Here is a 56,592-nt window from a genome sequence, read left to right on the forward strand (position 1 = left end):
GCACTGCTTCATTTTCCTGGCGATTTACCCACCGGCCGGCCGCGTCGGTCTTTCGACCGTTCTCGCGTCCCGCACCCGGTTGGGCACAAGAGAGAACTCTACGCTCTCCCCTGGAGTCCGTCAAACCAAACCTGCGAACCTGCTCCGAATCTCAGCGAGATCCGGGTGCCCGGTCGCGGCTCGGCAGCCTTCCGGCGCCTGACGCACCCGGCTAAGTTACCCCAGCCCCGCAGCGCCCGCGCCCGGAACGCGAAGATCGCCACCCCGAAACCATGAACAAGCAGGGACAAGGACAACAAAACCGGGTCGTGCCTTCCGGAGAAGGCACGACCCGGATCGTCGGGAAGGCACAGATCAGCTCAGCAGGACGGATCAGCCGAGCAGGTCAGATGATCGGCGGGCGGCCCGCCTTGGTCATGCGCCACGCCGCGCTCCAGCTGATGGGGCGGCGCGGACCGGCGTCGTTCTTCCAGCCTTCGGCGAAGCCCTTGAACCACGGCTTGAGGGCGGCCGGCTTGCGCTCGCGCAGCACCGTCATGCCCACCCAGACGCCCAGGTAAGTGATTCCTATCGGCCAGGGAAGGTTCCGCTTGGCCAGCCAGACGCGGTTGCGGGCGTTGTAGCGGTAGAAGCTCGCGTGCCGCGTCGCGAGGGTCGCCGGGTGGCACATGACGGACTCGGCGTCGTAGACGATCCGGTATCCGGCGTTGATGGCCTGCCAGGCGAGGTCGGTCTCCTCGTGCGCGAAGAAGAAGTTCTCCGGAAGGCCGCCGCCCGCCTCGAACGCGCTCTTGCGCATCGCGGACGCGCCGCCGAGGAAGGTCGTCACCTCCGACGAGCGCTCGGGGTCGCCCGCGCGCAGCCGGGGCACGTGCCTGCGCTGCCCTGGCCCGCCTTCGGGGTCCTTCACCTGGAAGGAGACGATCCCGAGCCTCGGGTCCTCGGCGAACATCCGCTCCAGCCGCCGGCCCAGGTCGAGGGACGGATAGTACCCGTCGTCGTCGAGGAAGACGACGATGTCGCCCTTGGTCTCCCGGACGCCGAAGTTGCGTCCGGCAGGCACGCCGAGGTTCTCCGGCAGCGGGAAGGTCCGAATCCTGTCGTCGGCGATCGGCGCCTCCCAGTCCCCGGGGACCCCGTTGCCGACGAGGACGATCTCGACGTCGACGCCTTCCTGGTCGAGGGCGCTGCGCAGTGACCGGTCGAGTTCGACCGGGCGGTTCCCCATCGTCAGCACGACGAACGAGAGCGTCACCGGACACCCCTCCCTTCTTCCGGCCCGGACCTGGGCCCGGACCCTTGCTCCAAGCGCCTGCGCGCCTGTTCTTTCAGATGCCGGTTCCGGCCGCCGCGCCTACTTCAGCCGCCGCGAGGCGACGATGCTCACGAAGTGCAGCAGAGTCTGCACCACGGCGACGGCGAAGACGGCGACGGTCAGCCCGCGTGTCACCGACCAGATGGGGCCGGTGTAACCGATCGACAAGACGCCGTCGGCCACCTCCTCGGCGGGCACGTACGAGAACCACCCGTACGCGTCGGGCACGTCCGGCAGGCCGAGCACCTTGTCGAGGATCGCCGCGATGAGGATCAGCAGCGAGAGTTCGATCGCGCCGATGATCCGGTGGAACTTCAGCAGCGAAGCGGCCTGGCGGGCCAGCGCCAGCCAGGTGGAGGTGGGCCGCAGCGCCCGGTCTCCGCCCTCGGGGTCGGCCGGCAGCCCGGCCTTGGCCCTGGCGACGACGACGTTGTCCGTCTCGGCTTTGATCAGCGCGGCGCCCAGCGCGGCGGCGACGCCCAGGGTCACCCACCAGCCGCCCTCCGCCATGGCCCATCCGGCCTGCGCCTGCGCGCGGAAGCCGAGCCCGACGAGGATGGCGACCTCGGAGAAGTAGTGCCCGAGCCGGTCGAGGAACACCCCGGTGATGGAGGTGCGCCCGGTGACCCTGGCGGCCTCCCCGTCGGAGCAGTCCAGCACGAGGTAGAGCTGGACGAGCACGGCCCCGATGACGGCGCTGAGGATTCCCGTCCCGACCGCGAACGCGACGCCCGCGCCGATCCCGCACAGGATCATCAGGTACGTCATCTGGTTCGGCGACAGCCCCAGGCGCAGGAGCAGCCACGTCAGGTACGGGGAGACCGAGCGCGCGTACAGCCGCCCCGCCCAGTGCTCCTCGTTGCGGCGCTCCTTCAGGCCGGGGGGCTGGCCCTTCTCGCGAATCTCCCTGAGGGTGTAGCTCCTGGCTGGCATGTCAGCTTCCGAACTCCTGAAAGTACTTGTGCACGGCCGCGAGGATCTCGCCCTCGGGGAGGTTCAGGTACTCCAGGACGGTGTACCTGCCCGGCCGGGTGGAGGGGGCGAACGCGACGGCCTTGGCGAACTGCTCGGCCGTCAGCCCGACGTCCTTGGCGGTGAGCGGGAGCAGGTGCCGGGCGAGGCAGTCCGCGACGATCTGGGCGCGGGAGGGGTCCTCGCCGAGGTACTCGCGCCGCAGGAAGTGGCAGAAGAGGGCGCCGACGCCGGCGAGTTCGCCGTGGTTGCCGGTGCCGGGGAAGAGCCGGTCGATCGCGTGCAGGATCTCGTGGTCGCCGCCGGAGGCCGGCTGGGACGATCCGGCGAACGACATCGCCATGCCGGACAGGACGAGGCCTTCGGCGAGGACGGTGAGGAACGCGTCGGACTCGATCGAGGCGGGCTGGTAGATGAGCGCCTCCGCGGCGGTCCTGGCGACGGTCAGGGCGAGCCTGTCGATGGGCTCGCCCGTCTCGGCGTGCGCCAGCTCCCAGTCGGCGACCGCGGACAGGTTGCTGACCACGTCGCCGACGCCGGAGCGGACGAGCTGCTCGGGGGCGGCCCGCACGTAGTCGAGGTCGACGATCATCGCGATCGGCATGACGACGCCGAAGGACCCCTTGCCCTTCTCGTGCTCCAGGGAGGCGACGGGCGAGCAGATCCCATCGTGGGAGAGGTTCGTCGCGACGGAGACCATGGGGATCCCGGCGAGGGTCGCGGCGTACTTGGTGGCGTCGATGGTCTTGCCGCCGCCGATCGCCACGACCGCCTCGTAGGTGCCGCCGCGGAGCTGGCTGCCGAGCTGGACGGCGGCGTCGACGGTTCCGCCGGGCACCCGGAAGACCTCGCAGTCGGCGAGCGACGGCCGGATGTCCGCGGAGATGACGTCGCCCTGGCCGGGGCCGACGGCGACCGCGACGCGGCCCTCGGTGGCTATCCGCCGGTCGGCGAGCAGTTCGCCGAGGGACGCGATCGCACCGCGCCGCACGTCGATAGACAGCGGCGCGGTCAGCATCCGCGTCAGTAGCGGCATGCGATCTCCCGCGCCTTGGCGAGGTCCTCGTGGTTGTCCACTTCGACCCAGGACACGTCGCCGATGGGGGCGACGGCGATGGCGTTGCCGCGGTTCACGAACTCCTGGTAGCCGTCCTCGTAGTAGAGGTCGGGGTCCTTCTCGAAGGTGGCCCTGAGGGAGTCGGCGAGGGCTTCGGCGACCTCGGGCTCCAGGAGGGTCGCGCCGATGTACTCGCCGGCGGCTTCGGCCGGGTCCATGAGCTTGGTGATCCGCTCCAGGGTGCCTTCGGGAGAGAGGATGACCTTCATCTCCTCGTCGGCGAGCTTCTTGACGTCGTCGACGGCCAGCAGGATGCCGGGGCTGCGGCCCGCGTCGCGCGCGGCGAGCAGGGTCTTCTCGACCGAGACGGGGTGGACGGTGTCGCCGTTGACCATGAGGACGCCCTTGGCGAAGTGCTCGCGGGCCAGCCACATGGAGTAGGCGTTGTTCCACTCCTCGGCCTTGTCGTTGTGCACGAGGGTGATCGTGACGCCGTACTTGGCTTCCAGCCCCGCCTTGCGCTCCTCGACGGCGTTCGCGCAGTAGCCGACCACGATGACGATCTCGGTCAGGCCGACCTCGCTGAGGTTCTTCAGCGAGATGTCCATGATCGTGGTGTCGCCGTCGACGGGCACCAGCGCCTTCGGCAGGGTGTCGGTGTAGGGGCGGAGCCGACGCCCCGCGCCCGCCGCCAGAATCATGCCGATCATGCGCCGGCCTCCTCTTCCAAATCGATTTCTGCGCCCTTGCCGGTCCGTTTGTCGGTCTCGACCCAGGTGCGCACGGATTCCCAGCCGAACAGGACGCCCAGGTAGAGCGCCAGCGCGGCGTAGACGGGGGTGGTGACGTCGAACACCGCGGCGAGCGCGGCGATCAGCATCCGGCCGTCCCAGCCGAGGCCGGCCTGGAACACCCATTCGGGCGGCCACAGGTTCTGCCTGGTCCGGTAGACGGTGTCGTAGTGGTGGTAGACGAGCACCGCGAGCAGCGTGTAGACCAGCGGCTCCGGCACGTCCAGGGCGAACCCCAGGACGGCGAGGTAACCATACTCGATGGCCCTGATCAGGGGGGGTACGAGCCAGTCGAGGCGGCCGCCGTGCGGGTGCGTGGAGGACGGGCCGGCCAGCAGCAGCAGCGAGACCGGCGCGAGCAGCGCGGGCAGTTCGCCGATGCCGGCGCCGAGCGCGAGCGAGACGACCGTGAGGACCGCGGCGACCAGCACGGGCGCGAGCGGCGGGAGCTGGCCGCGGGCGAGTTGGCCGAGCGCGCGGGCGATGGGCCCGTCGTCGCGGTAGGCGCGGAGTTCGGCGGCGCGCTTGTGGGCTCGCAGCTCGGCGGCGTCGGTGGTGGCGGCGGTCATGCGAGGGACCTCAGGATCCGTCCGGACAGGGTGTAGGCCGCGGCGAGGCCGCCCCAGGCGAGCAGGGCCAGGAAGGTCACCTTGGCGTCGAAGAAGGCCGCCGTCAGGGCGATCAGGGCGAAGCGCTCGCCGATCGGCAGGATGATGATCTTCTTGCCCCAGCGGGCGCCGGGGATGTTCTCCAGCGCGGCCGAGACGCGGACCGCGAGCATGCCGAGGCCCTTGCGGGGGGCGGCGTGCCGCGACGCGGGGGCCGGGTCGAGCAGGCTGTCGTCGGGGACGTCGAGGGGCAGTTCGCGGATCGGCGCGGGCGGCACCGAGCCCTTGTGCACCGCGAAGCTGAAGTCGACCATGTGCCGGCAGGTCTGCAGGATGATCACCGCGCAGGCCAGGCCCCAGACGTCGCCGCCGTGGGTCGCGCCGTAGCCGACGGCCAGGCCCGCGTAGGCGAGGTACTCCTTGCCGCGGTCGAAGGTGGCGTCGAGCCAGGCCCCGAGGGTGGAGTACTGCCTCGTGTAGCGGGCGACCTGCCCGTCCACGCAGTCGAAGACGAACGCGAAGTACAGCAGGATCGCGCCGAGGACCAGGCCGAGCCGGGAGCCGTCGGCGAACCACAGGGCGGCGATGGCCGCGGTGCCCATGGAGATGCACGTGACGGCGTTGGGGGTGAGCCCTCTGCGGGCCGCCCAGCGCGCGATGAAGCGTGAGTAGGTGGAGACGAAGTAGGTGGTGAACCAGCCGTCGTCGCCCTTCACCGCCGCGTCGAGCCGGACCTTGTCCTCGTCGACCGCCTCGACGGCTGCGCGGGCCGCCTCGGCCTGCGCGGGGTCGAGGACCCGCTCGCAGACCAGGACGTCGACGTTGCGGGCGGTGACCCGGACGCCGGAGCGCACCAGGCCGACCAGGACGAGCGCGAGGGTGTCGGGCTCGGCAGGGGCGGTGGTGCCCAGGCCCCGGTGCTGGCGGACCGACTTGTCGAGTTCGTCCCGCGCGGTGTTGTCGACGAAGACGTCGAGGCTCTTCGCGCGATCCCGGCCGAGGATCCTGACGGGCTCGACCTCGGGCAGCATGTCGACGAGCATCGTCAGCCGCTCGCACACGTCGGCCAGCGCCTGGCTCTCCACGACCTTGAGCAGGCCGCGGAACGTCCCGGTCGGGTCGGTGACCTGGTGGTGGCGGGAGCCCGCGGAGACGACGCGGCGCCCGGCGATCCGGACGGCCGGTCGGGTCCCGGTGACCACCTGCTTGGCCGTGACGGCCGTGGTGGTCCTGTCCCGCAAGAGGCGGTCGAGGAGCTCGCCGCTCACCACGAGATCGCCGTGCGCGAGGACCATCTCGCCCTTCGCACGGGCCAGCCTGCCGATCTCCAGCAGGTCGCTCGCGACGTCCGCGGACTCGATGATCTGGGGCCCGCCGGGCTCTGGGGCGTTCTTGCGCAGCACCTCAGCGGCCCGCGGCCGTGCGATGACACGCACGTCCGCTACCTTGAGTGCCGCCAGCTGCCCCAGCAGCCGGTCGAGCACGGTTGTTCCGGCTGAGAAGTCCAGCTCGGCTGTCGGGTCGCCCGGCTCGGTGGCCAGCACCACGAACGTCACCCGCAGCCTCCAACACACGGCAGGTAGTCCGGAAAGCCCCCAGCCTAGTGGGTGAACGGGACAGAAACGGAGGAGTACCAGGTGAAAACAGCAGGTGTCATCCTGGCGGGCGGAATCGGGCAGCGGGTGGGCGCGGGCATCCCGAAGCAGCTCATCCGGGTCGGCGGCCGTCCTCTCCTGGCCTATCCGATCGAGACGTTCGCCTCTTGCAAAGGCCTCGATGAAGTGATCGTCGTCATGGCGAGCGGGCATCTCGAGGCCGCCGAGGAGCTGTGCGCGCCGCACGGGATCCGCGTGGTCGAGGGGGGCGAGACCCGGACCGCCTCGACGCTCAAGGCGATGGAGATCCTCGCCGGGGCGCCGGATGACACCCGGGTCCTCTTCCACGACGCGGCCCGCGCCTTCGTCGGGCACGACGTGATCGGCAGGTGCCTCGCCGCCCTGGAGACGCACGAGTCCGTCGCGGTGGCGCTGCCCGTCACCGACACCGTCGTCTCGGTCGCGGACGGGCGGGTGGCCGACATGCCGCCGCGCGCGTCGCTCGCCCGGTTCCAGACCCCCCAGGGCTTCCGGCTCGGCACCCTGCGCCGCGCGTACGAGCTGGCGCTGGCCGACCCCGCCTTCGTCGCCACCGACGACTGCGGCGTCGTGCACCGCTACCTGCCCGACGTCCCGATCACCGTGGTCGAGGGCGACGAGGCCCTGCTCAAGGTGACGACCCCGCTGGACCTCGTCGTGGCCGAACACCTCGCCGCCGAGTACCGCTCAGGCCGGAACGCCTGAGCCGTCAGGCGCGCACACGGGCCTGACGGCCGGGCACTCGAAGGACCCGGCCGTCAGCTCTTGCAGAGGTTGTCCGAGGCGGTGCGGGTCTCGACCTTCTCGGCGTCGGCGCCGGGGATCTCGACCTTCTTCGGCTTGGCCCAGGCCGAGCCGACGACGATCTCGATCCCGGTGCCGAGCGCGTCGACCTTCTGGAGCTTGGCGGACGGCATCGAGGCGGCGAGGGTCCGGGCCGAGTCGGCGCGGGCCGGCCCGTACCGGATCACCGTGGACTTCGTGTCCTTGCGCTGCACCACGCCGATCACCCACGACGCCTTCTTGAAGCCCGCCTTGAGCAGGCCGTCCGTGGCGTTGCGGGCCAGGCCCTCGGTGCCGACTCCGTTGCGGACGATCACGCTGATGTCCTCCGGCGCGACCGTCAGGGGCTTGGCGGTGGACGTCGGGGCCGGCGCGGCCTCGACGGGCGGCAGGTCGTCGTCGATCCGCTGGAACATGCGCGAGGCCGCCGAGTCGTCCCAGACGACGACCGACTGGGCGATGCCGCCGAGCTGCGCGGTGCCGGCCGGGTCGTCGATCGGGACCTTGGCGAAGCGGACGTCGCCGAGGGAGACGTCCTTGAACTGGTCGGCGTAGGAGTCGAGGTTCTTCTTCAGGCCCGGGTCGACCTTCACCGACTCCAGGAGCGCGCCGAGCACGGCGGCGCTGCGCGTCGGGTCCTTCAGCTTCCCGATGACCGCGCTCATCAGCGACGACAGGAACTCCTGCTGGCGCTGCATCCGGCCGATGTCCTCGCCGAGGCCGTGCCGGGCCCGGGCGAACGCCAGCGCCGTCGCGCCGTCGACGTGGTGGGTGCCCGCGGTGAGCTTGAGGCCGCTGGCCTTGTCGTCGATGGCCTGCGGGGTGCAGATCTGGACGCCGCCGACCGCGTCGACGACCTTGAGGAACCCGGCGAAGTCCACCTCGACGACGTGGTCCATGCGGATGCCCGTGGCGTCCTCGATGGTGTCCTTCATCAGCTGCGGGCCGCCGAAGGCGTACGCCCAGGTGAGCTTGCCCTGCGCCGCGCCGACCCGCTCCCCCCGGGCGTCCTTGTGCGCGGGGATGGTGACGAGGGTGTCGCGCGGGAGGCTGACGATGGTGACCTCGTCGTGGTCCTCCGAGACGTGCACCACCATCATCGTGTCGGAGCGGGCGCCCGCCTCCTTGCCCAGGTGGAGGCGCTTGATGTCCTTGGCGCTCATGCCGTCGCGCTTGTCGACCCCGGCGAGCAGGATGTTCATGGCGCCGTGCGGGGCGCCGTCTCCCGCCACGTCGATGTCGAGGGTCTGGACCTTGCCCTTGAAGTACTCCTGGAACGCCCATCCGGCGCCGGATCCGACCAGCACCAGGGCCGAGGCCGCGGCGGTGATCGCCACGAGGCGACGGCGGCGCACCGCGGCGCGCGCCGAGACCGCGCCGCGGGCGCGGCGGCCTCCGGAGCGGGGAGGCGCGACCGAGACCTTCTGGGCTCGGTCGTCGTCCACCGCGACCGCGTCCCAGCTTCCGCTGTCGTCGGCGACCGGGCCCCCGGGGCCCTCCGCGCCTGCTGGGCGCGGTCGGAAGTACTGCTCGATCGGGTCGTCCTCGGCCATGCGAAGCCCCCTTCACACGCGTCCGTTAAGGCGCCGCCTTCGGCCCGAAGAACGGTGGGACCGCCCTTTCGTGGCCAATGAACATGGCTGGATACGTTACCGTGGCGCCGTCATGAATCTGCCTCTCCACGCTGACGGCGAGCCGCGCACGACGTGGCCCGCCGTGTCCGTCGTCATGCCGGTGCTCAATGAGGAACGCCACCTCGCGGACGCCGTGCGCCACATCATGGCCCAGGACTATCCCGGGGAGCTGGAGCTGGTCCTCGCGCTCGGCCCGTCCCGGGACAAGACCGACAGGATCGCCGCGTCCCTGGCGCAGACCGATCCCCGGATCGTGGTCACCCGCAACCCGACGGGGCGCACCCCCAACGGGCTGAACATCGCGATCAAGGCGTCCCAGTACTCGATCATCGTCCGGGTCGACGGGCACTCGCTGCTCCCCGCGAACTACGTCCGCATCGCGGTCCAGACCATGGACTCCCAAGGCGCCGACAACGTCGGCGGCCTCATGGACGCCCAGGGCGTCACCGCCTTCGAGAAGGCCGTCGCCCGCGCGATGACCTCCAAATTCGGGGTGGGCAACGCCAGGTTCCACACCGGCGGTGAGGCCGGCGAGGTCGAGACCGTCTACCTCGGGACGTTCCGGCGCAGCGCGCTGGAACGGGTCGGCGGGTACGACGAGACGTTCGTCCGCGCCCAGGACTGGGAGATGAACCATCGGATCCGCCAGTCCGGCGGCAAGATCTGGTTCACGCCCGAGATGCGCGTCACCTACCGCCCCCGGCCCAACCTGAAGACGCTGGCCACCCAGTTCTTCTACACGGGGCGGTGGCGGCGGGTCGTCGGCCGCGAGCACCAGGGCACGCTCAACCTGCGCTACCTCGCGCCGCCGCTGGCCGTCCTCGGGATCATCGCCGGGACGATCGCCGGGCTGTTCGGGTTCTGGGCGGGCTGGATCCTCCCGGTCGGCTACTTCCTGGCCATCCCCGTCGGCGGCACCGTCCTGACTTCCCAGGGCCTGCCGCTGAAGGCGAAACTGCTCCTGCCGTTCGTCTACGCCACGATGCACATCTCGTGGGGCCTCGGCTTCCTCACCAGCCCGCCCGGCCTGGGCATCACCAAGGACTGACCCCCCCTTCCGACACGAGGACCGGGCGCCGCAGGGCGCCCGGTCCTTTCTCGTTCCGTGGCCCTTACGGGCGGCCCAGGGCCTTGTAGGTCCAGCCCGCGGCGCGCCAGACCTCGGGGTCGAGTGCGTTGCGGCCGTCGACGACGTTGCGGGCGGCGACGTGGGAGCCGAGGACCTCGGGGTCGAGGTCGCGGAACTCGCGCCACTCGGTGAGCAGCAGGACGATGTCGCTGTCCTGGGCGGCCTCCAGGGCCGAGGTGCCGAAGTCGAGGGTCGGCTGGACCTTGCGGGCGTTGTCGAGCGCCTCGGGGTCGTACACGGTGACCGCGGCGCCCTGCTCGCTGATCACTGCGGCGACGTCGAGGGCGGGCGAGTCGCGGACGTCGTCGGAGTTCGGCTTGAACGCGGCGCCGAGGACGCAGACCTTCTTGCCCTGGAACGATCCGTTCAGCAGCCCGCGGGCGAGGTCGACCATCCGGACGCGGCGGCGGATGTTGATCGCGTCGACCTCGCGCAGGAACGACAGCGCCTGGTCGACGCCGAGCTCGTCGGCGCGGGCCATGAACGCGCGGATGTCCTTGGGCAGGCAGCCGCCGCCGAAGCCGAGGCCGGGGCCGAGGAACTTGGCGCCGATCCGGTCGTCGTGCGACAGGGCCCTGGACAGCATGGTCACGTCGGCGCCGGTGGCCTCGCAGACCTCGGCCATCGCGTTGATGAAGGAGATCTTGGTGGCGAGGAAGGCGTTCGCCGAGACCTTGACGAGCTCGGCCGTCGGGAAGTCCATGGTGAGGAACGGGATGCCCTCGGCGATCTGGTGGGTGTAGACCTCGCGCAGCAGTTCCTCGGCCCGCGCCGACCGGACGCCCACGACGAGCCTGTCCGGGTGCAGGGTGTCCTGGACGGCGAAGCCCTCGCGCAGGAACTCGGGATTCCACGCCATCTCGGCTCCGGTCGCCGGGGACAGCTCGGAGAGCATCGCGGCGAGCCTGTCGGCGGTGCCCACGGGGACCGTCGACTTGCCTACGACGAGGCAGTCGCGGGTCAGCAGGGGGGCGAGCGCGGTGATCGCGGCGTCGAGGTAGGAGGTGTCGGCCGCGTACTCGCCGGCCTTCTGCGGTGTGCCCACGCAGACGAAGTGCACGTCGCCGAACTCGGCGATCTCCGCATAACTCGTGGTGAACCTGAGGCGTCCGTTCTCCAGGTTCCGCTGGAGCACCTCCGGCAGGCCCGGCTCGAAGAACGGGAGGTCCCCCGCCGCGAGCCGATCCACCCGGTCCGGCAGGACGTCGAGCGCCAGCACCTCGTAACCCAGCTCGGCCATGCACGCGGCGTGCGTGGCACCGAGATACCCGGCACCGATGACCGTGAGCTTCAGAGCCACCGATCTTTCTCCTTAAGAATTCTACCGACGGGTAGCATGGCCCCATGAGCAGCGATTTCCCGGCCTACGCACCCTCCGAAGAGCACGAGCTCCTCAGGCGGACCGTGCGCGAACTCGCCGACGCCAAGATCGCCCCGTTCGCGGCGGAGGTCGACGAGCAGGCACGTTTCCCCCAGGAGGCGTTCGACGCCCTTCGGGAGAACGACCTCCAGGCCGTCCACATCCCCGAAGCCTACGGAGGCAACGGGGCGGACGCGCTCGCGACGGTGATCGTGATCGAGGAGGTCGCGCGCGCGTGCGGCTCGTCCTCGCTCATTCCCGCCGTCAACAAGCTCGGCACAGTGCCCGTGCTTCTGTCCGGATCCGAAGAACTGAAGAAACGTTACCTGGCTCCCGTGGCCCGGGGCGAAGCGATGTTCTCGTACGCGCTGTCGGAGGCCGAGGCCGGGTCCGACGCGGCGGGCATGCGCACGCGCGCCGTGCGCGACGGTGCGCACTATGTGCTCAACGGCGCCAAGATGTGGATCACCAACGCGGGCGTTTCGGAGTACTACACGGTCATGGCCGTGACGGATCCGTCCGCCGGGGCGCGTGGGATCTCCGCCTTCATCGTCGAGAAGTCCGACCCGGGCGTGTCCTTCGGGCCGAAGGAGAAGAAACTCGGCATCAAAGGTTCACCCACTCGTCAGGTGATCTTGGAGGATGTGCGGATCCCGGCCGACCGGATGATCGGCGCGGAGGGCACCGGCTTCAAGACCGCCCTGGCGACCCTCGACCACACCCGCATCACCATCGCCGCGCAGGCCCTCGGGATCGCCCAGGGCGCCCTGGACTACGCGATCGGGTACGTCAAGGAGCGCAAGCAGTTCGGCAAGCCCATCGCCGAGTTCCAGGGCCTCCAGTTCATGATCGCCGACATGGCGATGAAGCTGGAGGCGGCCCGCCAGCTCACCTACCACGCGGCGATCAAGTCCGAGCGCGCCATGCACGGCGAGAAGATCCCCGACCTCACCTTCGTGTCGTCGGCCTGCAAGTGCCTGGCCTCCGACGTCGCCATGGACGTGACGACCGACGCGGTGCAGCTCCTCGGCGGCTACGGCTACACCTCGGACTTCCCGGTGGAGCGGATGATGCGCGACGCCAAGATCACCCAGATCTACGAGGGCACCAACCAGATCCAGCGCATGGTCATGGCCCGCCAGCTCCTCAAGTAGCACCGGCCGCGCCTCAAAGGGGTCCTCTCCACCACGGAGAGGACCCCTTTCGCGTTCAATGGATGCCTTCGAGGACCTTCGGACGAGAGCGAGCCCACTGTGCGGACCGAATACGAGGCGCGTTTCCGCGACATCGACCCCGAGGCCGTCATCGGGCGGCTGCGGGAGTGGGGCGCGGCCCGGACCATGGGGCGGACGCTGATGCGGCGGATCGTGTTCGAGAACGACGAGATCGCGGCCAAGGGCGGTTGGCTGCGGCTGCGGGACCAGGGGGAGAAGGTCACGCTCACGTACAAGGAGGTGAGCGCCGCCGGGGAGGGGATCGAGAAGATCCTGGAGGCGGAGATCGTCGTCTCGGGGTTCGGGGAGACCCGAGGGCTGCTTGAGGCGATGGGGTTCAGGGCGGAGAGGTATCAGGAGAACTACCGGGAGGAATGGGTGCTCGACGGGGTGGCCTACGACTTCGACACGTGGCCCGGCCTGCCCACATTCCTTGAGGTGGAGGGGCCTGACCGGGCTTCGGTCGAGGCGGCGGTAGCCCGGCTCGGGCTGGACCTCGTCGACGCGTCCTACGGCAGCGTCGACGAGGTGTACCTGGCGGTGCTGGGGCGCGACATCCTGAAGGAACCCGAACTGCTCTTTCCCGCCGAATAGGGGGCGGCCCCCTTCCGGGTCAGGAGGCTCCGCCGAACGGCTCGGGCATCGCGGTGAGGAGGGCCGTCAGCGCGTCGCGGAGTCCGCGGTGATCGACGAGCCGGCCCTCCGTCGCCCGATCGGCGGCCCTCAAGTAATGCGAGAGCAGCTGCTTTATCTACGGGACATGGCCCATCCACAATTCAAGGACCCGGAGGGGCCCGTGCTCGGGTTGAGCAGGCGGGCGTTCATGCGGTTGGCGGGCGGGGCTGCGTCAGCGGCGACCGCGTTACGGACGCGGGCCCGTCTCTCTCGGAATCGGGAGGGGCGGGCCTTCGTCGTTTCCGGGGCGGGGGGCTTCAGCAGGGTGGTTGGACAATTAAGCGCGGAATGTCAATTTACGAAACGGGCGGGATGGTCCAGTGGGGGAAGAATTGTTCTCCGAGAATTGTCAGGAAGGGACAAGACCTCGGGGCCCGCGGGATTTGAGAGTGGGAGACGCGGATGAGGCGGGTCGGCTCCGCCTCGGCCGGTTCGGTGGCCTCTCCGCTGACGAGAGGAGAGTGCTCATGTGGGTCGCGCGCGGAATTGCGGCGGTGGTCGTGGGAATCGGGTTGGCGGGGGTGCCGGGGACGGCCTCGGCCGACGACGTGTGGCGGAACCAGGCGCCGGTGTTCACGGCGCCGTCGAGGTCGTTCCTCGACGTCGAGGCGGTCGGGCCCGCGGAGGCGTGGGCGGTCGGGTACCAGGGGCTGCTGACGGTCCAGGTCGGGCCGTGGGACCCGCCGCTGCCGCCCATCCTCCTCTGGCAGCGTGCGCCCCGGCCGGTCCTCCAGCAGTGGACCGGGCGCGGCTGGAAGAGCCACCAGCCGGAAGGCATTCCCGAGGAGGGCACCCTCAACGAGATCGAGGTGAGCCACGGGCAGGTGTGGGCCCTCGGCACGATCATCGACGGCACAGGTCCACTCAGCGGCAGGCGGCACTACGCCTACATCGGCCGCTGGACCGGCACGCAGTTCGTCCAGCTGGACGGCCCGACCTCCACCAGCGCGGAGGGCGGCCTCCGGCACCTGTCCGCGGACTCCGGCGGCCTGTGGATGACCGAGCGCGGCATGGCCTACCGTTTCGTCGACGGCCCCGGCTGGACCGGGTACGACCTCGGTTCGCACATCGGGGCCATCGAGTCCTACGACTCGGGCGAGGCGTGGGCGTCCGGCGTCGACGCGGCGCGCGACACCTGGGTCCGGCACTGGGACGGCGCCGCATGGACGCCGCTCGCGCTGCCCGCCGGGACGGGCGGTCACACCTTCCACCCGACCGGCCCGGCCACCGGCTGGACCGCGACCGACACCGGCCTGGCGCTGTGGGACGGCGCGGCGTGGACGACGGTCCCCTACCCGGCCGGCTACGGACGCGACCTCGTCTACCCCGCCTGGCAGTCGACCCCCTACGCCACCGCCGACGTGGACGGCCCGTGGATCCTCGCCAAGTACGTCCAGGGCTCCCCCACGACGCTCCTGCACTGGACGGGCTCGGCGTGGACGACCGTGCAGGCCGACGGCGTCCCCGTCGCCGAGGACGGCCGAGGCGGGTTCTGGCTTCCCCAGCAGATCGACCAGCATGACGGCTCCATGGGCCTGTTCTCCCTCACCGGTGGCGCGCTCACCCAGGTGGCCCCGCCCGTGGCCGTCGACCATCGGTGGGACGTGGACCCGCTCCCCGGAACCGACCACGTCCTGGTCACCGGCGAGGACTTCGACGGAAACCTCCGCGCCTTCACCAACGCCCCCCGCTAACGCTCAGCGGCCTAGCGCGCGCAGGGTGCCCGGGACGTCGTCGACGACGAGGGCGTCCGCGCTCAGGTAGCCCTCAAGGGCGTCCGGCTTGGGGGTCCACACGACGACCTCCAGGCCGGCCTTGTGGGCGACGTCCACGCACTCGGCGAAAGGCCGGGCCTTAGGGGTCGGGTCGCAAGACGCGGTGTGCAGGGCGACGGCCTCCAACCCCAGCCCTGACGCCGACGCGATCGCGTGCCCGATGGGGAACCACAGCCAGGTGAGGAGCCCCCGCGGGATGCCCGTCCCGTCGAGAGCGAGCAGCACTGACGGGTCGAAGCTCGTGACGACCAGGGGCCGCCGCCGAGCCTCCTCCTTGAGGATCTCCTTCAGAAGCGGCGCCGTGCGCGGGTCCAGGGCGTCTTCCAGGATGGTCTTGACGTCCACGTCCACCCCCACCTCTGGGGGCAGGGCCGCGAAGACCTCCTCCAAGGTCAGCCGCTCGCCCGCCAGGCCGTCGACGTGGAACGAGCCGTCCTCCCCCACGGGATCATGCGCGAGCACGAGCCTGTCGTCGCCCGTCCGCTGCACGTCGATCTCGACCCAGCCTAGGCCCGCCTCGACCGCCCCCAGCAGGGACGGGAGGGTGTTCTCCCCGGCCCCTCCGCCGAGTCCCCTATGTCCGATGATCGTCGGACCGCCGTCAAACATCATAGGTTCGCCCCACTAAGCTGCTCGGTGTGAGAAGTCCAGGTCAGATGCCGGTTGTCGGGATGGTGGGCGGCGGTCAGCTCGCCCGGATGACGCAGCAGGCCGCGATCGCGCTGGGTGTGCGGTTGCGGGTGCTCGCGGGAGACCCGGAGGAGTCGGCGGCACAGGTGTGCGCCGACGTCCGGATCGGGTCCCACACGTCCCTGGAGGATCTCATGGCCTTCGCCGAGGGGTGCGACGTGGTCACGTGGGACCACGAGCACGTGCCCGGCGAGCACATCCAGGCGCTGGAGGCCGCGGGCGTCGTCTGCCGACCGGGCTCGGCCGCGCTGCTGCACGCCCAGGACAAGCTGGTCATGCGCGAGAGGCTGTCCGCGCTCGGCGCGCCCTGCCCCGCGTACGCGGCGGTCCATTCGACCGACGATGTCACGGCGTTCGGCGAAAAGCACGGCTGGCCGGCCGTGCTGAAGGCCACACGCGGCGGCTACGACGGCAAGGGCGTGTGGATCGTGCGCTCCGCCGAAGAGGCAGCCCCGGTGGTCGACGGAGCGATCGCCGGCGGCACTCCGCTCATGGTCGAGGAGAAGGTCGCCTTCCGCCGGGAGCTCGCCGCGCTCGTCGCGCGCTCCCCGCACGGCCAGGGCGCCGCCTACCCGGTCGTGGAGACCGTTCAGGAGGACGGGATCTGCGTCGAGGTCGTCGCGCCCGCCGAGGGCCTCGACGAGGAGACCGCGGCCTTCGCCCAGAAGCTCGCGCTCGGGATCGCCGAGGAACTCGGCGTCACGGGCCTGCTCGCGGTCGAGCTGTTCGAGACCGAGACCGGCGTGGTCGTCAACGAGCTCGCCATGCGCCCGCACAACTCGGGCCACTGGACCACCGACGGCTCGGTCACCACCCAGTTCGAGCAGCACCTGCGCGCCGTCCTCGACCTTCCCCTGGGCGACACCGACGGCAACGCCCCCTGGACGGTCATGGGCAACCTCCTCGGCGGCGAGGACCCGGACATCTTCGAGCGCTACGAGCACGTCATGGCGCACGACCCCGGCATGAAGATCCACTTCTACGGCAAGGGCGTCCGCCCCGGCCGAAAGATCGGACATGTCAACGTCTCGGGGGATGATCTTCCCCGGTTGCGGGCAAGGGCCGAACATGCGGCCCTGTACCTGCGCGACCCGGGACTCGTCTATCCGGAAGAGAGGAAGTAGGGCGTGACGGACCGAGCCACAGAGGCGGCGGTACAGCCCCTGGTCGGGGTGGTCATGGGCAGCGACTCGGACTGGCCCGTGATGAAGGCCGCGGCCGACGCCCTGACGGAGTTCGGGGTGCCGTTCGAGGCCGATGTCGTCTCGGCGCACCGGATGCCGCTCGACATGATCGAGTACGGCACCGAGGCGGCCGCCCGGGGCATCAAGGTGATCATCGCCGGGGCGGGCGGCGCGGCCCACCTGCCGGGCATGCTCGCCAGCGTGACCCCGCTCCCGGTGATCGGCGTGCCGGTCCCGCTCAAGTACCTGGACGGCATGGACTCGCTCCTGTCGATCGTCCAGATGCCCGCGGGCGTGCCCGTCGCGACCGTCGCCGTGGGCGCCGCACGGAATGCGGGACTGCTGGCGGTTCGGATACTGTCCACCGGCGACGCCGAACTCCAGACAAAGATGCTGGAGTTCCAGCAGGATCTCTACGGTCAGGCGAAGGCGAAGGGCGCGAAGCTGCGCGACAGCCTCTGACCGGTCCCTCCCCGGACGACGGGGGGCGGGCTCCGCACCGGAAGGATTGACAGTTCGTGAGCATCCGCGGGATCACCGGAACGTTGCGGGGGTGGCTGCGCGCCATCGCACGCGAGTTCGCCAAGTTCGGCAGCGTCGGCGCGATCGCGTTCGTCATCACGACGCTGCTGTTCAACCTGCTGCGGCATCTGGAGATCGGCCCGGTCACGTCGATCACGGTCGCGACGGTGATCGCGACGACGTTCTCGTACTTCGCGAACCGGCACTGGACGTTCCAGCACCGCGAGCGCAGCGGGCTGCGCCGCGAGTACCTGCTGTTCTTCGGGCTGAACGGCGTCGGCCTGGTGATCACGCAGCTGTTCATCGTGGCGAGCCACTACGGGCTCGGTTTCAACGGCAAGATCGCCGACAACGTGGCCATGATCCTCGGCACGGGGGCGGCGACGATCTTCCGGTTCTGGTCCTACCGGCGCTGGGTCTTCACCCCGGCCCCGGAGACGGCGGTCGTGGTACCCGCCGCCGACTTGGCCGCGCAGCCCGTCCAGGAGCCTTCTGGGGCTCCCCTGGGGTACGCGGCCCCGGTCAGACCGGGCCGCTGACGACCCTCTCGTGCGCCAGGCGGGCCTCCTCCCGCCGCCGCATGAAGAACGCGAAGACGGCGGGGCGGGCCTGGACGAGTTCCAGCCTGCCGCCGTCGACCGCGGCCAGCGACCTCGCGAGGTAGAGCCCGAGCCCGGTGCCCCCGGCCCCGCTGACGCTCCGCTCGAAGATCTTCTTGGCGAGTTCCGGCGCCACCCCCGGCCCCTCGTCGCCCACTTCCACGACGACGTTCTGACGCGTCAGCCGGGTGGTGAGGGTGACGGTTCCCGAGCCGTGCATGAGGGAGTTGTCCAGCAGCGTCGCGAGGATCTGCGACAGGCAGCTCGGCGTCACCACGGACACGAGGTCGGCGTCCCCCTCCAGGTGGATCGCCCTGCCCTCGCGGGCGAAGATCGGCCGCCACTCCTCGGTCTGCTGCTCGATCACGAGATCGATGGCCGTCGGCACGGCCTGGCCCGTCCTGTCGTGCTTGGCGCGGGCGAGGAGCTGCTCGACCACCGCGACCAGGCGCTCGGCCTGCGCCAGGGCCGCCTGGCCCTCCTCGCGGACGACGTCCGGGTAGTCGGCGGCCTCGACCATCTCCTCCAGCCGCATCGTCAGCGCGGTGAGCGGCGTGCGGAGCTGGTGGCTGGCGTCCGAGGCGAACTCGCGGCTCGACGCCAGGAGGTCCGCGATGCGGACGGCGCTGTTGTCCAGCACCTCGGCGACGGTGTCCACCTCGGGAATGCCGTACCTGCGGCGGCGCGGCCGCGCGTTGCCGGTGCCGAGCCTTTCCGCGGTCTCCACGAGATCGACCAGCGGCAGGGTCAGCCGTCTGGCCAGCAGGATCGCCATCACCGTCGCGATCGCGACGCCCAGCAGGATGAGGCTGGCTATCAGCAGGAGCTGGCGCAGCACCTCGTCCCTGACCTCGGCGTACGAACGGTGGACGGTGACGGTGATGTCGTCGGTCATGCTCGTGGCGCTCATCGTCTCGCCCGGGAGCGCCTTGCCCGCCGTCTCGGTGGAGCCGTCGGGCAGCCTGATCTCGATGTACAGCCTCGGATAGGCCCGGGCTATCTGCCCGGGATCCGGCCGTTCACCTTTGCCGAGCGGGACCTCGACCTCCTTGATCAGTCCCGCCGCGGTGATGGTCAGGCTCTGCTTGGCGTCGTCGTAGATCAGTTTGCTGACGACCCAGGCCAGCGGGATCCCGAGCAACAGGATCGCCGTCACCGCCACGCCGAGCGTCGACAGCAGGATCCGGCGCCTCATCGCTTCCTCCCCCGGCCGGGCCGCGCCGCGGCGGACAGGTCCGCCGGGTGCCTCCGACCGTGCGTCGTCAGTCCCCCCGCTCGAACCGGAAGCCGACCCCGCGGACCGTGGTGATGTACCGGGGGCTCGCGGCGTCGTCTCCCAGTTTGCGGCGCAGCCAGGAGATGTGCATGTCGAGCGTCTTGGTGGAGCCCCACCAGTTGGTGTCCCAGACCTCGCGCATGATCTGCTCGCGGGTGACGACCTTGCCCGCGTCGCGCACCAGCACGCGCAGGAGATCGAACTCCTTGGTGGTGAGCTGGAGCTCGTTCTCGCCCATCCAGGCGCGGCGGGACTCGGCGTCGATGCGCACGCCCTGCACTATCGGTGTCTCGGTGCTGCCGCGGCGCAGCAGGGCGCGAACACGGGCGAGCAGTTCGGCGAGCCGGAACGGCTTGGTGACGTAGTCGTCGGCGCCGGCGTCGAGGCCGACGACGGTGTCGACCTCGTCCGCGCGGGCGGTGAGGATCAGGATGGGCACCCCGTGGCCTTCGGAGCGGACGCGGCGGGCCACCTCCAGGCCGTCCAGCTCGGGCAGGCCGAGGTCGAGCACGATGAGGTCGACGCCCCCGCCCAGAGCCCGTTCCAGGGCCTGGGGGCCGTCGGGACTCACTTCGACGCTGTAGCCCTCGCGGCGCAACGCACGGGCGAGAGGCTCGGAGATGGACGTGTCGTCCTCGGCGAGCAGTACTGAGGTCATGGACCGATCGTAGGACCGTTCATGAACGTTTCCTGGCATGGGACACAGGCTTGACCTGCGGTTTACTACTCATAGTACAAACTCAAGTACGACAAGTCAGCTCAATTGCGGAGGCAACCGGCCATGTCGCGGATGGTGCGGCCGTCACCCGACATCGCTCGCGGCTCCGGAGCCGGACTGTTCTTCCTCACCGCCGGCATCCACTTCCTCACCCTCCCCGAAGGCTTTCACCTCGGGGGATATGTCGGAGTCTTCCTGCTGCTGAGCTGCGTGATCGACTTCGCCGGCGTGGTCGGCTTCATGGCCGAGCGGCGGGCCCGGATCTGGTGGTACGCGCTCGTCAACGGGGTGCTGACGGTCATCGCCTGGATCGTCACGCAGAGTGTCGGCCTCCCCGTGACGAGCGAGCCGGTCAGCGGCCGGTGGACCCGCCACCCGTCGGACCTCGCACTCCCGTTCGTCTCTGCGTCCCTCGTCGCACTGGCCCTGTGGGTGCTGATCTCGCGCGCCTACGACGACGCCGACGAGGCCCTCGCGCAAGTACGCGAACGCCTTACCTACAGGCGCTGACGGCCCCCCGGCCCCTCGTGCGAGCACCCTCGAACAGGCCGGTGACAGGACAGGGCGAGGCCCTGAGCAGGCGCGGAGCGGCGGACTCCGGAAATTTCTCCTTGCCCCGGACTGGTCAGGCGGACCCCATCTGGGGTAACTTAGGGGTGCCTAACCTAACCGGTTGGACCACCGAGGGGCCACAGCCCCCGAGGCGGGCCTTCCGGGCCCCCTGCCCACCCCGGCCGAAGGAACCAGCCCCATGTACGTGTGCGTCTGCAACGCGGTGACCGAGGATGCCGTTCACACGTGCCTCGCCTCCGGCGCGCAGAGCACCCGGCAGGTCAAGGACGGCTGCGGCATGAAGCCGGGATGCGGCACCTGCACCAAGCGCATCACCGCGATGCTCAGCGAGTGGAAGACCGCGAACGAGCTGATGGACGCGATCACCGGCGGCCCCGCGACCCTGCACGCGGTCCCGGAGGCGGAGGCGCCCATCGCGGCCGAGCACGCCGGTCGGCACACCCGGGCCCCGGCTTCCGCCGAGCCCGCCCCCCGGCCCGAGCTCCCCGGCGTCCCCGCTGCTCAGCGGCGGTTCGGACGGCCCGTCAGGGAGGTGAGGAACCCGGCAGCCTGACCCCCGGCAAGGCCGCGATGAGCCTTGAGCCCGCTCGCAGACACGCGATCGGGCACTTTGTGCTGTGCTGACTTCATGCTTGGATGTCCCCATGGAAGGCGACAAGGAAGTCATCGCACTGCTGAACGAGCAGCTCACCGCGGAACTCACGGCCATCAACCAGTACTTCCTGCACGCCAAGATGCAGGAGAACTGGGGCCTGAAGTACCTGGCCAAGCACACCAGGGACGAGTCGATCGACGAGATGAAGCACGCCGAGGTCCTCACCGACCGGCTGCTCTTCCTCGAAGCGCTCCCGAACTACCAGAAGCTCAACCCGCTCCGGATCGGCCAGACGATCAAGGAGCAGCTGGAAGCCGACCTCACCGTCGAGATGGAGGCGATCGTCCGGCTGCGCGGCGGCATCGAGACGATGCGCGCCAAGGGTGATGTGACCTCCGCCCGGATCTTCGAGCACATCCTCGAGGACGAAGAAGGCCACGTCGACTACCTGGAGACCGAGCTGGAGCTGCTCAACAAGCTCGGCGAACCGCTCTACATCCAGCGTTTCACCGACGACAACGGCCACTGAGCCGCAGCGACTGCACCGGTCGGCGCGCCCTTCCCGAACGTTATGTCCGCGTGACATCCTGAAGATTCACGCGGACGGCCGAAGGAAGGGGTGCCGGGCATGGCGCAGCACCTGGAGATCGAGCTCAAGTTCGACGCCGAGGCCGATTTCGTGCTGCCGGAGCTCGGCGGTCCCGTCACCGCGGGCCCGCCCGAGGTCCACGAGCTGGAAGCCGTCTACTACGACACCGACGAGCTGCGGCTCGCCGCCCGCAAGGTCACCCTCCGCCGCCGCACCGGCGGCCATGACGCGGGCTGGCACCTGAAACTGCCGGCGGGGCCCGACGCCAAGCGCGAGTTCCGGGCCCCCTTGCAGGACGACCTCCCCGAGGAGCTCGCCTCCCTCGTCACCGCCTACGCGCGCGGCGGCGAGCTGAAGCCCGTCGCGACCCTCACCACGGTCCGCACCACCCGCGATCTGCACTCCTCCTCCGGCGAGGTGCTCGCCGAACTGGCCGACGACCACGTCACCGGCACCGTCGCGGGGGCGCCCGGATCGTCGGCGTGGCGGGAGATCGAGATCGAACTCGTCTCCGGATCGGCGAAGCTCCTCGGCGACGTCGGCAAGCAGCTGCTCAAGGCGGGCGCGCGGCGCTCGGCCAGTTCCTCCAAACTCGGCAGGCTGCTCGCCCCGGCGATCACCAAGCCGCCCACGTGGGACGGCGACAGGGCAGGCGACGCCGTCATGCGGCACATCACCTCCCAGGTCGACGAACTCCTCGCCTACGACCCCAAGGTGCGCCTTGAGGAGTTCGACGCGGTGCACAAGATGCGGGTCGCGTCGCGGCGGCTGCGCAGCGTGCTGGCCAGTTCCCGGCCGCTGCTCGACCGCGAGCTGACCGATCCGCTCCAGCCGGAGCTGCGCTGGCTCGCCGAGGTGCTGGCCGAGGTCCGCGACGCCGAGGTGCTGCACGAGCGGTTCTCCTCCCGCATCGCCGAGCTGCCGGCCGCGCCGGACGCCGAGCCGGGCTGGCTCGCCGAGCTGAAGGAACGCGAGCAGGCCGGCTACGACACGATCCGCACCGCGCTGTCCGGCGAGCGGTACTTCGCCCTGCTGAACTCCCTCGACCACCTGCTGACGGCCCCGCCGTTCACGCCGCGCGCGGTGCGCCCGGCGGAGTCGGAGCTGCCCCGGCTGATGCGCCGGGCCTGGCGCGGCGTCCAGCGGGCGCACGCGGGCATCGCGGCCGCCGAGACCCCCGAACTCGCCGACGAGGCCCGGCACGAGGTGCGCAAGAAGGCCAAGCGTGCCCGGTACACGGCGGACGCGGCCAGGGAGGCGCTCGGCAAGGACGCCAAGACCGTCTCCAAGGCCGCCAAGGCGCTCCAGGAGGTCCTGGGCCGCTTCCAGGACGGCGTCCTGGCCCAGGAGTTCCTGCGCGAGCGCCGCCCCACCTCCGCCACCCCCGACTCCCTCGACCAGGCCTTCGTCCTGGGCGCCCTCTACGGCCGCGAACGCTGCGAGGCCGAAGCCGCCCTCGCCGGGATCGAGGACGCCTACGCCACCGCCCAGGCGACGGTCCTGCCCGTCCTCAGCTAGTGGCACGCCTCCGAACGTCGCCGGGCTATTTGATCTAGGCGGGCAGGCGCGGGAGCCCCGTATCAGCCCGGCCTCCGGTGGCGTCACGGCGTTTTCGACCTGCAGCCCGGCCGAGCTCGCCGCGTATCTGGAGCGGATCGGGCTGGTCACCTCGGTCAGCCGCGAGGACCTGGAGGCAGGTCTGTCCGGTTCGATCGACCGATCGAGAGCTTGTACAAGGCGACACCAGCGATGTCGCTGGCCCGGAAAGGACCGTAATGTCTTGAATCGATGCTTCCATCGGCGTTATCGCCGAGCAATATCACCTTTCCGGGCGGAATCTCATCTGTGTGGCCGCGAGTCGCCGGCGCACCGTCCACCCGTTTCCCTATTCCGGCCACCCTTTTCACGATCAACGGTTCGCTTTCCTTGATGCGGAGCGAATCATTCGACGCCGTTTCGTCCCGAGTGTTTCCGGGATGATGCACGATGACTACGTCACCCAGGCCAAAGTCGCCGCAGCGCCTGAAGAGCACCATGTCGCCGTCGCAGAACGATGGCGACATGCTGTCACCGATAATATTGATGATGACGAATCTTTTCGAGATGAGACTCGAAATGTATTTGACGGCCAAACCTGAGATCCCGATGCATCCGCATACCTTGATGATCTTCTCATAACGAGTCGACCTGAGCTTCATGCGGAAATCTCGTCGCTATCCATCTCGTACCCTGAGGCCTGGAGTTTGAAGAGCCTGGCATACTCTCCGCTCTTCAACATGAGGCTCCGGTGTGTTCCGCTCTCGATAACCAAGCCGGCTGCGAGAACCACGATTTTGTCGGCATCTCTGATTGTGCTGAGGCGATGCGAGATCAGGAGGCTGGTCTGTCGATCTCGCATCTCCCGGAGAGAACTATGGATCTCGTGCTCAGCCTGAGCATCGAGGCCCGAGGAGGGTTCGTCAAGGATCATCAGGTCCCTGTCTGTCCGCATGAACGACCTCGCAAGAGCCATCCGCTGCCATTGCCCCCCAGAAAGGATCACACCTCTTTCGGAATGTTCGCTCTCTGTTTCATCGAGGAACATCCGTGTCAGTAGGGTGTCGTAGCCGCGGGGGAGGGATTGGATCTTTTGGCTGATCCCGGATTTTTCTGCTGCGGTGCCGACCCGATCGGAATTCTCGAAATGATTGAGATCGCCCAGAGCGATGTTCTCGTAGGCCGTGAGATCGTACTCCATGTAGTCCTGAAATACCGCTCCGACCCGGCTCCTCAGCTCATCGACATCGGCGTCGCGAATGTCTGTCCCATCCCATAGAATCGATCCCTTCGAAGGATCGTAGAAGCGACAGAGCATGCTGACCAGCGTCGACTTTCCTGCGCCGTTGAGACCCACCAATGCAACAGTCTCGCCATGGTCGATGGTCAGGTTCACTCCCTGGAGAACCCAGGGATGCTCCTCTGAGTAGCGAAACCAAACATCTCGAAATTCGATCTTGTCATGCAGCGCACCCAGCTTCTTCGGGGTGGCCGCCAGAGGTAGATCCGGCTTTGCGTTACGTACTGCCAGGTACTGGTCGAACAGAAGCAATGAATGATGGCAAATTCCAATATCGCCGACCAGCCCGAGGAGCGCCCCCTGAACGCTGGCCACCGCCGATACAAAGAGCGTCACATCGCCGATCGAGATCGAGCCGTCCCTGGCAGCGCCTATCGCCCATATCAGGCCCACGACCCAAAGAGCAGAGGTGATCAGGGAAAGGCCGGCCTGGATGCCGAACTCAGAAACGTCTACTGCACGCGTCTCCCGATTGGCGGCTCTTCTTTCTGCGCTCATTCTCTCGCGAAAGAACCCACCGAGACCGAACAGGCGAACTTCCTTTGCCGATTCGACCCTGGCGAGAAGTTCGCTGTAGAAGGCCTCTCGACGCTCAGTGGGACCGATCTTCCAGTACAGATTGATCCGCCGACGAGACATCAGGAGCTCCGAGACCAGCATTGGCAGCCCGCTAAGAATGACAATCAGAGTCATCCACCAACTGATCGGGGCCAGTATGGCGATGAAGCCGACCGCTGTGATCACTACCCGGATGACCCCCAAGAGCGAGATGACGATCTGAAGCGGAGCGCTATTGGCCGCCTGCTGTGCCAGCCTCAGTTGGTTGAGGAACTCGGGACTCTCGAATCGCAACAGTCCGATGAACTTGTTAATTGACTCGAATAGTTCGTCGGAGGCCCGCAGTCCAGCATCGCGACCCAAATCATTCGAGAAATGCGCCCCGACGAGCGGGATTATCGCAGCGATCAGCCCGACAAATCCTAGTGCTGCCCCAAGGAGGAGTACCGACGTTCCTCCCTGGCCAGAGGCAAGGCGATCGAAGATCAGCTTGGTCAGCCATGCCGAAATTATCGGGAATACTCCCGCGATAACCGTGCAGAAGAAGTAGATGGCTAGTTTGTAAGGTGAGGACCTGAGTAGAAGCGAGAATGCCGAAATTATCTGGCGCACTTCACGACCGCCTAAGATCGGAGAGAATCCGGCTACGTGAGGGACCTGAACTCAGGGCGGATCTCCGTGACGGTGAGCTGACCTTCGGCATCCGGGGTCGCCCTGAACCAAGTCGGCGTCGAGTCCACTCTGAAAGCAGCGCTGATCGGTCCCGATTGCTTCTCAATAACGACCGTGCCTACCGACGACATCTTCTCCACGAATTCTACAGAGGATTCTCTGCCTTCGATGACAACCGCCAGGATTCTCGGCGGATTGTCCGAGCCGGCTCGCTCTGCGTAATCCACAAAATCATTGACCTTGTCCTTGCATGAACTGCAATCCGGGCTGAAGAACCCGACAGTCACCTCTCCATCGAAATAATCGTGAGTCACCGTCGTTCCATCTGCGGCGAGGGCGGTGAAGCTTCCCACTTTCTCACCCTCCCTTATTTCATCTGACGGAATCGGAACATTCTTCAGCGTTAGGCCATCTATAGTCGTAGTGTGCTCTCGGAGCCTTCTGATGACTCCGAACGTCAGCAGGAGATTCAGACATACCGCCACCACGGTCAGCGCGAGTACGCCACCTACAATTTCCATGAGTAGTCTCGCTTTCTCTGGCTACTGAGAAGAAGATTCAGCTGAACAGATCTATGATGTCGTCGAGCCGTGTGACCACGATGCCCGAGAAGACCCCTGCGCCGAGCGCAACCCAGTTGTTGACGAAGTGAACTTCTTGGTTGAGCTGCGACACCGTCAACGCTCCGGCAATCGAGATCAGCGTCAACGCCAGGTTTCGGTTCACATGAAGAAGGGACACAGGCTTGTCGGAGGCTCCGAAGCAGCGACACGGCGTGCTGTTCTTTCTCCGGAACACGAGCAATAGGCCGACCGAAAACGCCCCGAAGCATGCTGCCGCGAGGAGCATGTCCAGCACCAGGACACCTCGATGCGGGACGAGAGCCATGAGACATATGGCGGCCTCAGTGACTGCGATCGACACCGCTACGGGCCCAGCCAAACGTTGAGAGACAAGCTTCATTCGATGCAATGACGAGGCGAACTCCGTGCCACCACCGACTTTGCCGATAATCGCAACAGCGAGAATGGCGAGGAGGAGGCCGCGGACCCAGTCGACAAACGCTACTTGCATAAGCCTATCTGCTCCTGTATCAGCGGAACCCCATCCATAGACCCGGTAACGTCGAGTACCGCGCGATACTCCCAGAGCGGTTGGCGCATCGTCAAGAGTCGTTTGTCGCCGGCGATCGCGATGCGGGTGACTCCTGCAGATCACTCGGAAATAGATGACTTGGCAGAATTCTCTATGTGACGTGTATCACATTGACGCTTCAGTGTAACGAATCCAGGATGTTGATCTATATCGGGGTAGATGGCTTAGCGAAGGGAAGCTAATGCGTATCATCACCAAATGGGCCGACAGTCTCTTGGCAGCGGTCGTGCCCAAGTCGCACGCCGAGGCGACTGGCAACTGCACGGAGTACGGCTGGGAGTGGAACGGCTACTGCAACGGAGCGTGGCCGCGAAAGGTGTATTACAAGTACATCGTGGACTGCACGGGCGGTTACATCAAGTCCCAGACCTCGACCGGCACCTTCTGCTGCAACACCATTTCCAGCCAGTGCACCGGAGACCCCTGCCCCAGCTGCTGATCCGCGGACGATCTTCAGATCCCTCGTCCGCAACATCTAGGCCCTGGTCAAACAGTATGTTGACCAGGGCCTTCCCGTGCAACCTTGACGCTCACCGCCGAGACCAACACGAGAAACGCGACAATGCCACCCGCGGTATAGGCGGTCAGGCAGGCCGCCTTCACCAGCGGTGCCGCGGCGGCACGGCCCGCCTTTCGCACGTCCGAAAACATCGCGGCCTCGGTCCGAATCCGATCACGGAATTGCGCCGCACACCTCCGCTCGCCACCTGGCTCCGCAGGTAAACGTTCTCCTCCTTCTTCCGATGAGTGGAGTTCCGGTGCCTACACCATCGAAACGAAGACAAGAACTGGTGCTCATGCCCGGTCAAGAGGTGATCGCCCGGATCGAAGGGGCGGACCGACTCCGGTTCACATGACTCAAGGCCGACAGGACCGATCGCCACATGCCGACCGCGATACTGTCCTTCGAGAACGGATATGCTGGCCTCGGCCACTTCGGCCAATGGTTTACCGACCTCGACGCGTCACCGGAGCTCGCGGTTCCTCAGCTCCGCCACGATCGAGACCGAAGCCGCGGCAATCGAAGCAGTCTCCCTAATCTGGAGCGATCCGTCACCGTCGCCGATCTGCGCCGGTCGTTCCCCGAGGCCGTGAGCATCTGGTGGGGCAAGGCCACCGGCGTGTGGCAGGCGCTCGTCCACGTCGACGGGCGTGATGCGTGGGCCACCGGGGAGACCCTCGACCGGCTCGGACACGCGCTGTGGACGCTGCTGCGGAGCCGCCCCAGGGTCGGCGCTCCGCCTCGGGCGGCTGCGGGCGGTCGGCCCGTCGCGTCGGCGGCCACCGTGCCAGCTCGGCCGGAATCCCGCGTGCGCAGCACTCCCGCCGAGCCGGAATCCCACGGTGCACCGGTTCCGCGCACGGGCGAGCCCGCCTCCCCCGTCGCCGACGACCACCGGGCGCGCCGTCTTGGGCTTCTCGTCCGGCTCACCGGCCGCGGTGCGGCCGGAAGCGTCATGCGGCTCCTGCGGAGGGGCACCGTGGACTCGGGACCTGCCCTTCGACGAGCGGACACGCGAAGCGCCACCGGTCAGGGCAGGTGCGGGGTGTGGTGTTCGGTCGCCTGCGGGGAGTGGGCGGCGTCCATGTGGAACACCCAGAAGGCCGACTTGCGCAGCGTGGCGGGCTCCGGCCGCACCCCCGGGAGCGCGCCGATCAGGGCGGGGAGGGTCTCGCCGTGGGCGCACAGCAGGAGGCCGTCGGGGCTGTCGGCGACGAGGGCGGCGAAGCGCTCGGCCGGGTCGGCGCAGCTCGCGGCGTGCACGGTGAAGGCCGGCTCGGTGGTGACGGGCAGGGCGCGCGCGGCGGCGTAGTCCAGGACCGTCTCGACGCAGCGGGCCGCGCCCGAGGAGACGATGCGGCCGGGGGCGTAGGCGGCCAGCATGGTGGTGAGGGCGGTGGACTCCCAGCGGCCCCGGGCGTCCAGGGGGCGCAAAAGGTCGCTGCCGTGCCAGAAGCGCTTCTCGCCCGCCCAGGCGTGCCGCAGCACGATGACGGGACGGGTGTGCCGGGGGCGGGAGACGAACTCGCGCAGCAGGGACGCGTCGTGCTCGTGGGTGAGCAGCCCGAACGCGACGGGGACGGGCGCCCACAGCAGCTCGTCCACCTCGTGGTCCGGCCTGAAGACGGCTTCGGCGGCCACCTCCGCGGCCCAGTAGTCGACCCGTTTGGCGCGGCCGTTCACCGTGTAGTGGGCCGAGGCGAGGGGCGCGCCGAGCCGGGCCGTCACTCCCGTCTCCTCGGCGACCTCCCGGACGGCGGTCCGCAGGAGGTGCTCGTGCTGCTTGGCCTTGCCCTTGGGGAAGCTCCAGTCGTCGTACCGGGGGCGGTGGACCAGGGCGACCTCCAGGCCTCCGCGGTCCTCCCGCCACAGCACCGCGCCCGCCGCGCGGACCGCCGACGCCGTCCGGACGGCCGGGTCAGCCGCCATCCACGGTCCTCCAGCGCCTGCTCCGCATGAGGCTGGTCTGGATGTCGGTGGCCGGGTTGTCGGGGGCGCCCTTGTACCGGGTCCAGTCTCCGTTTCCTTCCAGCCGCCAGGACGCGGTGCCGTCGTCCATGCCCTTGGCGAGGAAGCGGATCAGCTCGTCGCGGTGGCCTGGGTCGTTGACGCGGACCATCGCCTCGACGCGGCGGTCGAGGTTGCGGTGCATGAGGTCGGCGCTGCCGAACCACAGCTCGGGGTTGCCGCCGCACTCGAAGGCGAAGACGCGCGAGTGCTCCAGGAAGCGGCCGAGGACGCTGTGCACCCGGATGTTGTCCGAAAGGCCCGGCACGCCGGGGCGCAGCGCGCAGATGCCGCGCACCCACACGTCCACCGGCACACCCGCCTGGGACGCCCGGTAGAGCGCGTCGATCACCACCTCGTCCACCACGCTGTTGCACTTGAACCTGATGTGCGCAGGACGGCCCGCCCGGTGGTGCCCGATCTCCCGCTCGATCCGCAGGACGAGCCCGCTGCGCAGCGTGTTCGGCGCGACGAGGAGCTGGCGGTAGCTGACCTTGCGCGAGTAGCCGGTCAGGTGGTTGAACAGCTCGGTGACGTCCTCGGCGACCTCCGGGTCGGCGGTGAGCAGGCCGAGGTCCTCATACAGCCGCGCGGTCTTCGGGTGGTAGTTGCCCGTGCCGATGTGGCAGTACCGGCGCAGGCTCCCGTCGGGCTCCTGCCGGACGACCAGGGCGAGCTTGCAGTGCGTCTTCAGGCCGACGAAGCCGTAGACGACGTGGCAGCCGGCCTGCTCCAGCTTGCGCGCCCACTCGATGTTCGCCGACTCGTCGAACCTCGCCTTGATCTCCACGATGACCACGACCTGCTTGCCCTGGTCGGCGGCGCTGATGAGCGCGTCGACGATGGGCGAGTCGCCGGACGTCCGGTAGAGGGTCTGCTTGATCGCCAGGACCCGGGGGTCGTCGGCGGCCTCCTCGATGAGCCGCTGGACGCTCGTGGTGAAGGAGTCGTAGGGGTGGTGCACGATCACGTCGCGCTCGCGCAGCGCGGAGAAGATGGTGCCCTCGCTGGGCAGCGCCGCCTTGGACGGCACGAACGTCGGGTACTTCAGCTCGGAGCGGTCCAGATCGGCGATGACACTGAGGCCGCCGAGGTCGAGCGGGCCGGGGACCCGGTAGACCTGCCGTTCGCTGACGCCGAGCTCCTCGGTGAGCAGGTCAAGGACCTCGGCGGAGATGTTCTCCTCCACCTCCAGCCGGACGGGCGGGCCGAAGCGGCGCCGCAGGAGCTCCTTCTCCAGGGCCTGCAGGAGGTCCTCGGTGATGTCCTCGTCGACTTCGAGGTCCTGGTTGCGGGTGACGCGGAAGGCGTGCCGCTCGACGATCTCCATCCCGTTGAACAGCTGCGTCAGGTGCGCCGCGATCACGTCCTCCAGGGGCGTGAACCTGTCTGGGGAGGCCTCCAGGAGGCGCGGAAGGACCTCGGGCACCTTGACGCGGGCGAACAGCCGGGCCTCGGTCTCGGGGTCGCGGACGACCACGGCGAGGTTCAGGGAGAGGCCCGAGATGTAGGGGAACGGGTGCGCGGAGTCGACGACGAGGGGGGTGAGCACCGGGTAGATCCGCTCGCGGAACATCCGGCTCAGGTTCTCGCGCTCGGTGTCCGCAAGCTCGTCCCAGCGCAGGATCTCGATGCCCTGCTTGGCGAGGGCGGGCAGGATGTCGCCGCGGAACAGGGCGGCGTGCCGCAGCATCAGCTCGTGCGCGACGACGGCGGTGCGCTCCAGGACCTCGCGGGGCTGCCTGCCCGAGGCCGAGCGCACGGCGAGGCCGGTGGCCATGCGGCGCATGAGGCCCGCGACACGGACCATGAAGAACTCGTCGAGGTTGGTGGCGAAGATGGACAGGAACCTGACGCGTTCCAGCAGCGGGAGGTCGGGGTCCTCGGCGAGTTCCAGGACGCGCTGGTTGAACCTCAGCCAGCTCTCTTCGCGATCCAGGAACCTGTCTTCGGGAAGATAGTCACCGTGAGGGATTTGTCCTGGATTCGCAGCCATGATGATGAATCATCCCCCTTGAAGGTGAACGGATAACAAACTCCGTATGTCCTCAAGTTTGTCATCGCGGTGTGGACCTGCGCACCACGTATGGCTGGATGATCCCCAGGCCACGCACCGGTCTACGCACGATCCGGACCAATTCATAGGAAGAATCTCCCTGGAGCTCCTTCGCCAGCCCCTCGTCGGCGACGAGCGAGCCCGGCCGCGCGATCGAGGTGAGCCGGGACGCGAGGTTCACCGTGGTCCCGAAGATGTCGCCCATGAGCGGCAGGACCGGCCCGTAGGCCATGCCGACCCGGACGTCGGGCACCTCGGTCTCGCGCTGGACCGCCTCGGAGATGTCGATGCCGATCTCCACGCCGGTCGCCGCCGAATCCGCCGCATAGAGGACCTCGTCGCCCAGTGTCTTGATCAACCGGGCGCCGTGGGCGGCGACGATGTCGGCCGCGGTCGTCTCGAACCGCTCGACGACCCTGCCCAGCTCGAACTCGTTCAGCTCCTTGCTCATCGCGGTGAACGACACCATGTCGGCGAACCCGACCGCGACCGACCGGGCCGTCTCGTCGCCGTCCTCCGACATCGACGCCAGGGCCCGCGCCCCCGCCGCGGCGAGCTGACGGCGCCAGGCGTGCAGCAGCAGCGGTTCGAGATGGCCGAGGAACTGCTCGTTCAGGATCGACGAGTCGAGGCCCGCCCCGCGCAGAAGGCCGCTCTGCCACTCGGCGAGCCGCGCCATCGTCTGGCCGAACGCGCGGGCCTGCCCGAGGACCAGCTCCTCCGTGCGGTCGCCGAGGCTCCCCCGCTCCAGCAGGCCCTTGATCCGCCGCAGCGCGTTCAGATCGCCCTCGGTGAAGGCCGGGACGCCGTCGCCGGGGCTCGCGAAGCCGAACGAGCGCCACAGCCGCTCGGTGAACTCGGCCGGCACGCCTGTCTCACGGACGGCGTCCTCGCGCGTGAACTTCAGTTCACCGCCGAGCAGGAGCTCTTCGAGCTCCCGCACCTCCCGCTCTTGCCCGGACATTTCCCCGTCACTCCCCGATCTCGCGGCTGATCAGCCCCAATGCGACGAACAGGCTATGTGATGGCGGTCACTAGTGTCCCGCGGGTCTCGGATTCCGGACGTGGACCACATCGCCCGCGCTGTACGGGCGGTCCCCTTGGGCGGTCTCCACGACGAGCCTGCCCTCGGCGTCGACGTCCTTGGCGCGGCCCGTCTCGGCGGTCCCGCCGGGCAGCTCGATGCGGATGTCGCGGCCCAGGGTGACGCAGAGGTCCCGGTAGGCGGCGCGCAGGCCGCTGCCGTCGGGGTCGCCGTCGGCGGCCCTCCACTCGGTGAAGCGCAGGGCGAGTTCGCGCAGGATCGCCTTCAGCACGGTCTCCCGGTCGGTGACGGCGGCGTCCTCCAGCAGCAGGGACGTCGCGGTCGGCACGGGCAGTTCCTCGGCCCGCAGCGACACGTTCAGCCCGACCCCGACGACGACCGCGTCATCGGCCTTCTCGGCGAGGATCCCGGCCAGCTTCCGATCGCCGACCAGCACGTCGTTCGGCCACTTCAGGCCCGCCTCGACGAGCGTCTCGCCGGTGGCCTCGCCCGTCTCCCCGCCCAGCGCCCGCGCGGTCACCGACCGCACGGCCGTCGCCACGGCCACCCCGGTGAGCAGCGGAATCCACCCGATCCGCGCGGCGGGCACCCGCGCCCCGGGCCGCAGCACGACCGAGAACATCAGCCCGGACCGCGGCGGCGCCGCCCACCCCCGCCCGAGCCTGCCCCGCCCCGCGCTCTGTACCTCCGCCACCACCGCGACGCCCTCACGCGCGCCCTCCCGCGCCAGCTCCGCCGCGTCGGCATTGGTCGACCCGGTCTCTTCAAGCACCCGGATCTCCCGCCAGAACGAGCCTTCCCGGGCCAACGCCCGGTTCAGCGCCCGCTCGCTGAGCGGCGGCCGGTCAAGATCGGAGTAGACACCCATAGCCCCATCCAACCTCACCCGCCGAAGCTGCGCAGTGTCGGCCACGTCTCATCGAGTGACGCGGACCGCATCGTCCGGCACGACCGGCGCCCTCCCCGGACCGGCGAGCGCGATCATGACCGTGCGCGGTCCGATCGGGCGGGCGAGTGTCGTGCGGGCCGACGGCCTACCGCCGGGACGAACGCCCGGACCGCCGGTAGGCCCGAACCCTTGTTCGTGCAATCAACCGGCCGCCGCCCGGTCACCGATGCGGGGGGCGTGGCGCTCCTGGGCGGCGAGGATCTGATCGGCGTGCTCGATCGACCACTGGCCGAGGGCGGCCAGCGGTCCGTCGGCGAGGCCGCGGCCCAGCTCGGACAGCTGATACGCCACGGAGCGGTCGGCCGGTGTGGCGATCCGCGTGATCAGGCCGTTGGCGTGCAGACGGTGCAGCGCCTGGGTCAGGACCTTGTCGCTGATTCCCGCGATGCCGTCCAGAAGGTCCATCCTGCGGCGTCCGCCCGCGCGCAGCGCCATCAGCACCACCGGGTCCCAGGTGTGCGCGATCAGGTCGGCGGCCAGGCGCACCGCGCAGTCGGCGGCGAAGGGCGGGCAGTCGTCGTTCACGCGTCCCTTCCTACCCGATCCGGGCCTACCGATCGGTAGGCCCGGGGTTCCTAACGTGGCGGGGCATCAGGCCTTCGAGGAATGGAGAGCACGTGCGTATCGGAATTCTGGGCACCGGCGGAATGGCCTCGGCGCTGGCGGAGGCGTGGACGCGCAGCGGACACCGCGTCCTGGTCGGCGGCCGTTCGCAGGACAAGGCTCAGGCGATCGCCGAGCGGCTCGGCGACGCAGTCGAGGCGGTCGCCCCCGCCCGGGTGGCCAGGGCGAGCGATGCCGTGGTCGTGGCGGTGACGTGGGAGGGGATCGACCAGGTGCTCGCGCTCGCAGAGGCCGACACGGGGTCATTGGCGGGCAAGGCCGTGATCGACTGCACCAACGCGGTCGACTACGCCTCCGGCCTGCTCAAGCCGACCACGGGGTCGGCGGTCCAGCACATCGCCGAGCGAGCCGTGGGCAGCCGCGTGGTCAAGGCGCTGCACCTGTTCGCGGGGACGGGCTGGCTGGCGCCGACGCCGCCCGGGCAGCCGAAGCGGACCGTGGCGATGTGCGGCGACGACCCCGAGGCGCTCGACCTCGCCGCCGAGCTGATCCGCGACCTCGGCGGCGTCCCCGCCGTGCTCGGCGGCCTCGACCATGCCCGCCAACTGGAGGATGTGGCCGGCTTCGTCATGCGCCTGGTCGCCGCAGGGCACGACCCCGCCACCGCCGTCCCCACCGTCCCTTCACCTCAGAACTGACCCGCCCCCGCCCCACCCGCTCCACAGCCCGACACGTGCCCTCACGCCCCAGGCACAACCCGCGCGGGGTCGTTTCCAGGGAGCGCCGAGGGCGCGGCCGGTCACGTGATCGGGCACCCCTGGGCTGCCCCGTAGGCCCCCCAGGACCCGAGGGGCAGCCCAGGGCGCGAAAGCGCCCGATCACCGCCAGACCGCAGCCCTAGGACCGGAGGTCTGGCCGGCGAACTCAGCCCGTGTTCTGGAGGCCGGCGGCCACGCCGTTGACGGTGAGGAGGAGGAGGTTTTCGAGGCGGGTGAGGTCGGCTTCAGCGGCTTCGCCGGAGCGGAGGGTCTTCAAGGCCCTGAGTTGGAGGTAGCTGAGGGCGTCCACGTAGGGGTTGCGGAGTTCGACGGCTCGGGAGAGGACCTTGCGGTTCTCCAGGAGGCGGCGGTGGCCGGTGACGCGCTTCACCAGCTCCAGGGTGCGGTCGTATTCGGAGATGACGGTTTCGGCGAGGTCGTCCCGGCCGCCCAGGGCCAGGTAGCGGACGGCGATGGCCCGGTCGGTCTTGGCGAGGGACATCTCGGCGTTGTCGATCATCGCGTTGAACAGGGGCCAGGAGGCGTAGGCCTCGCGGAGGTCGGGGTCGTCGGCGACGGCGGCGAGGCCGGAGCCGAGGCCGTACCAGGCCGGGAGGTTGACGCGGGTCTGGGTCCAGGCGAAGACCCACGGGATCGCGCGGAGGTCGTCCAGGGACGAGGCGCCGGTGCGGCGGGCCGGACGGGATCCGATGCGCAGCTCGCCGATCTCGGCGAGCGGCGACACCCGGGAGAACCACTCGGCGAAGCCCTCGGTCTCGACGAGGCCGCGGAACGCCTTGTGGGCGGCGTCGCTGATCCGGTCGGCCAGCGGCCGGAACCGGGCGGCGGCCTCGGAGACGGTCCGCTCGACCTCCGGGGTGGAGGCCAGCAGGATCGCGTTGGTGACCTGCTCGACGTGCCGCTTGGCGAGGTCGGCGTGGCCGTACCTGGCGAAGATGACCTCGCCCTGCTCGGTGACCTTGAACCTGCCGTCGACGGAGCCGGGCGGCTGGGCGAGGATCGCGCGGTTCACCGGGCCGCCGCCGCGGCCGAGCGAGCCGCCGCGGCCGTGGAAGAGGGTGAGGGTGATGTTGTTGTCCTCCGCCCAGCGGGCGAGGGCCTCCTGCGTGTCGTACAGGAGCAGGGTGGCGCTGGCCGGGCCCATGTCCTTGGCCGAGTCGGAGTAGCCGAGCATGACCTCCAGCCGCCGCCCGGTCTGGCCGAGCCGCCGCTGGACGGGCACGAGCCGGATCGCCTCGGTGAGCACGGACACGGCGCGCTGGAGGTCGTCGCCGGTCTCGAAGAGCGGGACGACGTCGAGGGTCGGGGCCGCGTCGCCGAGGGACTCGGCGAGTTCGTAGACGGCGGCGATGTCGGCGGCCGAACGGGAGAACGACACGATGTAGCGGGAGCAGGCCTCCACGCCGAACCGCTTCTGCGCCCAGGCCATGACGCGCAGGGTGTCGAGGACCTCTTCGGTCTCGGCCGACAGCGCGCCGCCCTTGCGGACCTCGGACAGGGCCCGCTCGTGCACCGCGGAGTGCTGGCGGATCTCCAGTTCGGCGAGGTGGAAGCCGAACGTCTCGACCTGCCAGATGAGGTGCTGGAGCTCGCCGTAGGCCTGGCGGGGCGCGCCGACCTCGGCGAGGGAGTCCTGGATGAGGACGAGGTCGTCGAGGAGCTGCTCGGGGCCCTGGTAGCCGAGGTCGGCGTTGCGCTCCCGGGTGGCCTTGATCCGTTCGGCCGCGTACAGCAGGTACTGCCGGTGCGGCTCGCCCGGGGAGCGGGCGGCGAGTTCGGCGAGGACCTCGGGCTGGGCGGTGCGCGCCGCGGCGATGGCGTTGCGCAGGGCGGCCGACGCGGGCGTGGTGCTCTGGTTGACGGTGAGCTGCCGGCCGATGCGGGTGGCGGCGTTCTCCAGCGCGATGAGGATGTGCTTCGACTGGATCTTCAGCGCCTGCCGGGTGATCTGCGCGGTGACGTAGGGGTTGCCGTCGCGGTCGCCGCCGATCCAGCTCCCGTAGCGGACGTAGGCGGGCGCGAGGGGCGGTTCGGCTCCCGCGGTGTCGAGTTCGTCGACGCCTTCCCGGCCCTGGTCCTTGAGGATGATGTCGAGCGAGCGGTAGATCGACGGGACGACCCGGAAGATCGTCTCGTCGAACGTGGCGAGGGCGACGCGGACCTCGTCGAGCGGGTCCATCGCCTGGTGGCGGCGCTGGGCGGTGCGCCACAGGAGGTCGATCTCCTCGCGCAGGCGGCGGCGCAGGTCGGTCTTCTCGCTGTGGCCGCGCGCCGGGCTGTTGTACTCGTGCAGGAGGCCGCTCACCCGGGTCAGGGAGGTGACGACGGCGCGGCGGCGCGCCTCGGTCGGGTGGGCGGTGAACACCGGGCGGAACTCCAGGCCCGCGACGGCCTCGATCGGGTCTTCCAGTTCGGCGACGGCTGCCTTGACGGAGCTGCGCTGCGGCGCGCCGCCCTCGACGTCGCGTTCGCGCAGGGTGCGGATGCGGTGGTGCTCTTCGGCGAGGTTCGCGAGGTGGAAGTAGACGGAGAAGGCGCGGGCGACGAGTTCGGCGCGCTCCAGCGGCCATTCCCCGACGAAGGAGACGATCTCCTCACCCGCCCTCTCCCGCTGGGCGGGCTCACCCTTCCGGGCGGAGATGACGGCGTGGCGCAGCCTTTCGACGTCGTCGAGGAGGCCCTGGCCGCCGTACTCGACGAGCACATGGCCGAGCAGGGCGCCCAGCAGCCGGACGTCCGCGCGCAGTTCGTCGGGCAGGTCCACTCTGATCTGGGAAGCAAGATTCTCGGTCACGTTCCGCATCCTACAGAGGAATCTATTGGTCTATACCAATGGGTTTCTCCCGAATCACCGGAACGGGTCCCGACGCCGCACCGAGCGGGGTTCGGGCCGGGCGCATACCCCGGTGCAACGGGTTTGACAAGTGACTGGTTACTCTTTCGCCCATGGCGATGGAAGCGGTTGAACCCCCGGTCGAAAAGATCGACATCCACACCACGGCGGGAAAAATCGCCGACCTTGAGCGACGCCGGTACGAAGCCGTGCACGCCGGGTCGGCCGCCGCGGTGGAGAAGCAGCACGCTAAGGGCAAGATGACCGCCCGCGAGCGGATCGACGCCCTGCTCGACGAGGGCTCCTTCGTGGAGTTCGACGAGTTCGCGCGGCACCGCTCGACGATGTTCGGGCTGGAGAAGAAGCGCCCCTACAGCGACGGCGTGGTCATCGGCTACGGCACGGTCGACGGCCGTCAGGTGTGCGTGTTCTCCCAGGACGTCATGGCCTTCGGCGGCTCCCTGGGCGAGGTCTACGGCGAGAAGATCGTCAAGATGCTCGACATGGCGCTGAACACCGGCTGCCCGATCATCGGCATCAACGAGGGCGGCGGCGCGCGCATCCAGGAGGGCGTCGTGGCGCTCGGCCTGTACGCCGAGATCTTCAAGCGGAACGTGCACGCCAGCGGCGTCATCCCGCAGATCTCGCTGATCATGGGCGCGACGGCCGGCGGCCACGTGTACTCCCCCGCGCTCACCGACTTCGTCGTCATGGTCGACCAGACCTCGCACATGTTCATCACCGGCCCCGACGTCATCAAGACGGTCACGGGCGAGGAGGTGACGTTCGAGGAGCTGGGCGGCGCGCACACGCACAACGCCAAGTCGGGCGTGTCGCACTACATGGCCTCCGACGAGACCGACGCGATCGACTACGTCAAGGCGCTGCTGTCCTACCTGCCCTCGAACAACATGTCCGAGGCGCCGGAGTTCGAGCCCGCGGCCGAGCTGGACGCCGTCGATGAGCTCGACACGATCATCCCGGACTCGGCGAACCAGCCCTACGACATGAAGACGATCATCGAGTCGGTCGTGGACGATGGGGACTTCCTTGAGGTCCAGCCGCTGTTCGCGCCGAACATCGTCGTCGGCTACGCCCGCGTCGACGGCCGCAGCGTCGGCATCGTGGCCAACCAGCCGATGCAGTTCGCCGGCTGCCTCGACATCGACGCCTCCGAGAAGGCCGCCCGGTTCATCCGGACCTGCGACGCCTTCAACGTGCCCGTCCTGACCTTCGTGGACGTGCCCGGCTTCCTGCCCGGCACCGACCAGGAATACAACGGCATCATCCGCCGCGGCGCGAAGCTGCTGTACGCCTACGCCGAGGCCACGGTCCCGCTGATCACGGTCATCACCCGCAAGGCCTACGGCGGCGCCTACGACGTCATGGGCTCCAAGCACCTGGGCGCGGACGTGAACCTGGCGTGGCCGACCGCGCAGATCGCGGTCATGGGCGCGCAGGGCGCGGTGAACATCCTCTACCGCCGCGAACTCGCCGCCGCCGACGACCCCGACGGCCGCCGCGCCGAACTGGTCACCGAGTACGAGGACACGCTGGCCAACCCCTACATCGCCGCCGAGCGCGGTTATGTGGACGCGGTCATCAAGCCGTCCGAGACGCGCATCCACGTCATCAAGGCGCTGCGCGCGCTGCGCGAGAAGCGCAAGACGCTGCCGCCGAAGAAGCACGGCAACATCCCGCTGTAACGGCAGCCTGAGGAACGCAAGGGACGATTCATGAGTGAACGACCGTTTCTTCAGGTCATCAAGGGCGACGCCACTCCGGAGGAGGTGGCCGCGCTGATCGCGGTCGTCTCCGCCCGGTCGGCGGCCCCCGCCGCGGCGCCCGCGCGGCGCGCGTCGGTGTGGACGGACCGGGCGCGCCTGGTCCGCGGGCCGGTCCGGCCCGGCCCCGGCGCGTGGCGGGCGAGCGCGCTGCCGCGCTGAGCCTTCGCGGGGGCCCGCCCCTCAGGGTGCGGGCGCCCCCGCCGGCCGACCGAACGCGGGCGGGGTCCGCGCAGGACCCGGCTGCGGTTCCGCCGTGCCCGCACTCGAAAAGGCGGTGGCAAGTCGCTCCTCGGAAAGGCTCCGTGCCTTTAAGGTGGGGTTCCCATGGCTGCCTCCGAGTTTCTCCCGCAACCTGCCCGCTATGCCGTTTTTGTCGATGCGGGTTATCTTTACGCTGCTTCTGGGGCGCTTCTTCTTGAGGCCTCCTCCCGGCGCGAGTACCGGGTCTTCGCGGAAAAGCTCATCAAGGCGCTCACCGCGCACGCCGACGAACGCATCAACGGCGAACTGCTGCGGCTCTACTGGTTCGACGCCGCCCCCCGCAAGCAGCCGACGGTCGAGCAGCGCGTCATCGCCAACCTCCCGCTGGTGAAACTGCGGCTGGGCAACCTCAACGCCCAGGGCCAGCAGAAGGGCGTCGACGCCCAACTGCGCGCCGACCTCGAATCCCTCGCCCGGCACCGGGCCATCACCGACGCCGTCCTGCTCGCCGGGGACGAGGACATGCTCCCTGCCGTCGAGGCCGCGCAGAGCTACGGGGTTCGCGTCCACCTGTGGGGCGTGGAGCCCACCCACGGTTCCAACCAGGCCGAATGGCTCGTCTGGGAGTCCGACACCGTCGAGGTGCTGCCCGCCGACTTCGTGCGGCCCTACTTCGCGCGCGCCGGCGTCATCCCCGGCGGGGAGGCCGCCGCGCCCGCCGTCGCCGCGTCCACCAGCCGGCCCGCGGTGCCGTCGCCGTCGCAGGTGTTCGCGGGCAAGGTCGCGCCGCCGCCGCCCGTGCGGCCGCCGCTGCCGTCCACCGCCGCCGCGGCCGTCGGCTCGGCCGGGCGCCCCCTGGAGGGAAAGCTCGAGGGCAAGTTCGAGGCCAAACCGCTGGAGAGCAGGGCGCTGGAGAGCAGGCCGGCGGAGAGCAAGCTCGGCCCCGACCGGGGGGCCATGCTCGAAGTGGGCGAGCACGTCGCGCAGAAGTGGGTGTTCGAGCGGGGCCGCGACAACATCCGCGACCTGCTGCCCGGCCCGATCCTGCCGCCCGTCATCGACAAGGAGCTGCTCATCGACGCCGAGAAGATCCTCGGCAGGTCGCTGCGGCCCTACCAGGAGGCGCGGACCTGGCTCCGCGACGGCTTCTGGGAGCGCATCTACCGCGAGTTCGGCATCGGTGTGGGAACCTCGGACTCCTGACGGGCCTTGAGCGTCCCATGGGAGCGCAAAGCCGCGAACACGGGCGGTGACCGCGGCGATAGCCTCGGCCGGTGCGCTTTCACCAGGCGGCGGCCCTCGCGCTCACCGCGACCGCGCTGAGCGGCTGCGGCGCGGTGCCGCTCGCCCCCGCCGGACGGCCGGGCGGCGCGTTCGTCGTCCTCGGCGCCGCCGCGCCCTACCTGCCCGGCGGGCCGCCCGTATCCGGGGTGAAGGGAGCCGGGGTGAAGGGATCCGAGCCCGCCGACGTGTACGCGGCCACCCGTCCCGGCAAGACGACCGGGGCCCTCGGATCGCTGCCCGCCCGGCTGTTCCTGCCCTACGGGCGGACGGTCACCGTGCTGGCGCAGCGCGACCTCGCCCGGGTGCGCCGGATCAGGCTCGCCGCGCCCGTCGTCCGGATCGTCCCGTCCTGGGATCTGCGGACGCTGTGGGCGTTCGGGCCGCACGCGCTGGTGCGGCTGGACCCGCGCACGCTGCGGGCCGGCCCCGTCCGGCCCCTCGACGACGCCCGCGACCTCGTCTTCACACCCGACGGCAGCACCGCGCTGCTGCTCACCGGCAGGCGGCTGGAGTTCCGCGACCCGGCCACGATGGCACTGCGCCGGGCGCTGCGGATGCCGTGCGTGCCGACCGCCGCCGCCGACTTCACCGCGAGCGGGGAGCGCCTGGTCACCGCGTGCGGCGCCACCCTGCTCTTCATCGACTGGCGGACCGGCATGTCCGGCACGTCCGACCTCTCGGACGCGCCCACCCGGCTGCTGCTCTCCCCCGACGGGGCCCGGTTCTACGGCGCGTCGCCCTCCGGCCTGCTCGTGCTGGACGCCAGGGCCCTCCGGGAGACCTCGCGCCTTCGGCTCGACCACGGCGTCACCAGCCTCGTGCCGGGCAGGTCGGCCCGGGTCGTCTACGCGGCGGGCCCCGGCGGCGTCACCGCCGTCGGCCCCGCGGGCACCCTTGAGCGCCGCGTCGCCGTCCCGGCCCGGACCACCCTCTGCGCGGTCTCCTCCGACGGCCGGACCCTCTGGCTGCGCGCCCCCGGCGGCCTCACCCGCCTGGGCGCCCACCCCCGCACCGCTCCCGTCGCCAACACCGGGCTCACCCTCTACCCCCAACCCGGCCGCTACAGCGTCGGCGCCCAGCTTCGCTGACCCCTCCCGAGGTCAGGAGGTCAGGCGCCGCGGGCGTGGAGCCGGGGGGAGAGCTCGTCGATGAGGGCCTCGGTCTCGGGGTGGAGCTGGTCGAGGTCGGAGCGGCCGCGGATCTCGTTGAGGGCGGCGCGCAGGGCGGCCGGATCGCCGGTGGCCTCGGTCGCGCGCAGGAGGTCGCGCCAGAGGAGCTCGTCGTCGGGGGCGAAGCGCATGCCCGCGCGGGCCGCGCCGACCGCGGCGTGCGGGTCCCGCTCGGCCATGCGGATCTCGGCGAGGCGGTGCGCGGCGTCCACGACGCGCGCGGTCGTCTCGTACTCCAGCGGGTCGGCCGCCAGCCACGAGTAGCGGCCGCGCGGACGCGGCGCGAGCAGCCGCCCCCTGATGAGTTCGAGCGCGTGCGACAGGTAGGCGGCCTCCGCCGCGGGCTCGGCCGCCGAACGCCACAGCAGGTACTGGAACTGCTGGAGGTCCACCGCGACCTCCGAGCCGAGCCGGAGCCTTCCCCGCTCGTCGGTGTAGAGGTTGGCGCGGCCCCGCGAGTCGCGGCCCAGCCAGTCCGCGGCCATCGCCACGGTCGCGTCCCGGACCCCGGCGGTCACCCCGCGCGGCCAGACCGCGCCGCTCAGGACCGTCGGGTGGACGCCGCCGGGATGGGCGGCGAGGTAGACGAGCACCTCGGTGCAGATGTCGCGTCGGGTGTCCTGCATCGGGCCAGGGGCGCGCACCCCGATCCCGCCGAGGAACCGGATCTCCGCGGTCGGCTCGGACGCGGGCGGGTGCTCGACCGTCAGGTCCGGGAGGCTGACGCCGTCCTTGCGGCCCGCGGTGCGCATGAGCGAGGCGACCGCCTTGTACTGGGCCTCGGGAATGCGCTGCGCCTCCACCTGGAAGCCGAGGACGCCCGCGTCGAGCGTGCCCTCCTCGTCGATCGTCCAGCTCCAGGTCGCGCCCTCGACATGGCCCGCGACGACGTAGCCCGCCGACAGGCGCTGCGCGGTGCGGGCGAGCCCGGTCAGCCTGGCGGCGTCGGCCTTCGACGGCTGGTCGGCCATCACCAGGTAGTGCGGCATCCACGCCTCGCCCGACACGCCGCGGCAGCGGCCGGTGAGCACCGAGTCGGTCCCGGACGCCGCCAGCGCCCGGCGCACCTCGGCGGTCTGCGACTCCAGCTCCGGCAGCGCCTCGGCCAGTGTCGTGACGCACCGGATCCGGTCGGGCGCGAGCTCGGCGAGCTCCGGGCCGAACCCGACGAGGGTCAGCCGCATGTGGTCGGCCCAGGTGCTCGTGGCCAGTTCCACCGCGATCGCCGCGAGCGCCGCCTTGCGCTGCTCGGGCGGGCCGTCGAGGGCGATGACGCCGTTCGCGGCCTCCAGGTCGGCCAGCACCCTGCCGTTCCTGCCGACACCGAGCGAGATCATGCCGGGGTAGGGCGCGAGCACGTCGGCGAGGTCCTTGACCGACAGCGCGGTGAGCCGCGCGGTGTGCAGCCGCCACACCTGGCCGCCGTCGTGCGCCGTCCACGGCTCGGGCGGGTTCGGGTCGGCGGGCGCGATCCACAGGTCCATCGACTCCGCGCCCAGGTGCAGCCCGTAGACCGTCGGCAGCGAGCGGCCCTGCGCGGCGAGCGCCCGGGAGAGCGTGCGCAGCCCGAGGTCGAGGACCCGGATGCCCTCGGTGTCGGCGCCCAGGCGCAGCGCCTGCTCGACGCGGGCCTCCGCGCCCTCCGGCCGCACGATCGCCTTGCCCGACTCCCGGGCGAGGACCTGCGCCCGCCGCCTGCGGCCGAGCGCGGTCAGCACCCCGGCCGCCAGCAGCGACGTGCCGGCCAGTGCCTCCGGCCACGGGAACGGCGCCTCGGCCGTCCGCGCGGGCGGCGACTCGACGGGCGTGCCGGGCTCCCCGTGCACGGTGCCCGCCTCCTCCGGCCGGGCCGGCGCCTCCTGCTGGGGGCTCTGCTGCTGGGGACTCTGCTGCTGGGGACTCTGCTGATGCGGGGCCTGCTGGTGGGGGCTCTGCTGATGCGGGACCTTGGGCTCCGGCGCCTGCTGCGGGGCCTGCTGCTGCGGGGTCTGCTGCTGCGGGGCGACCGAGGGCTTGTCCGGGCGCGCCGGGGAGCCCTGGTCGGGGACGGCGTGGCCGTGCTGGAAGTAGTCGCGCAGCTCGGTCTTGGGGATGATCAGCGTGTCGCGGGCGTCGGCGGGCATCTCCATCACCCAGCCGGGCCGGATCAGGCTGGCCTCGCGCAGCTTCGAGCCGTCGGGCTGGATGTGGCCCTTGTTCAGCTCGAAGATCTCCTTGTAGCGGCGGCCGTCGCCCAGGCACTTCTCGGCGATCTCCCACAGGCTCTCGTGGTGGCGGCCGTGCGGCGGCTGCACCTTGTAGATCTTGGTGGTGGTGCCGTCCGCCTCGTCGGGCGACTGCGCGGCCATCAGCCGCACCCCGTCGGCGCCGACCGGGGCCTCGCGCACGGACGGGGCCGCGGCGACCGGGGGCCGGTGCGGCTCCGTCTGGACCGCGGTGAACGCCGGCATGATCGCCGTCGTCGCGGTGAACAGCAGCAGCACCGCCACGACGAGCTTGTGCACCACGGCCTGGGTCGGCCCGGCCAGCGGCACCCGCGCGGGCACCCCCACCCCGCGCAGCCCCGCCTGGAGCTCCACCAGAAGGCACACCACGAGCTGGAACCAGGCGAGCCAGACGAACACCGTGACGAACCCGAGCACGGTGTCGACGTCGAGTTGCTGGGTGAGCAGCGTGAGGTCCAGCGGACCCTTCAGCGGCGCACCCACGAACGTCACCAGCGCATAGGGAACACCCGCCACGAGCGCCCCGAGCACCACCAGCGACAGCAGTCCGACCAGCACATCGCCCGCGCTCCGCCGGGCCTTCGCCGGTTGCCGTCTTCCTACCACTGCTAAGCCCCGTCCTCCGGATGCGCCGTCGCGGTCACGTCGATGTCAAAGCCGCCCGGGCGCACCAGGCCGAGGAACACCGGGTCCACCACGGTGGCCACATCGCAGGTGACCTCCTGCTCGTTCGCGTCGCAGGCCACCGTGTAGTCGCCCGGAAAGCGCCCGCCGAACGCCGTCGCGGTCTGCCCGGCCGCACCGGCGTCCAGCACTATCTCACCAGTCTCGCGCAAGGTCTCGACGTCGATCTCGTCGGCGCCCGCGCGGGCCGCCTGCTCGGCGATGTCCAGGGCCCGCTCGCGGGCGTGGATCGCCATGCCGCCGTCCAGCAGCAGGCCCGCGAAGAGGATGACCGACGGTGTGAACAGCACGGTGAACATGCTGAACGTGCCCCGGTCCCGCCGACCGCGCGACAGAGCCGCGCGGCGTCCTTCACAGCGCTTCATGGCAGACACCTTCGCTCATTCCTCCACCGCGCACGGTTCCCCGCCGCAGTCCATCCGCCGGTAGGTGTCGACGGGAGCCGACGCCGTGCCGGTCCGCACCGGGTCGCCCGCGAACGGGACCAGCGCGAGCCCGGTGAGATCGGTGGTGCAGGTGACGGTGACGGTCACCGAGCCGCCCGGCGCGAACAGGGCGGTGTCCACCTCGGTCTGCGCGGCCCCTCCCGCGCAGAAACTGGTCCCGGCGATGGAGTCGTTGACCGCCTGGACGGCGAACGCCTGGGCGTCCCCGACGTTGCGCGCGACGGACGCGGCACGCGCTCCGTCGCGCGCCGCGCCGTCGAGCTGGCTCTGCACGTTGACGAGCCGACCCACGAGCACCAGGAAGAGGAACAGGACGATCAGCACCGGCGTCAGCAGCACGAGTTCCAGCGACATGCTGCCGCGTTCGCGTCGCCGTCTCATTCGCACACCTGCGCCTCGCCCACGTCCGGCCGGAAGCACTCGACGGCGCCCACGGCCTGCTTGGTGACCGTGAACGTCATCCCCGGCACGATCTGCACCGCGGTGCCCGTCACCTGGAAGCCGCGGTCGTAGTCCCCATCTCCCAGCGGCGTCACGGTGACCCCGTTGAGGACGTTCGGACCGAGCTGGTTCACCGAGTTCGTCGCCGCGGCCGCGCCGACGCCCTGCCAGTCGCCGTCCGGCCCCATCACCCGGGCGGCGCGCGAGCCCGCCTGCGCGGCCGACAGCGCGATGTGGTTGGCGTGGTAGACCATGGCGAACTGGATGCTGATGAGGATCACGAGGATGAGCACCGGCGTGAGCAGCGCCCACTCCAGGGCCGTCGCACCCTTGGCGCTTCTTTTCCGCGCGGATCCCTCGCGCGGGGAGCGTTCCCGCAGGCGGTTCCCGCGCACCCGTCAGCCCCCGGCGGGGATGTTGGCCGCGGCGTTCTCGATCGCGGTGCGGATCGTGATGCCGATGGCGATCGCGATCGCGGCGAGCAGGCCGGTGATGATGGCCCACTCGATGGCCGAGGCTCCGGCGCTGCGCACCTTCTTGTCGCGGAGGCGGTCCATGCGCACGGCGAGGTCGGTACGCAGATAAGCGACCTGGGGGGTTTCGAAGTGGTTCATCTGTGCGCTCCTAGAAAGAGATGACCTGCATGGCCGAGGGATACAGAAGGAACACGAGGAAGCCCAGGCAGAACGACAGCTGGGCGATGAGCATGGTCTGCGAATTCTGGCCCGCCCGGCCCTCCAGCGCGGAGATCTCCCGACCGCGCATCGAGGCCGCCCGTGCCGACAGCGACTGGCGGATCTTCGCACCGTCGTCGGCGACGAGGGCGAGGGCCGCGGCCAGGTCGGCGAGTTCGGCGACCGCGATCCGCTCGCCGAGCGTGCCGAGCGCCTGCCACGGAGTGTGCCCGACGATCCTGGCGTTGGCCAGGGCCTCGCGGATCGCGAGCATGGGCGCGCCCCCACCGACCTGCGACGCGGTCATCAGCGCCTCGGGCACACCGCGTCCGCCGGCGAGGTTCATGGACACCAGGTCGAGGAACGCGCCGACGACGTGCCGGAAGTCCTCCCGGGCCGTCGCGGCCTCCTGGCGGAGCTGGAGGTCGGGGAAGAAGAACGCGGCGAGCGCGAACAGCAGGCCGCCCCAGACCGGGATCATCAGGCTGATCCCGGTGAGGGAGAACAACGCGACGAACAGCGGGGTGAACGCCAGCGCGACGGCCGGGGCCAGGACCTTGCTCGCGAGGTAGGTCTGGTAGTCCCGGTTCAGGATCGCCAGGTCCGCGCGGGTCGAGCGCAGCTCCCAGCCCCGGTCGTCGATGATCTTGGCCAGGGAGGCGCCGACCTCGCCCTGCAGCCGTTCGGTGAGCGACGGACGGGGCGCGTCGGGCGACTTGGGCGCGGCGGCCGCGCCGCCGCGCTTGGTCACCTGGTCGTACTCGGCCAGCAGGGACCGCAGTCCGCGCCGGGCCGGGAACATCGCCCGCAGCAGCAGGAACAGGCCCCCGCCGACCAGCGCCCCGGCCAGCAGCGCCCCGGTCATCGGCCCACCCCCGCGTCCATGGCCGCGCGCCCGCGCAGCGGCCGGCCCGTCTCGGCCTGCTCCGCCTCACCCGAGCCGAGCAGCCGGTCGGGCGCCTGGAACTTGGCGAGCCTGCGCAGCCAGAAGAACCCGAGCGTGTACAGCCCGACGACGAACGCGAGCACGAGCTGCCCCGTCAGCGTGTTGTAGGGCTCGACGTAGCTCGGGTTGAACACCGAGACGAGCAGCGCGAACCCCACCGAGAACCCGACGACGATCTGGACGCTGCGCCGGGTCATCGCGCGGTAGGCGTTGACGCGGCGGCGCATCTCCAGTTCGGTGCGGGCCGACGCGGCGAGCGCGCCGAGCATCTCGCGCAGGCCGGGCCCGCGCAGGCGGGCGTTCAGGATGAGCGCGGCGATGATGAGGTCGGCCGAGGAGTCGTCGAGGTCGTCGGCGAAGCGGCGCAGCGCCTCGGGCAGCGGCACGCGGGTGTGCATCCGGTCGACGAGGGCGCGCAGCGACGGCTGGAGCGCGGGCGAGGCGGCCCGCACCGACGACGGGATCGCCTGCTCCAGCCCGACGGCCCCGGCGATCGTGTCGCGCAGGGACTCGGCCCAGTTCGCGAGCCCTTCGAGCCGGGCCATGGACTTGCGCTCCTCGGCGGCGCCGCCCGCGACGGCGTCCCAGCCGAGGACGAGGAGGCCGATGCCGACGGCGACGACCACCCAGCGGGTGAGGACGAGCGCGCCGAACCCGGCGATGATCGCGATGCCCGTCCGGGTGCCGAGCGCCTTCAGCAGGTCCTCGCGCGAGCGCTTGCGCGCCGCCTTGCCGGGTTTCACGGGGGTGCCGCGCACCGCCATCACCAGCAGGCACAGGCCGCCGCAGGCCAGCCCGCCGGTGAACAGCGCGTACAGGACGTCGATGCCGAGGATCACCGCCAGGCCCCCGTCCGCTGGTCGTAGCCGAACTCGGCGAGCTCGTCCGCGCAGGCGATCGGCGCGTGCTGGCGGGCCATGCCGTCCGTTCCGGGGGCGAAGATCTCCGACGACAGGACCCTGCCGTCGCAGCCCGTGACCTCCCGGACGCTGGAGACGAACCGGCGCAGCCGTCCGCCGCGGTGGTAGTCGTTGCGCTTGTCGATGAAGACGACGAAGTCGATGGCGCCCGCGATGAGCATGTGGGTCGCCTCGATGGGCAGCCGCTCCTCCGACTGGATCGCGTAGGTGGAGATGCGGTTGAACACCTCCATCGAGGAGTTCGCGTGGATCGTCGACAGGGAGCCGTCGTTGCCCTGGGTCATCGCGTTGAGCATGGTGACGATCTCGTCGCCGAGGACCTCGCCGACGATCACGCGCGAGGGGTTCATGCGCAGCGAGCGGCGCACGAGCTCCGCCATGGAGATCGCACCCTGCCCTTCGGAGTTCGGCAGCCGCTGCTCGAAGGCCACGACGTTCGGATGCAGTTCGGGGAACTGCTCGAGGCCGAGCTCCAGCGCGCGCTCCACCGTGATGAGGCGCTCGTGCGGGGCGATCTCGTTGGCGATCGCGCGCAGCAGCGTGGTCTTGCCCGCGTTGGTCGCCCCGGAGATCATGATGTTCTTGCGGGCGGCGACCGCGGCCTGGAAGAAGCGCCCCACGTCGGCCGGGACGGTGCCGTTGCCGACGAGGTCGGTGAGCAGCACCTTGCCGAGGCGGGCGCGCCGGATCGACAGCGCGGGCCGCTGGGTGACGTCCATGACGGCCGAGAGCCGCGAGCCGTCCGGCAACCGCAGGTCGAGCTGCGGGTTCGCCGAGTCGAACGGGCGGGACTGCAGGCCCGAGTAGGCGGCGAGGATCTGGATCAGCTCGACGAGTTCGTCGTCGGAGTCGGCGACGGGCTCGCCCATCACCTCGCGGCCGTCGGAGTACGACAGGAACACCCGGTCGCAGCCGTTGACGTCGATGTTCTCGATGTCGGCGTCCTCCAGCAGCGGCTGGAGCCGGCCGACGCCGAACAGGGCGGCGTGGATGCCCGCCGCGTAGTCCTCCTCCTCGTCCGGGCTCGGCGGGCGGCGGCCGATGCCGATCTCGGACCTGGCGTGCTCTTCGAGGACCTGCGCGATGAGGGCGCGGGCGAACTGCCGCTCGTCCTCGGCCGACATGGGGATGAGGCCGGAGGCGGCGTCGAGCCTGCGCTGCTGGGCGAGCCTGTCGCCGACCTCCTGGCGGAGGCGCTTGACGAGGACGTGGTCCATCTAGCGCCCCCTTCCCCGTTCGGCCGCCGGTTCCGGCGGCGGGGCCGCGGTGACCGTCGGCGGCGGGGGTTCGGTGGCGGCGCGCTCCAGCACGGGACGGGCGACGAGGTTGCCGGCCAGCTCACGCGCGGAGCGGATGAGCAGGGACTTGTCGAGCCTGCCGCCCCACTGGCCGCGGAGCATCTGCGCGCCCTTGGGATCGTAGGCGAGGCCGCCGACGACGGTCGCGGGCAGCCGCGACGCGGCCAGCACCCGCTCCACCTCCGAGATCGCGGACCGGTAGCCGCGCGGGTCGGCCACCACGACGACGCCGATGCGGCCGCCCTGGCGGGGCAGGTCGGCGGCGAGCTGGCCGATCCGCTCGCGCAGGTGCGCGACGTGCTCCATCGTCGCGTGCGTGAACAGGATGGTGAGGTCCGCCTCGCGCAGCAGCTCGATGAGCGGGCCGCCCGCGGCGAGCCTGCCGCAGTCGGCGAGGACGTCGACGCCGGGCAGCACCGCGAAGGACCTGCCGAGCGGGCTCCACAGCCAGGTGAGGCCCGCGGCCTGCTCGGCGTTGGACACCCCGACCAGGACGTCGAGGCCGCCGGACAGCCGCTGGGTGTGCGGGGCGATCTGGTCGGGGCGCAGGCCGCGCCGGGCGGCGGTGGCCAGCGACAGCATCCCGCGCGCGGGGTCGAGCATCCCGTGCTCGCCGGGCAGCCGGTAGACGAGGTCGCCGCCGGCCGGATCGCACTCGGCGACCAGGACGGGCCGCGGCCACACCGCGCCGAGGGCCACCGCCGCCGTGGTGACGCCGGGTGCCCCCTTGTCCGCGGCAAGAGCGATCAGCGCCACGGTCACCCGCCGCCGTTCGGGTTCTGGTTCTTGTTCGGCGGCTTCGTGGGCGCCGCGGGAGTCGTCGGGGCGGTCGGCGCCGTGGTGCCGGGCGGCACGATCGCGACCGCGATGGACCCGGCGGCCGAGGCGAGCGCGATCGCCTGCGCCTGGTCGGGCTGGACCGCGATGGAGACGAGCAGTTCACCCGAGCCGGCGCGGCCCTCGCCGGCCGAGCCGACGTCCCTGACCTCGGCGTCGGGCGTGAGGACGACGGCCTTGGGCGACTTCTCGGTGCCGCCCATGGTGTACAGCGCCAGCGTGTCGCCGGGGGAGATGCCCTCGGCGGGGTACTGGTTCGGTTTGAGCGCGAGACCCACGAAGAGGCGGCCCTTGGCGGCGTCGGCATCCTGGGTGATCATCTGGTTGTTGAGCAGAGTGCCGGGCACGAGCGGCACGGCGGCGTAGGTGCCCGCGACCTTCATGCGCTCGCTCCACTTGATGAAGGACAGGCCGGTGTCGCTGACGGCGACGGACTTCAGCGCGTCCTCGGGGATGAGCTGGCCCGCGGCGACGGGCTTGTCGACGGCGATCGCCGAGACGCGCTGCCCGCTCTGCACCACCAGGTAGGCGCTGACGAGCGCGCCGCCCAGGATGAGCAGGACGGCGAGCGCGGCGAGCGCGGGCTTGCGCTCGCGCGGCGGCACCGGGAGCCTTCGCCCCGCCGAGCCGCCCAGACCCGAGCCGAGCCCGTGCTGGGGTCCTGCGGCCGTGGCGTTCGACGGCGAACTCTGCTGACTGGTCCTCATCGTGGTGATGACTCCGGGGAGGTATCCGAACTTCCGATTGCGGCCGGAGCGACCATGCTGTCTGCCTTGACAAGGTCACGTCAATGGATTCGAGTAGGTGACGCAGTCTCGTGACCGGGCGTGAGAAAATTACAGAGTTCAGCACCTATCGGACGCAGGCCGTACCCCCTTCGGCACCCCCGAAACGCCGATCGCCGTGGATAATACTTACGGCATCAATGGCCCTGACATCCCGTTGACGACAGATTCGTCATGAGTGCTGATCATCGTGCTAATGATCATATGCGGCACGCGGCGTCCGTTTTCTCGGGGTCGCCGGGGGTTTCCCGCCCCGCGGCCTGCCGGGCGCCCCGCCCGTGTGCCACCCTGTCGTCCGTGCGGATCTCCCTGACGGCCCTGGACGCGAACGGATCGCGCGACGTCCTGGTGAGCGGCGACGCGGACATGCCGGTGTCGGCGGTGGCGCGGGCCCTGTCCGGGCTGGAGCGCGGCGGCTCCCCGGCCCCGAACGTCGTCCCGCTCCAGCAGCCCTTCTACGCCGACGGCAGGATGCTCGACCCCTCGGCGCCCGCCGCCCGGGAACTCCCCGACGGTTCGCTCGTCACCCTGGACGGGCGGATGGTCCCGGCCACGATGCGGTCCGAGCCGCTGGGGACGGTGGAGGTCAGGGTCGTCGGCGGACGGGACGCGGGCGGGGTGCACCGGCTCGGTCCGGGGGCGGCGCGACCGTATCCGGGGGTGTTCGTCACCGTCGGGCGCACCGACGTCCGGGTGCGCGCGGAGGCCCCGGCGACCCTCGACGGGGAGCCGTTGGACGCCGAGCGCGAGTGGCCCGAGGGCGGCGTCCTCGCGGTCGGCCCCGGGGTGCTCACACTGGCCCGCTCCGAGGCGCCGGACACCCATTTGGAGGCCCTTCCACAGGGCCTCGCCTTCAACCGTCCGCCGCGGATCGAACCGGCCAAGGAAAGGCTGCGCCTTAAGGCTCCGCACCTTCCGGAGAAGCAGGGAAAGGAGCGGCTGCGCCTCTTCGGCGCGCTGCTCTTCTCGGTGTTCGGCCTGGTCATGGCCTATGCGCTCCAGCAGTGGTACTGGGCGCTGTTCGCGCTCGCCTGGCCGCTGATGCTCGTCGGCGAATGGATCGGCGACCGGCTTTACGGTAGGAAGTCGTACAAAAAGGCATACAAGGAATATCAGGTGAAGTCAGCGTACTTCGCCCGCGATCTTGAGAAACTGCGCAGAAGGGACGAGCTGGAGCGTCGGGCCGCGTCGCCGGACCCCGCCGAGATCCTGCTCACCGCCACCGGACCGCGCAAACGGCTGTGGGAGCGCCGCCTCACCGACCCCGACGCGCTGCGCCTGCGCCTCGGCCTCGCCGACCTGCCCGCCCGCGTCGACCTCGGCGGCAGCGAGGACGACGTCCGCGAGGCCCTCGACCGGGCCGATCTCACCGGCCTTCCGCTGGCCCGGCACGTGCCCGTCGCGCTCCCGTTCGCCGAACACGGCGTCATCGGCGTCACCGGGCCGCGCGAGCACTCCCGCGGCCTCGCCCGCTGGCTCGTCGCCCAGGCCGCCGCCCTGCACAGCCCGCGCGACCTCGCCATCGTCGTGCTCAGCGCCGACGGCCTCACCCGCGGCGGCACCGGCGGCACGCACTGGAACTGGACCCGGTGGCTCCCGCACTGCGCCCCCCGCGAAGGCGAGGAGTGCCTCGCGCTCGTCGGCGACGACCCGGTGAGCGTCGCCGCCCGGGTCACCGAACTCGCCGTCAAGATCACCGAACGCAAGCGGGCCCGCCAGCCCGTCTTCGGAGCCGCCCCGGAAGGGCCGCCCGCGCCCGCCGTCCTGCTCGTCCTCGACGGCGCCCGCGCTCTGCGCCGCGTCCCCGGCATGCCGCAGGTCCTCGCGCACGGCGCGGAGGCGGGCATCTACGCCCTCTGCCTCGACGACGAGGACCGGCTCCTGCCCGAGGAGTGCACCGTCGCCGCGGCCTGGGACGGCGACCGCGTCCGGCTGCGCGGCGGCGGCCTGGAAGACCTCGGGCCCGTCCTCGCCGACCGGGTCGCCCCCGGCTGGGCCGAGCGGTTCGCGCGGGCGCTCGCCCCCGTCAAGGACGTCTCCCGCGAGGACTCCGCCGACGCCGTGCCCACCTCGGTGAAACTGCTCGACCTGCTCGGCATGCCCGACCCGTCGCCCGCGCAGGTCCTCGACTCCTGGGCGCACCGCGAAGGACCCGGCACCCGCGTCCCCATCGGCGTCACCGGCGGCGGTCCCTTCGAGATCGACCTCGCCGCCGACGGGCCGCACGGCCTCATCGCCGGCACCACCGGCGCGGGCAAGTCCGAGCTCCTGCAGACCCTCATCGCCGCCCTCGCCGTGCGCAACCGACCCGACGAGATGACGTTCGTGCTCATCGACTACAAGGGCGGCGCCGCGTTCAAGGACTGCGCCGCCCTCCCGCACACCGTCGGCATGGTGACCGACCTCGACGGCCACCTCACCGCGCGGGCGCTGGACTCCCTCGCCGCCGAACTGCGCCGCCGCGAACACGTGCTCGCCCGCGCCGGCGCCAAGGACATCGAGGACTTCCATGCCGCAGGCGGCCTCGGGCTCGCCAGGCTCGTCCTCGTCATCGACGAGTTCGCGGTGATGGCCGCCGAACTGCCCGGCTTCGTCGACGGGCTCGTCGACATCGGGCGGCGCGGGCGCTCCCTCGGCGTCCACCTCATCCTCGCCACCCAGCGGCCCGCCGGAGTCGTCACCGCCGACATCCGGGCCAACACGAACCTGCGGGTGGCCCTGCGCGTCACCGACGCCGACGACTCCACCGACGTCATCGACCTGCCGGACGCGGCCCGCATCCCCAAGTCGGCGCCCGGCCGCTGCTTCGTCCGGACCGGCGCGGCGAGCCCGTGGGCCGTCCAGTCGGCGCGGATCGGCGGGCGGCGCGGCTCGACCGCCCGGCCCACCGAGGCCCGGGAGCTCGACTGGGCGCGGCTCGGGCACCCGCTGCCGGAGGCCGCCGAGGAGCAGGAAGGGCAGGCCACCGACCTCTCCGCGCTGGTCGCCGCGGTCGCCGAGGCCGCGCGGCGGGCCGGCATCCCCCGGCAGCCGAGCCCGTGGCTGACCCCGCTGCCCGAGGCCGTCGTGCTGTCGCCGCGGCCCGCGCCGGGCGGCTCGGTCGCGGCGGTCGCGCCGCTGGAGTTCGGCGTCGCCGACCTGCCCGCCGCGCAGACCCGCGAGCCGCTCGCCCTCGACCTGGAGGCCGACGGGCACCTTTACCTCGCGGGCGCGTCCCAGTCCGGCAGGACCACCGCGCTGCGCTCCCTCGCCGGGGCCCTCGCCGCCTCCACCACCCCCTACGACGTGCACCTGTACGCGATCGACTGCGGCGGCAACGGCCTCGCCCCGCTCGCCGCGCTGCCGCACTGCGGGGCCGTCGTCACCCGCGACTCCTACGACCGGGTGGAGCGGCTGCTGAACGCGCTCAACGCCGAGGTGTCGCGGCGTCAGGGACTGCTGTCGGCTGCCGGGTTCGCCACCCTCGCCGAACAGCGCGCGACGGTCTCGGCCGGCGACCGGCTGCCGTGGATGGTGCTGCTGCTCGACCGCTGGGAGGGCTACACCGCCGCGTTCGAGCACTACGACTACGGCCGCCTGGTGAACGCGCTGCTGCAACTGCTGTCCGAAGGGGCCGCGGTGGGGCTGCGCGCCGTCGTCGCGGGCGACCGGTCGGGGCTGCTCGGGCCCGCCGCGACGGTCTTCGACCGGCGGCTCGTGCTGCGCATGGGCGACCCTGCCGACTACGGGTACGCGGGCGTCCCGGAGAGCAAGATCCCCGCCCACATGCCGCCGGGACGGGTGCTGCGGCCCGTGCCGAACGGGCCCGCCGTCGAGGCGCAGATCGGACTGCTCGGCCAGGACCCCTCCGGGACGGCCCAGGTCGCGGCCCTCCAGACGATCGCCGAGGCGGCGCGGGACCGGTACGGCAGGGTCGCGCCCGGCCCGCTGCGGGTCGACGAGCTGCCCGGCCGGATCACCGCCGAGGAGGCCCTGGCCCTTGACCCGTCCGGGCCGCCTTCCGGGCCGCTGTGGTGCCTGGTCGGCGCGGGCGGCGACACCCTCGGCCCCCTCGGCGTGGACCTCCTGGAGGAGGGCCCCACCTTCGTCGTCGCCGGACCGACCCGCTCGGGCCGCTCAAGCGCGCTGGAGACGATCGGGCGGACCCTCCTGGCCAAGGGCATCCCCCTGCTCATCCTCACGCCCCGCCGCTCGCCCCTGCGCGCCCTGAAGGACGTGCCCGGCGTGCTGGGCGTCCTGGACGCCACGGCCGACCGGGAGGAACTGGAAGAGCTCGCCGCCCCCGAGCACAGGTTCGCGCTCCTCGTCGACGACGCCGAACTCATCGACAACACCGACCTGGGCGACGCGGTCGGCGCCGTCCTGCGCGCCGCCCGCGACGGCGAGCACGCCGTCGTCATCGCCGGCAACACCGAGGACCTCAACCGCGGCTACCGGGGCTTCCTCGCCGACGCCCGCAAGAACCGCACCGGCCTCCTCCTGGGGATCTCCTCCCCGGACGACGGCGAACTCTTCGGCCTCCGCCTTCCCCGCAACGCCACCTACACCGGCCCCACCGGCCGAGGCCTCCTCATCCGAGCAGGGACCCCCACCCCCATCCAGACCGCCCTCCCCCCGACCCCTTCCGACGACTAGAGCCCCTCGCGGGCCGACGCGCCAGGCCGCTTCGGTCGACCCCCTTCCGACCCGACTGAGGACCGCTCAGGGAGCAGGAGACCAAAGAAGGCCGCCGCGGGGGGCGGCGGCCTTCAGGTGCCTCCCTAGCGGGTGGCGGCCTCGATGTTCTGGATGGACTGGCGGACGTCGGTCGCGCCCTCCTCCAGGGCCACCGACATCTTGTCGAAGGCGGACTTGGCCTCGGCCCAGGCCGCCCGGAACCTGTCGGCGCGCGGGCCCCACCAGATCTCGTTCGACCCGACGGTCCTGCCGTTCAGGTCGCTGATGAGCGCGTCAAGGTTCTTGGAGTGCCGGGAGAACAGGCGGGCCAGCTCCTCCATCTGGGCCATGTTCCCGCCGCGACGGTCTGCTCCCATGGTCTGATCCTTCCGATCGCCGGGGTTTCCAGACGTACCTTCCAAAGCTCACATCACCCGGGTCTCAACGGGCCCCGAACCGGGTGGCCGCATGCGGCCAACCGTTCAGGTTTCGCAACGTCACGGGTGGTTCGCCCTGAAATAAGGAGGCGATTACGACGCCGAAAAGCCGGTTCTCTAAACTCGCGGGGAACGGGTCAGGTCAGGGGTGAT

Annotated in this window: 52 protein-coding genes; 20 read left to right on the forward strand and 32 right to left on the reverse strand. The window is 70.6% G+C overall.

Features of this window, described 5'->3' with window-relative positions:
- Positions 1-385: 385 nt before the first annotated feature.
- The 6 genes from ACYVOM_RS26270 to ACYVOM_RS26295 all read right to left on the reverse strand — a co-directional run bounded on the left by ACYVOM_RS26270 (position 386) and on the right by ACYVOM_RS26295 (position 6,299).
- The gene (locus ACYVOM_RS26270; protein ID WP_460306175.1) at positions 386-1,255 is read right to left on the reverse strand and encodes a glycosyltransferase family 2 protein; all 870 of its coding nucleotides are present in this window, start codon (positions 1,253-1,255) and stop codon (positions 386-388) included.
- Between the two features lie 99 nt (positions 1,256-1,354).
- Positions 1,355-2,248, reverse strand: a complete 894-nt coding sequence (locus ACYVOM_RS26275; RefSeq protein WP_460306176.1) for a CDP-alcohol phosphatidyltransferase family protein — start codon at positions 2,246-2,248, stop codon at positions 1,355-1,357.
- A gap of 1 nt (position 2,249) precedes the next feature.
- Positions 2,250-3,323, reverse strand: a complete 1,074-nt coding sequence (locus ACYVOM_RS26280) for an iron-containing alcohol dehydrogenase family protein (RefSeq protein WP_460306177.1) — start codon at positions 3,321-3,323, stop codon at positions 2,250-2,252.
- On the reverse strand, positions 3,311-4,054 hold the full coding sequence (locus tag ACYVOM_RS26285; RefSeq protein ID WP_460306178.1) for a phosphocholine cytidylyltransferase family protein: 744 nt from the start codon (positions 4,052-4,054) through the stop codon (positions 3,311-3,313). The genes ACYVOM_RS26280 and ACYVOM_RS26285 overlap by 13 nt, the downstream gene beginning before the upstream one ends.
- Positions 4,051-4,704, reverse strand: coding sequence for a DUF5941 domain-containing protein (locus ACYVOM_RS26290; RefSeq protein ID WP_460306179.1), 654 nt, complete (start codon positions 4,702-4,704; stop codon positions 4,051-4,053). Before ACYVOM_RS26290 ends, ACYVOM_RS26285 begins: the two co-directional genes overlap by 4 nt.
- Positions 4,701-6,299, reverse strand: a complete 1,599-nt coding sequence (locus ACYVOM_RS26295) for a CDP-alcohol phosphatidyltransferase family protein (RefSeq protein ID WP_460306180.1) — start codon at positions 6,297-6,299, stop codon at positions 4,701-4,703. Before ACYVOM_RS26295 ends, ACYVOM_RS26290 begins: the two co-directional genes overlap by 4 nt.
- Positions 6,300-6,380: 81 nt before the next feature.
- On the opposite strand from ACYVOM_RS26295, the gene ispD reads away from it, so the two are divergent.
- Positions 6,381-7,082 carry a 2-C-methyl-D-erythritol 4-phosphate cytidylyltransferase gene (gene ispD, locus ACYVOM_RS26300; protein WP_460306181.1) on the forward strand — a complete coding sequence of 234 codons (702 nt, stop codon included), beginning with the start codon at positions 6,381-6,383 and terminating at the stop codon, positions 7,080-7,082.
- A 53-nt stretch (positions 7,083-7,135) separates the two neighbouring features.
- Here ispD and ACYVOM_RS26305 read toward each other — a convergent pair whose 3' ends face one another.
- Positions 7,136-8,713, reverse strand: a complete 1,578-nt coding sequence (locus ACYVOM_RS26305) for an LCP family protein (protein WP_460306182.1) — start codon at positions 8,711-8,713, stop codon at positions 7,136-7,138.
- A 112-nt stretch (positions 8,714-8,825) separates the two neighbouring features.
- Between ACYVOM_RS26305 and ACYVOM_RS26310 the strand changes: the two genes are divergently transcribed.
- Positions 8,826-9,842: a glycosyltransferase family 2 protein gene (locus ACYVOM_RS26310; protein ID WP_460306183.1), complete on the forward strand. Its 1,017-nt coding sequence runs from the start codon at positions 8,826-8,828 to the stop codon at positions 9,840-9,842.
- Between the two features lie 64 nt (positions 9,843-9,906).
- On the opposite strand, the gene ACYVOM_RS26315 is transcribed toward ACYVOM_RS26310, so the two are convergent.
- Complete coding sequence (locus tag ACYVOM_RS26315; RefSeq protein ID WP_460306184.1) at positions 9,907-11,223, reverse strand: UDP-glucose dehydrogenase family protein; 1,317 nt, start codon at positions 11,221-11,223, stop codon at positions 9,907-9,909.
- A 44-nt stretch (positions 11,224-11,267) separates the two neighbouring features.
- Between ACYVOM_RS26315 and ACYVOM_RS26320 the strand changes: the two genes are divergently transcribed.
- From ACYVOM_RS26320 to ACYVOM_RS26335, 4 genes are all read left to right on the forward strand, one after another.
- Positions 11,268-12,437, forward strand: a complete 1,170-nt coding sequence (locus tag ACYVOM_RS26320) for an acyl-CoA dehydrogenase (protein WP_460306185.1) — start codon at positions 11,268-11,270, stop codon at positions 12,435-12,437.
- Positions 12,438-12,536: 99 nt separating this feature from the next.
- Positions 12,537-13,091 carry a class IV adenylate cyclase gene (locus tag ACYVOM_RS26325; protein ID WP_460306186.1) on the forward strand — a complete coding sequence of 185 codons (555 nt, stop codon included), beginning with the start codon at positions 12,537-12,539 and terminating at the stop codon, positions 13,089-13,091.
- A gap of 88 nt (positions 13,092-13,179) precedes the next feature.
- Positions 13,180-13,578 (forward strand): Scr1 family TA system antitoxin-like transcriptional regulator, encoded by a 399-nt coding sequence (locus ACYVOM_RS26330; RefSeq protein ID WP_460306187.1) that lies wholly within the window; start codon positions 13,180-13,182, stop codon positions 13,576-13,578.
- A 61-nt stretch (positions 13,579-13,639) separates the two neighbouring features.
- Entirely contained in the window at positions 13,640-14,866 is a 1,227-nt protein-coding gene (locus tag ACYVOM_RS26335; RefSeq protein WP_460306188.1) for a hypothetical protein, read from the forward strand.
- Between the two features lie 3 nt (positions 14,867-14,869).
- On the opposite strand, the gene ACYVOM_RS26340 is transcribed toward ACYVOM_RS26335, so the two are convergent.
- Positions 14,870-15,559 (reverse strand): glycerophosphodiester phosphodiesterase, encoded by a 690-nt coding sequence (locus ACYVOM_RS26340; protein ID WP_460306189.1) that lies wholly within the window; start codon positions 15,557-15,559, stop codon positions 14,870-14,872.
- A gap of 44 nt (positions 15,560-15,603) precedes the next feature.
- On the opposite strand from ACYVOM_RS26340, the gene ACYVOM_RS26345 reads away from it, so the two are divergent.
- The 3 genes from ACYVOM_RS26345 to ACYVOM_RS26355 are packed head-to-tail and all read left to right on the forward strand — an operon-like array spanning position 15,604 to position 17,882.
- The gene (locus ACYVOM_RS26345; RefSeq protein WP_460306190.1) at positions 15,604-16,761 is read left to right on the forward strand and encodes a 5-(carboxyamino)imidazole ribonucleotide synthase; all 1,158 of its coding nucleotides are present in this window, start codon (positions 15,604-15,606) and stop codon (positions 16,759-16,761) included.
- A gap of 54 nt (positions 16,762-16,815) precedes the next feature.
- Positions 16,816-17,283 (forward strand): 5-(carboxyamino)imidazole ribonucleotide mutase, encoded by a 468-nt coding sequence (gene purE / locus ACYVOM_RS26350; RefSeq protein ID WP_460306331.1) that lies wholly within the window; start codon positions 16,816-16,818, stop codon positions 17,281-17,283.
- Between the two features lie 56 nt (positions 17,284-17,339).
- On the forward strand, positions 17,340-17,882 hold the full coding sequence (locus ACYVOM_RS26355; RefSeq protein WP_460306191.1) for a GtrA family protein: 543 nt from the start codon (positions 17,340-17,342) through the stop codon (positions 17,880-17,882).
- Here the strand turns inward: ACYVOM_RS26355 and ACYVOM_RS26360 are convergent.
- The gene (locus tag ACYVOM_RS26360) at positions 17,866-19,137 is read right to left on the reverse strand and encodes a sensor histidine kinase (protein WP_460306192.1); all 1,272 of its coding nucleotides are present in this window, start codon (positions 19,135-19,137) and stop codon (positions 17,866-17,868) included. The genes ACYVOM_RS26355 and ACYVOM_RS26360 overlap by 17 nt on opposite strands.
- Positions 19,138-19,204: 67 nt before the next feature.
- A complete protein-coding gene (locus ACYVOM_RS26365; protein ID WP_230620116.1) occupies positions 19,205-19,876 on the reverse strand; it encodes a response regulator transcription factor in 672 nt (223 codons plus the stop codon).
- Between the two features lie 123 nt (positions 19,877-19,999).
- Here ACYVOM_RS26365 and ACYVOM_RS26370 point away from each other — a divergent pair, with 123 nt between their 5' ends.
- From ACYVOM_RS26370 to ACYVOM_RS26385, 4 genes are all read left to right on the forward strand, one after another.
- Positions 20,000-20,446: a hypothetical protein gene (locus ACYVOM_RS26370; protein WP_460306193.1), complete on the forward strand. Its 447-nt coding sequence runs from the start codon at positions 20,000-20,002 to the stop codon at positions 20,444-20,446.
- 163 nt (positions 20,447-20,609) lie between these two features.
- On the forward strand, positions 20,610-21,062 hold the full coding sequence (locus ACYVOM_RS26375) for a (2Fe-2S)-binding protein (RefSeq protein ID WP_460306194.1): 453 nt from the start codon (positions 20,610-20,612) through the stop codon (positions 21,060-21,062).
- Between the two features lie 91 nt (positions 21,063-21,153).
- On the forward strand, positions 21,154-21,633 hold the full coding sequence (gene bfr / locus ACYVOM_RS26380; protein WP_460306195.1) for a bacterioferritin: 480 nt from the start codon (positions 21,154-21,156) through the stop codon (positions 21,631-21,633).
- 99 nt (positions 21,634-21,732) lie between these two features.
- On the forward strand, positions 21,733-23,211 hold the full coding sequence (locus ACYVOM_RS26385) for a CYTH and CHAD domain-containing protein (RefSeq protein WP_460306196.1): 1,479 nt from the start codon (positions 21,733-21,735) through the stop codon (positions 23,209-23,211).
- A gap of 155 nt (positions 23,212-23,366) precedes the next feature.
- On the opposite strand, the gene lepB is transcribed toward ACYVOM_RS26385, so the two are convergent.
- Genes lepB through ACYVOM_RS26405 form a run of 4 tightly spaced genes read right to left on the reverse strand, consistent with a single transcriptional unit; the run spans position 23,367 to position 26,833 of the window.
- Positions 23,367-23,891: a signal peptidase I gene (gene lepB / locus ACYVOM_RS26390; RefSeq protein ID WP_460306197.1), complete on the reverse strand. Its 525-nt coding sequence runs from the start codon at positions 23,889-23,891 to the stop codon at positions 23,367-23,369.
- Positions 23,888-25,699 (reverse strand): ABC transporter ATP-binding protein, encoded by a 1,812-nt coding sequence (locus ACYVOM_RS26395; RefSeq protein ID WP_460306198.1) that lies wholly within the window; start codon positions 25,697-25,699, stop codon positions 23,888-23,890. Before ACYVOM_RS26395 ends, lepB begins: the two co-directional genes overlap by 4 nt.
- 32 nt (positions 25,700-25,731) lie before the next feature.
- Positions 25,732-26,280 (reverse strand): redoxin domain-containing protein, encoded by a 549-nt coding sequence (locus ACYVOM_RS26400; RefSeq protein WP_460306199.1) that lies wholly within the window; start codon positions 26,278-26,280, stop codon positions 25,732-25,734.
- A gap of 37 nt (positions 26,281-26,317) precedes the next feature.
- Complete coding sequence (locus tag ACYVOM_RS26405; RefSeq protein ID WP_460306200.1) at positions 26,318-26,833, reverse strand: MauE/DoxX family redox-associated membrane protein; 516 nt, start codon at positions 26,831-26,833, stop codon at positions 26,318-26,320.
- Positions 26,834-27,140: 307 nt separating this feature from the next.
- Here ACYVOM_RS26405 and ACYVOM_RS26410 point away from each other — a divergent pair, with 307 nt between their 5' ends.
- Positions 27,141-27,353 (forward strand): hypothetical protein, encoded by a 213-nt coding sequence (locus tag ACYVOM_RS26410; RefSeq protein ID WP_460306201.1) that lies wholly within the window; start codon positions 27,141-27,143, stop codon positions 27,351-27,353.
- A 1,092-nt stretch (positions 27,354-28,445) separates the two neighbouring features.
- Here ACYVOM_RS26410 and ACYVOM_RS26415 read toward each other — a convergent pair.
- From ACYVOM_RS26415 to ACYVOM_RS26435, 5 genes are all read right to left on the reverse strand, one after another.
- Positions 28,446-29,345, reverse strand: a complete 900-nt coding sequence (locus tag ACYVOM_RS26415; RefSeq protein WP_460306202.1) for an NUDIX hydrolase — start codon at positions 29,343-29,345, stop codon at positions 28,446-28,448.
- Positions 29,335-31,419 (reverse strand): RNA degradosome polyphosphate kinase, encoded by a 2,085-nt coding sequence (locus ACYVOM_RS26420; RefSeq protein ID WP_460306203.1) that lies wholly within the window; start codon positions 31,417-31,419, stop codon positions 29,335-29,337. The genes ACYVOM_RS26415 and ACYVOM_RS26420 overlap by 11 nt, the downstream gene beginning before the upstream one ends.
- A 61-nt stretch (positions 31,420-31,480) precedes the next feature.
- Complete coding sequence (locus ACYVOM_RS26425) at positions 31,481-32,443, reverse strand: adenylate/guanylate cyclase domain-containing protein (protein ID WP_460306204.1); 963 nt, start codon at positions 32,441-32,443, stop codon at positions 31,481-31,483.
- Between the two features lie 70 nt (positions 32,444-32,513).
- Positions 32,514-33,392 (reverse strand): biotin--[acetyl-CoA-carboxylase] ligase, encoded by an 879-nt coding sequence (locus ACYVOM_RS26430; RefSeq protein ID WP_460306205.1) that lies wholly within the window; start codon positions 33,390-33,392, stop codon positions 32,514-32,516.
- Positions 33,393-33,614: 222 nt separating this feature from the next.
- Positions 33,615-33,998 (reverse strand): winged helix-turn-helix transcriptional regulator, encoded by a 384-nt coding sequence (locus ACYVOM_RS26435; protein WP_460306206.1) that lies wholly within the window; start codon positions 33,996-33,998, stop codon positions 33,615-33,617.
- A gap of 92 nt (positions 33,999-34,090) precedes the next feature.
- Here ACYVOM_RS26435 and ACYVOM_RS26440 point away from each other — a divergent pair, with 92 nt between their 5' ends.
- On the forward strand, positions 34,091-34,735 hold the full coding sequence (locus ACYVOM_RS26440) for an NADPH-dependent F420 reductase (RefSeq protein WP_460306207.1): 645 nt from the start codon (positions 34,091-34,093) through the stop codon (positions 34,733-34,735).
- A 226-nt stretch (positions 34,736-34,961) separates the two neighbouring features.
- On the opposite strand, the gene ACYVOM_RS26445 is transcribed toward ACYVOM_RS26440, so the two are convergent.
- Positions 34,962-37,610, reverse strand: coding sequence for a phosphoenolpyruvate carboxylase (locus tag ACYVOM_RS26445; protein ID WP_460306208.1), 2,649 nt, complete (start codon positions 37,608-37,610; stop codon positions 34,962-34,964).
- A 152-nt stretch (positions 37,611-37,762) separates the two neighbouring features.
- Here ACYVOM_RS26445 and ACYVOM_RS26450 point away from each other — a divergent pair, with 152 nt between their 5' ends.
- The 4 genes from ACYVOM_RS26450 (at position 37,763) to ACYVOM_RS26465 (ending at position 42,009) form a co-directional block, all read left to right on the forward strand.
- Positions 37,763-39,355 (forward strand): acyl-CoA carboxylase subunit beta, encoded by a 1,593-nt coding sequence (locus tag ACYVOM_RS26450; protein ID WP_460306209.1) that lies wholly within the window; start codon positions 37,763-37,765, stop codon positions 39,353-39,355.
- A 30-nt stretch (positions 39,356-39,385) separates the two neighbouring features.
- The gene (locus ACYVOM_RS26455) at positions 39,386-39,595 is read left to right on the forward strand and encodes an acyl-CoA carboxylase subunit epsilon (protein ID WP_460306210.1); all 210 of its coding nucleotides are present in this window, start codon (positions 39,386-39,388) and stop codon (positions 39,593-39,595) included.
- A gap of 165 nt (positions 39,596-39,760) precedes the next feature.
- On the forward strand, positions 39,761-40,840 hold the full coding sequence (locus ACYVOM_RS26460; RefSeq protein WP_460306211.1) for an NYN domain-containing protein: 1,080 nt from the start codon (positions 39,761-39,763) through the stop codon (positions 40,838-40,840).
- 71 nt (positions 40,841-40,911) lie between these two features.
- Entirely contained in the window at positions 40,912-42,009 is a 1,098-nt protein-coding gene (locus ACYVOM_RS26465) for a YncE family protein (RefSeq protein ID WP_460306212.1), read from the forward strand.
- 20 nt (positions 42,010-42,029) lie between these two features.
- Here the strand turns inward: ACYVOM_RS26465 and ACYVOM_RS26470 are convergent, their stop codons facing one another.
- Genes ACYVOM_RS26470 through ACYVOM_RS26515 form a run of 10 tightly spaced genes read right to left on the reverse strand, consistent with a single transcriptional unit; the run spans position 42,030 to position 51,268 of the window.
- Complete coding sequence (locus tag ACYVOM_RS26470; RefSeq protein ID WP_460306213.1) at positions 42,030-44,873, reverse strand: hypothetical protein; 2,844 nt, start codon at positions 44,871-44,873, stop codon at positions 42,030-42,032.
- Positions 44,874-44,923: 50 nt separating this feature from the next.
- The gene (locus tag ACYVOM_RS26475; RefSeq protein WP_460306214.1) at positions 44,924-45,364 is read right to left on the reverse strand and encodes a TadE/TadG family type IV pilus assembly protein; all 441 of its coding nucleotides are present in this window, start codon (positions 45,362-45,364) and stop codon (positions 44,924-44,926) included.
- A 15-nt stretch (positions 45,365-45,379) separates the two neighbouring features.
- Positions 45,380-45,826 (reverse strand): TadE/TadG family type IV pilus assembly protein, encoded by a 447-nt coding sequence (locus ACYVOM_RS26480; RefSeq protein ID WP_460306215.1) that lies wholly within the window; start codon positions 45,824-45,826, stop codon positions 45,380-45,382.
- On the reverse strand, positions 45,823-46,281 hold the full coding sequence (locus tag ACYVOM_RS26485) for a TadE/TadG family type IV pilus assembly protein (RefSeq protein ID WP_460306216.1): 459 nt from the start codon (positions 46,279-46,281) through the stop codon (positions 45,823-45,825). Before ACYVOM_RS26485 ends, ACYVOM_RS26480 begins: the two co-directional genes overlap by 4 nt.
- A 3-nt stretch (positions 46,282-46,284) precedes the next feature.
- Positions 46,285-46,500 (reverse strand): hypothetical protein, encoded by a 216-nt coding sequence (locus ACYVOM_RS26490; protein ID WP_460306217.1) that lies wholly within the window; start codon positions 46,498-46,500, stop codon positions 46,285-46,287.
- A gap of 10 nt (positions 46,501-46,510) precedes the next feature.
- Positions 46,511-47,425, reverse strand: coding sequence for a type II secretion system F family protein (locus tag ACYVOM_RS26495; RefSeq protein WP_460306218.1), 915 nt, complete (start codon positions 47,423-47,425; stop codon positions 46,511-46,513).
- Positions 47,422-48,345 (reverse strand): type II secretion system F family protein, encoded by a 924-nt coding sequence (locus ACYVOM_RS26500; protein WP_460306219.1) that lies wholly within the window; start codon positions 48,343-48,345, stop codon positions 47,422-47,424. Before ACYVOM_RS26500 ends, ACYVOM_RS26495 begins: the two co-directional genes overlap by 4 nt.
- Positions 48,342-49,643 carry a CpaF family protein gene (locus tag ACYVOM_RS26505; protein ID WP_460306220.1) on the reverse strand — a complete coding sequence of 434 codons (1,302 nt, stop codon included), beginning with the start codon at positions 49,641-49,643 and terminating at the stop codon, positions 48,342-48,344. The genes ACYVOM_RS26500 and ACYVOM_RS26505 overlap by 4 nt, the downstream gene beginning before the upstream one ends.
- A complete protein-coding gene (locus ACYVOM_RS26510; RefSeq protein ID WP_460306221.1) occupies positions 49,644-50,480 on the reverse strand; it encodes a hypothetical protein in 837 nt (278 codons plus the stop codon).
- 2 nt (positions 50,481-50,482) lie between these two features.
- Positions 50,483-51,268: a hypothetical protein gene (locus ACYVOM_RS26515; RefSeq protein WP_460306222.1), complete on the reverse strand. Its 786-nt coding sequence runs from the start codon at positions 51,266-51,268 to the stop codon at positions 50,483-50,485.
- A gap of 375 nt (positions 51,269-51,643) precedes the next feature.
- On the opposite strand from ACYVOM_RS26515, the gene ACYVOM_RS26520 reads away from it, so the two are divergent.
- Positions 51,644-55,981 (forward strand): FtsK/SpoIIIE domain-containing protein, encoded by a 4,338-nt coding sequence (locus tag ACYVOM_RS26520; protein WP_460306223.1) that lies wholly within the window; start codon positions 51,644-51,646, stop codon positions 55,979-55,981.
- Between the two features lie 125 nt (positions 55,982-56,106).
- Here the strand turns inward: ACYVOM_RS26520 and ACYVOM_RS26525 are convergent, their stop codons facing one another.
- Positions 56,107-56,379, reverse strand: a complete 273-nt coding sequence (locus ACYVOM_RS26525) for a WXG100 family type VII secretion target (protein WP_460306224.1) — start codon at positions 56,377-56,379, stop codon at positions 56,107-56,109.
- Between the last annotated feature and the right edge of the window lie 213 nt (positions 56,380-56,592).

Source organism: Actinocorallia aurea (assembly GCF_054783995.1).

Bases quoted from the DNA above. Each gene is read 5' to 3' on its own strand.
- ACYVOM_RS26275 (WP_460306176.1), bottom strand. From the start codon at position 2,248: ATGCCAGCCAGGAGCTACACCCTCAGGGAGATTCGCGAGAAGGGCCAG.
- ACYVOM_RS26280 (WP_460306177.1), bottom strand. From the start codon at position 3,323: ATGCCGCTACTGACGCGGATGCTGACCGCGCCGCTGTCTATCGACGTG.
- ACYVOM_RS26285 (WP_460306178.1), bottom strand. From the start codon at position 4,054: ATGATCGGCATGATTCTGGCGGCGGGCGCGGGGCGTCGGCTCCGCCCC.
- ACYVOM_RS26290 (WP_460306179.1), bottom strand. From the start codon at position 4,704: ATGACCGCCGCCACCACCGACGCCGCCGAGCTGCGAGCCCACAAGCGC.
- ACYVOM_RS26305 (WP_460306182.1), bottom strand. From the start codon at position 8,713: ATGGCCGAGGACGACCCGATCGAGCAGTACTTCCGACCGCGCCCAGCA.
- ACYVOM_RS26310 (WP_460306183.1), top strand. From the start codon at position 8,826: ATGAATCTGCCTCTCCACGCTGACGGCGAGCCGCGCACGACGTGGCCC.
- ACYVOM_RS26320 (WP_460306185.1), top strand. From the start codon at position 11,268: ATGAGCAGCGATTTCCCGGCCTACGCACCCTCCGAAGAGCACGAGCTC.
- ACYVOM_RS26335 (WP_460306188.1), top strand. From the start codon at position 13,640: ATGTGGGTCGCGCGCGGAATTGCGGCGGTGGTCGTGGGAATCGGGTTG.
- ACYVOM_RS26340 (WP_460306189.1), bottom strand. From the start codon at position 15,559: ATGATGTTTGACGGCGGTCCGACGATCATCGGACATAGGGGACTCGGC.
- ACYVOM_RS26345 (WP_460306190.1), top strand. From the start codon at position 15,604: ATGCCGGTTGTCGGGATGGTGGGCGGCGGTCAGCTCGCCCGGATGACG.
- purE (WP_460306331.1), top strand. From the start codon at position 16,816: ATGGGCAGCGACTCGGACTGGCCCGTGATGAAGGCCGCGGCCGACGCC.
- ACYVOM_RS26360 (WP_460306192.1), bottom strand. From the start codon at position 19,137: ATGAGGCGCCGGATCCTGCTGTCGACGCTCGGCGTGGCGGTGACGGCG.
- ACYVOM_RS26365 (WP_230620116.1), bottom strand. From the start codon at position 19,876: ATGACCTCAGTACTGCTCGCCGAGGACGACACGTCCATCTCCGAGCCT.
- ACYVOM_RS26370 (WP_460306193.1), top strand. From the start codon at position 20,000: ATGTCGCGGATGGTGCGGCCGTCACCCGACATCGCTCGCGGCTCCGGA.
- bfr (WP_460306195.1), top strand. From the start codon at position 21,154: ATGGAAGGCGACAAGGAAGTCATCGCACTGCTGAACGAGCAGCTCACC.
- ACYVOM_RS26385 (WP_460306196.1), top strand. From the start codon at position 21,733: ATGGCGCAGCACCTGGAGATCGAGCTCAAGTTCGACGCCGAGGCCGAT.
- lepB (WP_460306197.1), bottom strand. From the start codon at position 23,891: ATGAAGCTCAGGTCGACTCGTTATGAGAAGATCATCAAGGTATGCGGA.
- ACYVOM_RS26400 (WP_460306199.1), bottom strand. From the start codon at position 26,280: ATGGAAATTGTAGGTGGCGTACTCGCGCTGACCGTGGTGGCGGTATGT.
- ACYVOM_RS26405 (WP_460306200.1), bottom strand. From the start codon at position 26,833: ATGCAAGTAGCGTTTGTCGACTGGGTCCGCGGCCTCCTCCTCGCCATT.
- ACYVOM_RS26415 (WP_460306202.1), bottom strand. From the start codon at position 29,345: ATGGCGGCTGACCCGGCCGTCCGGACGGCGTCGGCGGTCCGCGCGGCG.
- ACYVOM_RS26420 (WP_460306203.1), bottom strand. From the start codon at position 31,419: ATGGCTGCGAATCCAGGACAAATCCCTCACGGTGACTATCTTCCCGAA.
- ACYVOM_RS26425 (WP_460306204.1), bottom strand. From the start codon at position 32,443: ATGTCCGGGCAAGAGCGGGAGGTGCGGGAGCTCGAAGAGCTCCTGCTC.
- ACYVOM_RS26430 (WP_460306205.1), bottom strand. From the start codon at position 33,392: ATGGGTGTCTACTCCGATCTTGACCGGCCGCCGCTCAGCGAGCGGGCG.
- ACYVOM_RS26450 (WP_460306209.1), top strand. From the start codon at position 37,763: ATGGCGATGGAAGCGGTTGAACCCCCGGTCGAAAAGATCGACATCCAC.
- ACYVOM_RS26455 (WP_460306210.1), top strand. From the start codon at position 39,386: ATGAGTGAACGACCGTTTCTTCAGGTCATCAAGGGCGACGCCACTCCG.
- ACYVOM_RS26460 (WP_460306211.1), top strand. From the start codon at position 39,761: ATGGCTGCCTCCGAGTTTCTCCCGCAACCTGCCCGCTATGCCGTTTTT.
- ACYVOM_RS26475 (WP_460306214.1), bottom strand. From the start codon at position 45,364: ATGAAGCGCTGTGAAGGACGCCGCGCGGCTCTGTCGCGCGGTCGGCGG.
- ACYVOM_RS26480 (WP_460306215.1), bottom strand. From the start codon at position 45,826: ATGAGACGGCGACGCGAACGCGGCAGCATGTCGCTGGAACTCGTGCTG.
- ACYVOM_RS26490 (WP_460306217.1), bottom strand. From the start codon at position 46,500: ATGAACCACTTCGAAACCCCCCAGGTCGCTTATCTGCGTACCGACCTC.
- ACYVOM_RS26495 (WP_460306218.1), bottom strand. From the start codon at position 47,425: ATGACCGGGGCGCTGCTGGCCGGGGCGCTGGTCGGCGGGGGCCTGTTC.
- ACYVOM_RS26505 (WP_460306220.1), bottom strand. From the start codon at position 49,643: ATGGACCACGTCCTCGTCAAGCGCCTCCGCCAGGAGGTCGGCGACAGG.
- ACYVOM_RS26515 (WP_460306222.1), bottom strand. From the start codon at position 51,268: ATGAGGACCAGTCAGCAGAGTTCGCCGTCGAACGCCACGGCCGCAGGA.
- ACYVOM_RS26525 (WP_460306224.1), bottom strand. From the start codon at position 56,379: ATGGGAGCAGACCGTCGCGGCGGGAACATGGCCCAGATGGAGGAGCTG.